Annotated in this window: 48 protein-coding genes, 3 pseudogenes and 1 riboswitch (2 of these 52 cut by a window edge); of the genes and pseudogenes, 26 read left to right on the top strand and 25 right to left on the bottom strand. The window is 72.9% G+C overall.

Annotated features, from left to right (window positions below):
• The 4 genes from BM051_RS03325 to BM051_RS03315 all read left to right on the top strand — a co-directional run.
• On the top strand, positions 1–272 hold the 3' portion of the coding sequence (locus tag BM051_RS03325; protein WP_092527667.1) for a penicillin-insensitive murein endopeptidase. It extends 691 nt beyond the left edge of the window; only the last 272 of its 963 coding nucleotides appear in the window; its start codon lies off the left edge, out of view; the stop codon is at positions 270–272.
• 233 nt (positions 273–505) lie between these two features.
• Positions 506–817: an ArsR/SmtB family transcription factor gene (locus BM051_RS29360; RefSeq protein ID WP_166677705.1), complete on the top strand. Its 312-nt coding sequence runs from the start codon at positions 506–508 to the stop codon at positions 815–817.
• A gap of 3 nt (positions 818–820) precedes the next feature.
• Positions 821–1303: an SRPBCC family protein gene (locus tag BM051_RS29355; RefSeq protein ID WP_166677704.1), complete on the top strand. Its 483-nt coding sequence runs from the start codon at positions 821–823 to the stop codon at positions 1301–1303.
• A gap of 122 nt (positions 1304–1425) precedes the next feature.
• Positions 1426–1560, top strand: coding sequence for a hypothetical protein (locus BM051_RS03315; protein WP_092527664.1), 135 nt, complete (start codon positions 1426–1428; stop codon positions 1558–1560).
• 114 nt (positions 1561–1674) lie between these two features.
• On the opposite strand, the gene betT is transcribed toward BM051_RS03315, so the two are convergent.
• Together betT and BM051_RS03305 are read right to left on the bottom strand one after the other, a co-directional pair.
• Positions 1675–3774: a choline BCCT transporter BetT gene (betT, locus tag BM051_RS03310; protein ID WP_279587049.1), complete on the bottom strand. Its 2100-nt coding sequence runs from the start codon at positions 3772–3774 to the stop codon at positions 1675–1677.
• Between the two features lie 120 nt (positions 3775–3894).
• A complete protein-coding gene (locus tag BM051_RS03305; RefSeq protein ID WP_092527658.1) occupies positions 3895–4398 on the bottom strand; it encodes an Lrp/AsnC family transcriptional regulator in 504 nt (167 codons plus the stop codon).
• A 94-nt stretch (positions 4399–4492) separates the two neighbouring features.
• Here BM051_RS03305 and BM051_RS03300 point away from each other — a divergent pair, with 94 nt between their 5' ends.
• The 5 genes and pseudogenes from BM051_RS03300 to BM051_RS30595 all read left to right on the top strand — a co-directional run.
• Positions 4493–5698: an MFS transporter gene (locus BM051_RS03300; RefSeq protein WP_092527655.1), complete on the top strand. Its 1206-nt coding sequence runs from the start codon at positions 4493–4495 to the stop codon at positions 5696–5698.
• Positions 5699–5826: 128 nt separating this feature from the next.
• A complete protein-coding gene (locus BM051_RS30790; protein WP_092527652.1) occupies positions 5827–9045 on the top strand; it encodes an ATP-binding protein in 3219 nt (1072 codons plus the stop codon).
• 49 nt (positions 9046–9094) lie between these two features.
• Positions 9095–9721: pseudogene (locus BM051_RS30605) on the top strand (DNA gyrase subunit A); the annotation flags it as partial.
• A gap of 27 nt (positions 9722–9748) precedes the next feature.
• Positions 9749–10396, top strand: a pseudogene (locus BM051_RS30600) (LAGLIDADG family homing endonuclease); the annotation flags it as partial.
• A 390-nt stretch (positions 10397–10786) separates the two neighbouring features.
• A pseudogene (locus tag BM051_RS30595) lies at positions 10787–12868 on the top strand (DNA gyrase subunit A); the annotation flags it as partial.
• A 747-nt stretch (positions 12869–13615) separates the two neighbouring features.
• On the opposite strand, the gene BM051_RS03285 reads toward BM051_RS30595, so the two are convergent.
• The 3 genes from BM051_RS03285 to BM051_RS03275 all read right to left on the bottom strand — a co-directional run bounded on the left by BM051_RS03285 (position 13616) and on the right by BM051_RS03275 (position 17388).
• Positions 13616–15403: a carbohydrate-binding module family 20 domain-containing protein gene (locus BM051_RS03285; protein WP_092527646.1), complete on the bottom strand. Its 1788-nt coding sequence runs from the start codon at positions 15401–15403 to the stop codon at positions 13616–13618.
• A gap of 303 nt (positions 15404–15706) precedes the next feature.
• On the bottom strand, positions 15707–16060 hold the full coding sequence (locus BM051_RS03280; protein WP_092527643.1) for an STAS domain-containing protein: 354 nt from the start codon (positions 16058–16060) through the stop codon (positions 15707–15709).
• Positions 16057–17388: a PP2C family protein-serine/threonine phosphatase gene (locus BM051_RS03275; RefSeq protein ID WP_208325933.1), complete on the bottom strand. Its 1332-nt coding sequence runs from the start codon at positions 17386–17388 to the stop codon at positions 16057–16059. The genes BM051_RS03280 and BM051_RS03275 overlap by 4 nt, the downstream gene beginning before the upstream one ends.
• A gap of 181 nt (positions 17389–17569) precedes the next feature.
• On the opposite strand from BM051_RS03275, the gene BM051_RS03270 reads away from it, so the two are divergent.
• Both BM051_RS03270 and BM051_RS03265 read left to right on the top strand, forming a co-directional pair.
• Positions 17570–18076 (top strand): histidine kinase, encoded by a 507-nt coding sequence (locus tag BM051_RS03270; RefSeq protein ID WP_092527640.1) that lies wholly within the window; start codon positions 17570–17572, stop codon positions 18074–18076.
• A 131-nt stretch (positions 18077–18207) separates the two neighbouring features.
• Positions 18208–18768, top strand: coding sequence for a hypothetical protein (locus BM051_RS03265; protein WP_092527637.1), 561 nt, complete (start codon positions 18208–18210; stop codon positions 18766–18768).
• A gap of 94 nt (positions 18769–18862) precedes the next feature.
• Here the strand turns inward: BM051_RS03265 and BM051_RS03260 are convergent, their stop codons facing one another.
• The gene (locus BM051_RS03260; protein ID WP_092527634.1) at positions 18863–19306 is read right to left on the bottom strand and encodes a J domain-containing protein; all 444 of its coding nucleotides are present in this window, start codon (positions 19304–19306) and stop codon (positions 18863–18865) included.
• Between the two features lie 94 nt (positions 19307–19400).
• Entirely contained in the window at positions 19401–19823 is a 423-nt protein-coding gene (locus tag BM051_RS03255; RefSeq protein ID WP_092528468.1) for an Hsp20/alpha crystallin family protein, read from the bottom strand.
• 625 nt (positions 19824–20448) lie between these two features.
• On the opposite strand from BM051_RS03255, the gene BM051_RS03250 reads away from it, so the two are divergent.
• Positions 20449–20916, top strand: coding sequence for a helix-turn-helix domain-containing protein (locus BM051_RS03250; RefSeq protein ID WP_092527631.1), 468 nt, complete (start codon positions 20449–20451; stop codon positions 20914–20916).
• A 56-nt stretch (positions 20917–20972) separates the two neighbouring features.
• Here BM051_RS03250 and BM051_RS03245 read toward each other — a convergent pair whose 3' ends face one another.
• The 3 genes from BM051_RS03245 to BM051_RS03235 all read right to left on the bottom strand — a co-directional run bounded on the left by BM051_RS03245 (position 20973) and on the right by BM051_RS03235 (position 24117).
• Positions 20973–21803, bottom strand: coding sequence for an alpha/beta fold hydrolase (locus BM051_RS03245; protein WP_092527628.1), 831 nt, complete (start codon positions 21801–21803; stop codon positions 20973–20975).
• Between the two features lie 94 nt (positions 21804–21897).
• Positions 21898–22287, bottom strand: coding sequence for a hypothetical protein (locus BM051_RS03240; RefSeq protein ID WP_092527625.1), 390 nt, complete (start codon positions 22285–22287; stop codon positions 21898–21900).
• Between the two features lie 801 nt (positions 22288–23088).
• On the bottom strand, positions 23089–24117 hold the full coding sequence (locus BM051_RS03235) for a M14 family zinc carboxypeptidase (protein WP_243859525.1): 1029 nt from the start codon (positions 24115–24117) through the stop codon (positions 23089–23091).
• A 157-nt stretch (positions 24118–24274) separates the two neighbouring features.
• Between BM051_RS03235 and BM051_RS03230 the strand changes: the two genes are divergently transcribed.
• Positions 24275–25075 carry an SAM-dependent methyltransferase gene (locus tag BM051_RS03230; protein WP_092527622.1) on the top strand — a complete coding sequence of 267 codons (801 nt, stop codon included), beginning with the start codon at positions 24275–24277 and terminating at the stop codon, positions 25073–25075.
• Positions 25076–25094: 19 nt separating this feature from the next.
• On the opposite strand, the gene BM051_RS03225 is transcribed toward BM051_RS03230, so the two are convergent.
• Both BM051_RS03225 and BM051_RS03220 read right to left on the bottom strand, forming a co-directional pair.
• A complete protein-coding gene (locus BM051_RS03225; RefSeq protein ID WP_092527619.1) occupies positions 25095–26774 on the bottom strand; it encodes an AMP-binding protein in 1680 nt (559 codons plus the stop codon).
• On the bottom strand, positions 26771–27619 hold the full coding sequence (locus BM051_RS03220; protein ID WP_092527616.1) for a hypothetical protein: 849 nt from the start codon (positions 27617–27619) through the stop codon (positions 26771–26773). The genes BM051_RS03225 and BM051_RS03220 overlap by 4 nt, the downstream gene beginning before the upstream one ends.
• A gap of 178 nt (positions 27620–27797) precedes the next feature.
• On the opposite strand from BM051_RS03220, the gene BM051_RS03215 reads away from it, so the two are divergent.
• From BM051_RS03215 to BM051_RS03195, 5 genes are all read left to right on the top strand, one after another.
• Positions 27798–28496 carry a hypothetical protein gene (locus tag BM051_RS03215; RefSeq protein WP_092527613.1) on the top strand — a complete coding sequence of 233 codons (699 nt, stop codon included), beginning with the start codon at positions 27798–27800 and terminating at the stop codon, positions 28494–28496.
• A gap of 433 nt (positions 28497–28929) precedes the next feature.
• Positions 28930–29099, top strand: a riboswitch (cobalamin riboswitch).
• 29 nt (positions 29100–29128) lie between these two features.
• The gene (locus tag BM051_RS03210) at positions 29129–30685 is read left to right on the top strand and encodes an ABC transporter substrate-binding protein (protein ID WP_092527610.1); all 1557 of its coding nucleotides are present in this window, start codon (positions 29129–29131) and stop codon (positions 30683–30685) included.
• A 5-nt stretch (positions 30686–30690) separates the two neighbouring features.
• Positions 30691–31608, top strand: a complete 918-nt coding sequence (locus BM051_RS03205; protein ID WP_208325932.1) for an ABC transporter permease — start codon at positions 30691–30693, stop codon at positions 31606–31608.
• Positions 31605–32498, top strand: a complete 894-nt coding sequence (locus BM051_RS03200) for an ABC transporter permease (RefSeq protein ID WP_243859524.1) — start codon at positions 31605–31607, stop codon at positions 32496–32498. The genes BM051_RS03205 and BM051_RS03200 overlap by 4 nt, the downstream gene beginning before the upstream one ends.
• Positions 32495–33952 (top strand): ABC transporter ATP-binding protein, encoded by a 1458-nt coding sequence (locus BM051_RS03195; RefSeq protein WP_208325931.1) that lies wholly within the window; start codon positions 32495–32497, stop codon positions 33950–33952. The genes BM051_RS03200 and BM051_RS03195 overlap by 4 nt, the downstream gene beginning before the upstream one ends.
• On the opposite strand, the gene BM051_RS03190 is transcribed toward BM051_RS03195, so the two are convergent.
• Positions 33922–34809 carry an NAD(P)H-binding protein gene (locus BM051_RS03190; RefSeq protein WP_092527603.1) on the bottom strand — a complete coding sequence of 296 codons (888 nt, stop codon included), beginning with the start codon at positions 34807–34809 and terminating at the stop codon, positions 33922–33924. The genes BM051_RS03195 and BM051_RS03190 overlap by 31 nt on opposite strands.
• Positions 34810–34909: 100 nt before the next feature.
• Here BM051_RS03190 and BM051_RS03185 point away from each other — a divergent pair, with 100 nt between their 5' ends.
• On the top strand, positions 34910–35833 hold the full coding sequence (locus BM051_RS03185) for an LLM class flavin-dependent oxidoreductase (RefSeq protein WP_208325930.1): 924 nt from the start codon (positions 34910–34912) through the stop codon (positions 35831–35833).
• Between the two features lie 81 nt (positions 35834–35914).
• Positions 35915–36616, top strand: coding sequence for an MBL fold metallo-hydrolase (locus tag BM051_RS03180; protein WP_092527600.1), 702 nt, complete (start codon positions 35915–35917; stop codon positions 36614–36616).
• A gap of 1058 nt (positions 36617–37674) precedes the next feature.
• On the opposite strand, the gene BM051_RS03175 is transcribed toward BM051_RS03180, so the two are convergent.
• On the bottom strand, positions 37675–39981 hold the full coding sequence (locus BM051_RS03175) for a patatin-like phospholipase family protein (RefSeq protein ID WP_243859523.1): 2307 nt from the start codon (positions 39979–39981) through the stop codon (positions 37675–37677).
• Between the two features lie 125 nt (positions 39982–40106).
• Here BM051_RS03175 and dprE2 point away from each other — a divergent pair, with 125 nt between their 5' ends.
• Positions 40107–40850 carry a decaprenylphospho-beta-D-erythro-pentofuranosid-2-ulose 2-reductase gene (gene dprE2, locus BM051_RS03170; protein ID WP_092527597.1) on the top strand — a complete coding sequence of 248 codons (744 nt, stop codon included), beginning with the start codon at positions 40107–40109 and terminating at the stop codon, positions 40848–40850.
• A 67-nt stretch (positions 40851–40917) separates the two neighbouring features.
• On the opposite strand, the gene BM051_RS03165 is transcribed toward dprE2, so the two are convergent.
• Together BM051_RS03165 and BM051_RS03160 are read right to left on the bottom strand one after the other, a co-directional pair.
• A complete protein-coding gene (locus BM051_RS03165; protein ID WP_092527594.1) occupies positions 40918–41370 on the bottom strand; it encodes a hypothetical protein in 453 nt (150 codons plus the stop codon).
• A gap of 85 nt (positions 41371–41455) precedes the next feature.
• On the bottom strand, positions 41456–41932 hold the full coding sequence (locus BM051_RS03160) for a hypothetical protein (RefSeq protein ID WP_092527591.1): 477 nt from the start codon (positions 41930–41932) through the stop codon (positions 41456–41458).
• Between the two features lie 200 nt (positions 41933–42132).
• On the opposite strand from BM051_RS03160, the gene BM051_RS03155 reads away from it, so the two are divergent.
• Positions 42133–42360 (top strand): hypothetical protein, encoded by a 228-nt coding sequence (locus tag BM051_RS03155; RefSeq protein WP_092527588.1) that lies wholly within the window; start codon positions 42133–42135, stop codon positions 42358–42360.
• A gap of 109 nt (positions 42361–42469) precedes the next feature.
• On the opposite strand, the gene BM051_RS03150 is transcribed toward BM051_RS03155, so the two are convergent.
• The 4 genes from BM051_RS03150 to BM051_RS03135 form a co-directional block, all read right to left on the bottom strand.
• Positions 42470–43516: a WD40/YVTN/BNR-like repeat-containing protein gene (locus BM051_RS03150; protein WP_092527585.1), complete on the bottom strand. Its 1047-nt coding sequence runs from the start codon at positions 43514–43516 to the stop codon at positions 42470–42472.
• 136 nt (positions 43517–43652) lie between these two features.
• Positions 43653–45533, bottom strand: a complete 1881-nt coding sequence (locus BM051_RS03145; protein ID WP_243859522.1) for a hypothetical protein — start codon at positions 45531–45533, stop codon at positions 43653–43655.
• Between the two features lie 228 nt (positions 45534–45761).
• Positions 45762–46133 (bottom strand): DUF1801 domain-containing protein, encoded by a 372-nt coding sequence (locus tag BM051_RS03140; protein WP_092527583.1) that lies wholly within the window; start codon positions 46131–46133, stop codon positions 45762–45764.
• Positions 46134–46195: 62 nt separating this feature from the next.
• Complete coding sequence (locus tag BM051_RS03135; protein WP_092527580.1) at positions 46196–46918, bottom strand: DUF998 domain-containing protein; 723 nt, start codon at positions 46916–46918, stop codon at positions 46196–46198.
• A gap of 145 nt (positions 46919–47063) precedes the next feature.
• Here BM051_RS03135 and BM051_RS03130 point away from each other — a divergent pair, with 145 nt between their 5' ends.
• Together BM051_RS03130 and BM051_RS03125 are read left to right on the top strand one after the other, a co-directional pair.
• Positions 47064–47387: a YciI family protein gene (locus BM051_RS03130; protein ID WP_092527578.1), complete on the top strand. Its 324-nt coding sequence runs from the start codon at positions 47064–47066 to the stop codon at positions 47385–47387.
• Between the two features lie 49 nt (positions 47388–47436).
• Entirely contained in the window at positions 47437–49419 is a 1983-nt protein-coding gene (locus BM051_RS03125) for an RNA polymerase sigma factor (RefSeq protein WP_092527575.1), read from the top strand.
• Positions 49420–49757: 338 nt separating this feature from the next.
• Here BM051_RS03125 and BM051_RS03120 read toward each other — a convergent pair whose 3' ends face one another.
• From BM051_RS03120 to BM051_RS03110, 3 genes are all read right to left on the bottom strand, one after another.
• Entirely contained in the window at positions 49758–50534 is a 777-nt protein-coding gene (locus BM051_RS03120; RefSeq protein ID WP_166677703.1) for an SDR family oxidoreductase, read from the bottom strand.
• A gap of 55 nt (positions 50535–50589) precedes the next feature.
• The gene (locus BM051_RS03115) at positions 50590–51036 is read right to left on the bottom strand and encodes an Rrf2 family transcriptional regulator (RefSeq protein WP_092527572.1); all 447 of its coding nucleotides are present in this window, start codon (positions 51034–51036) and stop codon (positions 50590–50592) included.
• Positions 51037–51132: 96 nt separating this feature from the next.
• Positions 51133–51612 carry a DUF309 domain-containing protein gene (locus tag BM051_RS03110; protein WP_208325928.1) on the bottom strand — a complete coding sequence of 160 codons (480 nt, stop codon included), beginning with the start codon at positions 51610–51612 and terminating at the stop codon, positions 51133–51135.
• Positions 51613–51983: 371 nt separating this feature from the next.
• Between BM051_RS03110 and BM051_RS03105 the strand changes: the two genes are divergently transcribed.
• Both BM051_RS03105 and BM051_RS03100 read left to right on the top strand, forming a co-directional pair.
• Positions 51984–54707 (top strand): glycoside hydrolase family 2 protein, encoded by a 2724-nt coding sequence (locus BM051_RS03105; protein WP_092527569.1) that lies wholly within the window; start codon positions 51984–51986, stop codon positions 54705–54707.
• A 469-nt stretch (positions 54708–55176) separates the two neighbouring features.
• On the top strand, positions 55177–55707 hold the full coding sequence (locus tag BM051_RS03100) for a hypothetical protein (RefSeq protein ID WP_092527566.1): 531 nt from the start codon (positions 55177–55179) through the stop codon (positions 55705–55707).
• A 134-nt stretch (positions 55708–55841) separates the two neighbouring features.
• On the opposite strand, the gene BM051_RS03095 is transcribed toward BM051_RS03100, so the two are convergent.
• Positions 55842–56174: a DUF7660 family protein gene (locus tag BM051_RS03095; RefSeq protein WP_134046132.1), complete on the bottom strand. Its 333-nt coding sequence runs from the start codon at positions 56172–56174 to the stop codon at positions 55842–55844.
• A gap of 268 nt (positions 56175–56442) precedes the next feature.
• Positions 56443–57390 carry the 3' portion of an alkaline phosphatase D family protein gene (locus BM051_RS03090; protein WP_092527561.1) on the bottom strand. It continues 366 nt past the right edge of the window, so only the last 948 of its 1314 coding nucleotides appear in the window; its start codon lies beyond the right edge, outside the window; it ends in the stop codon at positions 56443–56445.

Raw genomic sequence — 57390 nt, 5'->3', positions numbered from 1 at the left:
GGATGGACGTCGACCTGTGGCCGATCCGCTCGGACGGCCAGCAGTGCTCCGCGGGCCGGATCACCTGGCGCTCGTCCACCTACGACCGTGCGGCGACGCGGAAGCTGGTGCGGGACATCCGGGCCAGCGCGCCGGGGCACGTCAAGCTGATCTTCTTCAACGACCCCGAGCTGATCCGCGAGGGCCTCACCTCGGAGTGGGCCAACCACGACAACCACCTGCACGTCCGCTACTGCGAGGCGGTGCACCCCAACTCGCTCTACCGCTGCTGATCCCTTGTTCTGCCGCGCGGCGGGCCGCTGCCCCTCGGCGGCCCGCCGCGCGCCGTCGTCCGGCGAGCGCCTCGGGCGGCCACGAGCTGCCCCCAGGCCACGGCGGATGAGCATGTTCACACGAACATCCGTGGCCTCACTCAGGGTCCGGCTCGGTCTCTCGTACTGATTCGGCAGACCCGTGACGGGCGCTGACCTTGACCCGTATCGCTGGTAAGCGGTAGCTTACGTTCGTGTCCACTTACGCTGTCGATGCGTGGGCCGCGCTCGGCGACCCGAGCCGGCGGCGCATCTTCGAGCTCCTCGCCGAGCGGCCCCAATCGGTGACCGAGATCGCGGACGGTCTGCCGATCAGCAGGCCGGCGGTCTCCCAGCACCTGCGGGTGCTCAAGCAGGCGCGCCTGGTGCGGGTCCGGTCGGAGGGCACCCGGCGCGTCTACCAGGTCGACCCCGAAGGCCTGGCAGCACTGCGCGAGGAGCTGGACGGGTTCTGGGGCAAGGCTCTGGCCAACTTCAAGCAGATCGCGGAACAGGAAACGGAGTAGCACATGACGACCACATCCACCGGGGCATCCGTACGGCACGAGATCGAGGTCGCCGTTCCGATCGAGCGAGCCTTCGCCGTCTTCACCGAACAGTTCGACCGGATCAAGCCACGCGAGCACAACATGCTGACGGTGCCGATCACCGAGACCGTCTTCGAGACCCGCGTCGGCGGCGCCGTCTACGACCGCGGCGAGGACGGATCGGTGTGTCGCTGGGCACGGGTGCTCACGTTCGAGCCACCGCACCGGTTCGTGATCAGCTGGGACATCACACCCCACTGGCAGATCGAGACCGACCCCGACCGGTGCAGCGAGGTCGAGGTGCGCTTCATGACAGTGGGGTCGGACCGGACCCGGGTCGAGCTGGAGCACCGACACCTCGACCGCCACGGTGACGGGTGGCAGAGCGAGCGCGACGGTGTGGCCGCTGATGAAGGCTGGCCGCTCTACCTGCGGCGGTTCGCCGACCTGGCAGCCCGCAGGTAAGCCCGTGGACGTCAAGTGGTAGGCCGCCGGCGAGTGAGAAGAGGTGGATGTCGTTGGAGCTCTACAGTCGGGTCGAGCTGGTCGTGGATCGGTAAGCCGACGAGGGTGCCCCGCGGGGATCGGTGGGGTTCCTCATCGAGTCCTACTCCGATGGGGCATACGAGATGGAGATCTCGGACGCCTCCGGTGTCACGCTCGCCCAGATCGTGGTGAACGAGCACGAGATCATCTCGGCTGAACCGGAGAGCTCCTCCTGACGCCACGCCACGTGTTTCGTGAAGACGGCCCATGACGCCGGCTGGACGTGAACGGTCCAGCCGGCGTCGAGGTCCGTCCCCGTTCTCGGAGCCGGCGACCTGGGCAGGGCCCGCTCAGTCCTGGCTCGTCGGGGCCGTGTCGACGGGGGAGGGCGGGGCGGCCGGGGTCACCGGGACGCCGCTGCCGTTGCCGGTCTCCCGGTGCAGGCGGAGGAACTCCAGGTGCCGCTCGTACTGGTCGAGGATGTCCCCGATCAGCTGGTCCTTGCTGTAGCCCAGCACGTCGTAGCCCTGCCCGCCCTCGCTGAGGTAGACCTCGTACCGGAAATAGGTGTCCTCGGCGCTCACCGATCCGGTGGCGAACGACGGCGTGATCGCCTCGGACGGCCAGATCCGGTACCGGAACTCCTCCTGCTCACCCAGCGGCAGTCGCAGGTCCAGCTGCGGCAACCCGACCTCGGCCACCACGTCCTCGCTCAGCGACGCCTCCGCGCCGCGCGCCCGCAGCTCCTCGGCCACCTCGTGGAACGCCGGCCGGGCGACCTCCTCGACGAACCGGTTCGCCGCCCGCTTGCCCGGGTAGCTCATCGCCCGCGCCAACCGCTGCCGCCACGACCGGTGCACCCCCCGCCCCTCCGCGGTCGTGCGCTCCGACAGCGACGACGGCAGCGTGGTGCGGAAGCTGTCCTCCCGGAACCGCTCCACCCGCAGCGCCCGGTACAGCCCCCACATCACCAGGAACATCACGAACGAGAACGGCAACCCCATGATGATCGTCGCGTTCTGCAGGGTCGGCACACCACCCACGATGAGCATCGCCAGAGTGAGCAGCCCGATCGCCGCCGACCAGAAGATGCGCACCCACCGCTGCGCGTCGGTGGTGGGCGAGGCCAGGTACGACGTGAAGTTGCCCATCACCAGCGCGCCCGAGTCGGCCGACGTGACGTAGAACAGCAGCCCCACGAACGTCGCCAACCCGGCCAGCAGGGTCACCCCCGGGTACTGCGTGAGCAGCGAGTAGAACGCCTGCTCGGGCTGGTCCATCGCGGTTTGCCCGAACTCGGTGTTGCCGCCGCGCACCACCCGCAGCGCGCTGTTGCCGAAGATCGCCAGCCAGGTCAGGGTGAACAGGAACGGGATCACCAGCGTCGCGGCCACGAACTGGCGGATGGTCCGCCCGCGGGAGATCCGCGCCAGGAACAGCCCGACGAACGGCGCCCACGCGATCCACCACGCCCAGAAGAACAGCGTCCACGAGTTCAGCCATTCGGTTGGCCGGTCGTAGGCGAACGTGTTCATCGTCAGCTCGGCGAAGCTGCTGACGTAGTCGCCGATGTTCATCACGATCGCGTTCAACAGGAAGATCGGGTCGTCGCTGAACAGGATGAACAGCATCAGCCCGATCGCCAGCACCACGTTCAGCTCGGACAGCCGCCGGATGCCCTTGTCGACACCGGCGACCGCGGAGATCGTCGCCATGAACACCGCCAGCGCCACCAGCCCGATCTGCGCCGCGGTGCCCTGCGGGATGCCGAACAGGAAGTACAGCCCGTAGTTGAGCTGCACCACGCCGATGCCGAGCGACGTCGCGATGCCGAAGATCGTGCCCAGCACGGCGGCGATGTCCACGCCGTGCCCGATCGGGCCGTGGATGCGCCTGCCGATGATCGGGTACAGCGCCGACCGGATGGTGAGCGGAAGGTTGTACCGGTAGGCGAAGTAGCCGAGGACCATGCCCATCAGCGCGTACATCGCCCACCCGGTGATGCCGTAGTGGAACAGTGTCCACACCAGAGCCTGCCGGGCCGCCTCGATGGTCCGCGGGTCGCCGATCGGCGGGTCGAGGTACTGCGTCACCGGCTCGGCCACCGAGAAGAACATCAGGTCGATCCCGATGCCCGCGGCGAACAGCATCGCGCCCCACGCGAACAGGCTGTAGTCCGGTGTGGAGTGTTGCGGCCCGAGCTTCACCTTGCCGTACCGGGACAGCGCGATGAACACCACGAAGACCAGAAACAGCGTGGCGGCGAGGAAGTAGTACCAGCCGAAGCCCTCGGAGATCCACCCGACGACGGTGCCGATCGCGTCCTGTGCCCGCGTCGGGGTGACGATCGCCCAGATCGACACCGCCAGGATGCAGACCGACGATCCGAAGAAGACGACCGGGTTCACCCGGTTTCGCGGTGTGGCCGGCACCGCCCCGCCGTTGGCCACCTGCTGGTCGTGCTCCTGGCTCGCCGGCACGATGTTCACCCCTTCCGGTCCGGTGTCCCGTCGCGACGGTCGGTCATGGTTGCGCAAGACCTTAGCAACGGGGGGCCGAACGTGAGCTGGCTAACGACTCCACCCAGCGGATCGGGTGGCACGGGTGAAGTCCGCCACCGGCGGCTCGACCTGCCGGTTCTCGTACTGTGTGGACAGCACCACCGACGAGCGCAGCTCGCCGTGCTTGCCGATCCGCTCCAGCAGACCCTCGAAGTGCTCCAGCGACACCGCCCGCACCTTGACCATCGTGCAGTGGTCGCCGCTGAGCCGGTGCACCTCCACCACCTCGGGGTAGTCCTCGGCCGTGCTCGTCTTGAGCAGGCAGTGACCCAGCGCGCAGCGCAGCTGGATGAACGCCAGCAGCGGGTAGCCGGCCCGACCGGGGTCCACCTGGGCGCGGTAGCCGGCGATCACCCCGGACTCCTCGAGCCGGCGCACCCGTTCGGCCACGGCCGGCGGGGAGAGGTTGATCCGCCGGCCGAGCTCCTTGAACGACAGCCGCGCGTCGGCCTGGAGCCCGTCGAGGATCCGCCAGTCGGTCTCGTCGAGCGGTCTTGACGATCGAAAGGTCATCGGCCGGGCGTCCCTTTCTCTCGGGCGGTCAGGCACGCGCAACGCCGTTGCTCGGGCATTCGAAACGTCGTGGCGCCTTTCTAGTATCGCCGTCATGGAGAATCTCGCCGCCGAGGCCGTGCCGACCGTCCCGCCGACCACCCGCCGCCGGTCGGTGGTCGCCCTGTTCACCGGGGTGGCGCTGACGAACACCGCGATGACCGGCGCGACCACCGCCGGCACGCTGGTCGCCGCCGAGGCCGGGGCGGCCGAGTGGAGCGGGCTGCCCAGCGCGGCAGGGGTGGCCGGCACCGCCGCCGGCGCGCTGGGCCTCGGCGTCCTCATCGCCCGCCGCGGCGCCCGGCCCGCGCTGCTGGCCGCCTACGCCCTCGCCGTGGCCGGCGGCGTGCTCGCCGGGATCGCCGCCGCCCTCGGCTCCCTGCTCGCGCTGCTGGCCGGGCTGGTGCTGCTCGGCCTCGGCAACGCCGCCGCGCTGCTGTCCCGATACGTGGCGGCCGAGCTGTACCCCGCGGCGCGCAAGGGCTTCGGCCTGTCCACGGTCGTGTGGGCCGGCACCGTCGGTGCCGTGGTCGGCCCACCCCTGATCGCGCCCACCGCGGCCGCGGCGGAGCGGGTCGGGCTGCCCCCGCTGTCCGGGCCGGTGCTGGCCGCGGTGGTGCTCATGGCGGCCGCGCTGGCGGTCACCGTGGCGTTGCCGGCCACCGGGGCCGTGGTGGTCCGGGAGGCCGGCCCGCCGGCCGCGGTGGGCGTGCTGCGCCGCCCCGCCGTGCTCGCGCCGCTGACCGCGATGGTCGCGGCCCAGCTCGCCATGGTCGCGGTGATGACGATGACCCCGGTGCAACTGCACCACCACGGACACGGCCTCGACGTCGTCGGCTGGGTGCTCACCGCGCACATCCTGGGCATGTTCGCGCTGGCACCGCTGTCCGGCCGGATCGCCGACCGCTGGGGTGGCCGGGTGACGATCTTCGCCGGGATCGGCACGCTCGCCGTCGCCTCGGTCACCGCGATGGCCGCGCCCACCGCGCACACCTCCGGGTTGCCGCTGGCGCTGTTCCTGCTGGGCTACGGCTGGAACCTGGTCTTCGTCGGCGGCAGCACGCTGCTCAGCAGGGACCTGCCGGCCGAGCGGCGCAGCAGGGTGCAGGGCGTGGTCGACGCCGTGGTGTGGGGCGCGTCCGCGCTGGCCGGGGTGTCGGCGGGTCAGCTGTTCGGGGCTGGCGGGTACATGCTCGTCGCGGGGGTGGCCGGCGCGCTCGCGGTGGCCCCGCTGGTGCTGCTCGCCCGCCGGCCGCGGTGAGCCCGACCGCGAAATCCCCCGTCTTGTCGGGGCCGCCCGATACCCTCCCAGTACCGTGAGACGCCGGTCGGCTTCCCCCGGCCGCCTCCGTGCCCCACCTTTAGGCCACGACCTGGGAGAACGACGCTGTGACTGCCGAGGCCCTCTACGGCGCCGACGACCTCACCCACCTCGAGGGGCTCGAGGCGGTGCGCAAGCGGCCCGGGATGTACATCGGGTCGACCGACAGCCGCGGGATCAACCACCTGTTCAGCGAGGTGGTGGACAACGCGACCGACGAGGGGGTGGCCGGGCACGCCAGCCGGATCGTGGTGACCCTGCACGCCGACGGCAGCGTGCAGGTGGACGACGACGGGCGCGGGATCCCCACCGGGGTGCACGCCAAGTCCGGCCTCTCCGGGGTCGAGCTGGTGCTCACCCGGCTGCACGCGGGCGGCAAGTTCGGCGGTTCCGGCTACAAGACCTCCGGTGGGTTGCACGGGGTCGGGGCCTCGGCGGTGAACGCCCTGTCCCGGCGGTTCGACGTCGCCGTGAGGCAGGACGGCAAGGTGCACGAGATGTCCTTCGCGCACGGCGTGCCGGGGGTCTTCGACGGGCCGGGGCCGGGTGCGCGGTTCAGTCAGCAGTCGGGGCTGCGGGTCACCGGGCGGATGAAGCGCGGCCAGCGGACCGGCACGTCGATCCGGTACTGGCACGACCCGCGGTACTTCGAGCGGGGCGCCGAGCTGGACGTGGAGAGCGTGCGGGCGAAGCTGCGGCACACGGCGTTCCTGGTGCCCGGGGTCACCTACGTGCTGCGCGCCGCCGTCGGTGGCGCTATCGAGGAGGAGACGTTCCACTTCCCCGACGGCCTCGCCGACATGGTCGAGTTCCTCGCGCCAGCGGGGGAGAAGCCGGTGTGCGGCACGCTGCTCGTCACCGGGGAGGGGACCTACCGGGAGAACGCGGCGGACCAGAACGGCGTGATGCGCTCCAATGTGGAGCGTCGTGCCGAGGTCGAGATCGCGATGCGCTGGGGCACCGGGTACGAGCGCACCGTCGAGTGCTTCACCAACACCATCCGGAACGTGCACGGCGGCACGCACCGGAAGGGGTTCGAGCGGGCGACGCTGAAGGCGTTGCAGGAGGCCATCACCCGCACCCGCGGGCTGCTCAAGTCCAAAGAGGACCTTCCGGCGCTGGACGACGTCTGCGAGGGCATGACCGCGGTCGTGCACGTACGCATCCCGGAGCCGCAGTTCACCTCGCAGACCAAGGACGAGCTGTCCACCGCCGGGGTGACCAAGGTGGTGCAGGGCGTCGTCGAGCGGCACCTGAAGGCGTGGACCGAGCAGCGAAAGACCAAGGGCGAGGCCAAGATCGTCCTGCAGAAGGTGGTGGACGCCGCCAGGGTCCGGCTGGCGCAGAAGCAGCAGAAGGACGCCGCCCGCCGCAAGACGGCCCTCGAGGGCGCGGCGATGCCGCCGAAGCTGGTCGACTGCCGCACCACCGGCGTGTCCCGTAGCGAGCTCTTCCTCGTGGAGGGCGACAGCGCCTTGGGCTGCTTCACCGGCGACACGAAGGTGTCCTTGGCGTCGGGCCGGTCGATGACGTTCGCCGAGCTGACCGCCGACTGGGAGCGCGGGGTGAGCCACTTCGGGTACGCGACGAACAAGGCCGGACGGGTTGTCGTCGTCCCGCTGGTGGAGCCGAGGTTGACCAAGCGTGGCGCTTCGCTCGTCAGGGTGACCCTGGACAACGGCGAGTCCGTGCGTTGCACACCGGACCATCTCTTCCGCCTCCGAGACGGCTCCTACCGCCGGGCGGACCAGCTCGCGGCGGGTGACTCCCTGATGCCGCTCTACCGTTCGGTGTCGGCGAAGGCCGCCGGCGACAACCTGGACGGGTACGAACGCGTCTGGATGAACGACCGCGAGGAGTGGGTGTACACCCACTGTCTCGCCGACGCGTACAACCTCCGGCACGGGCTGGACAGCGTGGCGAACGGCATCGTTGGTCACCACGTGGACGTGAACAAGCGCAACAATGATCCGCGCGACCTCCGGCGGATGACCTGGGAGGCTCACGCGGCCCTGCACGCGGCGATGCCGGAGCGCGTCCGCATCTTCTTCGCCGATCCCCGGCGACGTGATCAGTGGCGGGACCGTGCCTGCGTGCAATGGCAGGACGAGGAGTTGCGCGCCTGGCGGTCGCGGGAGACGAGGCGCCAGTTCGCCGACCCCGCCGAACGGGAACGGCAGCGTGCGGCTGTGGTCGCCTGGCATCGGGAGCACCCGGACTTCGGTGCGCGACATTCACTCCGAATGAAGATCCGCATGCTCGACTCGGACACCGGGCACCTGGCGAAGGTCCAGGTTGGCCGGAAGAAGTATGTTGCCACGGTTTCGCGTGTCGAACGCGTCGCCAGGCAGAACGAGGGACGTCGCTTCGCCGGGCTCAGGCGGCTCACCGCGCTGCTGCACCTTCCCGACGACCAGTTGGCCGCGGCGTACGACGCCGAGCGCCGGCGAAACGCTCCTACCGGCCTGCGTTTCGAACGCCTGTTGGGGTATCACGAAGGTGACTACGCGCGGCTGCGTGAGGCCGCCGCTCAGGTGAATCACCACGTGGTATCAGTGGAGCCGCTGAACGAGACCGCGGACGTGTACGACCTGACCGTCGACGGCTACCACAACTTCGCGCTCGATGCCGGGGTCTTCGTGCACAACAGCGCTCGGATGGCGCGCGTGTCGGAGTACCAGGCGTTGCTGCCGCTGCGGGGCAAGATCCTCAACGTGCAGAAGGCGAGTCTGGCCGACACGTTGAAGAACGCCGAGATCGCCTCGATCGTGCAGGTGCTCGGCGCCGGCACGGGCCGCACCTTCGACCTGAGCGCGATGCGGTACGGCCGGGTGATCCTGATGGCCGACGCGGACGTGGACGGCTCGCACATCCGGACGCTGCTCATCACGCTGTTCGCGAAGTACATGCGCCCGGCGATCGAGGACGGCCGGCTGTACGCCGCGATGCCGCCGCTGCACAAGGTGGTCACCAAGGGGCGCAACCCGGAGACCCACTTCACCTTCACCCAGCGGGAGATGGAGGCCACCGTCGCCCGGTTGGAGAAGGCCGGCAAGCAGATCGTCACACCGGTGCCCCGGTTCAAGGGGCTCGGCGAGATGGACGCCGACGAGCTGTGGGAGACCACGATGAACCCGGCCACCCGGTCGGTGCGCCGGATCACCATGGACGACGCCGAGGCCGCGGAGGAGGCGCTCGAACTGCTCATGGGCGAGAAGGTCGAGCCCCGGCGCGCATGGCTGGTGGAGTCCGCCGAGCGGGTCGACCGCGACGCGATCGACGTCTGACCCGCCCTGAGCCCAGTCGAGCCCGAGCACCACGAGGAGAAGCCACAGCATGGCCCGCCGCAAAGCCGTCACCACCCGGGTGGACCCGGCCGCCTTCGACCAGCCGGGCGCGCAGGTCTTCGACAACCCGGTGAAGACCGAGATCGAGGACTCCTACCTCGAGTACGCCTACTCGGTGATCCACTCCCGGGCGCTGCCGGACGCGCGGGACGGGCTCAAGCCGGTGCACCGCCGGATCCTGTTCTCGATGAACGAGAACGGCTACCGGCCGACCCACGCGTACGTGAAGTCCTCCCGCGTGGTCGGTGACGTGATGGGCCGCTACCACCCGCACGGCGACACCGCCATCTACGACGCCATGGTCCGCCTCGCCCAGGACTTCTCGATGAACGTGCCGCTGATCGACGGGCACGGAAACTTCGGAAGCCCAGACGACGGCCCGGCAGCGAGCCGCTACTGCGTGGTAGGAGACACCCGTGTCCGGCTGGCCGACGGGTCGAGCCCGCGGATCGCCGACGTGGTGAACCTGCCGGCGGACAGCGAGGCGGACGCCGACTTCGAGGTCCTCGACAAGGACGGGAAGGCCGTCCAGGTGGACAAGGTCTTCAACTCCGGCGTCCACCCCACGTTGCGCATCACCACCAAGTCCGGTTTCTCGCTGCGCGGGAGCGAGAACCACCTCGTGCTGTGCCTCGAGGCACCCATGGGAGTGCCGCTGTTCCAGTGGCGGCGACTGGACGAGCTCCAGCCGGGCGCGGTGGTCTGCGTCGCGCGCAACGCCTGGCAGCAGGCCGTGCCCACGGCGCGGGAGTACACACTGGGTGTTCTGGCTGGGGCCTGGGTGTCGGAGGGGTTCGCCAACGACACCCGAGCAGGATTCAACAATACCGACGAACATTTCTTCGGCGAGGTTCTGCATGCCTACGATCAGGTGGTCGGCGGCCACCGCTACGTCTACGAGCGGCACACCCGAGGAGATCGCAAACGAATCCATGAGCTCGACATCCAGGAGCACTCCGGCGGTATGGCGGCTTTCCGGACCAGCCCGTTGGGGGAGCTCGTCGGGTACCAGTCGCGGGACAAGCACGTGCCCGAGTTCGTCTGGAACGGCGGCTGGGGGGTCAAGCGGGCGTTCCTGATGGCCGCGTTCGAAGGCGACGGCGGGCCACGCGTTGCGCACGACGGGTTCACCATCCAGTACAGCACCTACAGCGAGCGCCTCGCCAAGGAGATCCAGGAGCTGCTCGCCGAGTTCGGGATCATCGCCTGCCACCGGCGCTACACGCGGAAGAATGGCAGCGTCGAGCATCGACTCGTCATCTCGGGTCCGCGCGACGTGCGCGGGTTCGCCGAGCGAGTGGGTTTCCTGAAAACCAAGCAGGCCAAGCTGCGAAAGCTGGTCAGCCGCGCGCCGATGCGCCCCCACCGGCTGAGCGGCGACCGGGTGCCGTTCGTCGCGGACTACGTGCGGGGTGCCCTGGACTTCGACCGGCGCGGCAGTGGGCGGAAGTGGCTGACCAAGCACAACTTCGACCGCGTCGAGCGCTGGGAGACCGAGCGACTGCGAATCATCGACCGGATCAAGGACACGGACGTGCTCCGCACGATCCTACCGGTCATGGACTCCGGCTACCGCTTCGAGGAGGTCACGGAAGTCCAGGCCGCCGAGCCGGCGGAGGTGTACTCGGTCCGGGTGCGGTCGGAGGACCACTCGTTCCTCGCCGGTGGCTTCGTCAACCACAACACCGAGGCGCGGATGTCGCCGGAGGCGATGTTGCTCGTCGGGGAGCTCGGCGAGGACACCGTCGACTTCCAGCCGAACTACGACGGGTCGCTGCGGGAGCCGTCGGTGCTGCCCGCGGCGTTTCCCAACCTGCTGGTCAACGGCACGTCCGGGATCGCCGTCGGCATGGCGACCAACATGATCCCGCACAACCTCGGCGAGGTCATCCAGGCCGCGCGGTGGCTCATCCACCACCCCAACGCCACGCTCGACAAGCTGATGGAGTTCGTGCCGGGCCCGGACCTGCCGACCGGCGGCATGCTGCTCGGCCTGGACGAGGTCCGCAAGGCCTACGAGACCGGCCGCGGCGTGGTGCGGATGCGGGCGAAGGCGACCACCGGCCCGCTGGAGGGCAGCCGGGGCCGCCAGGCCATCACGGTCACCGAGCTGCCCTACGGCGTCGGCCCGGAGAAGGTGATCGAGAAGATCACCGACGAGGTCAACAAGTCGAAGCGGCTCACCGGCATCGCCGACGTCAAGGATCTCACCGACCGGGAGAACGGCACCCGGCTGGTCATCGAGTGCAAGGTCGGGGTGAACCCGCAGGCGCTGCTGGCCGACCTGTACCGGCTCACCCCGCTGGAGCAGTCGTTCGGCATCAACAACCTCGTGCTGGTCGACGGCCAGCCCCGCACGTTGGGCCTCAAGGCACTGCTCGAGGTGTTCCTCGCCCACCGCTACGAGGTGGTCACCCGGCGGACCCGGTACCGCCGCCGCAAGCGCGAGGAGCGCCTGCACCTGGTGGAGGGCCTGCTCAAGGCACTGCTCGACATCGACAGGGTGATCAAGCTGATCCGCGGCAGCGAGAACGCCCAGGCCGCCAAGGAAGGCCTGATGCGGCGGTTCGACCTGTCCGAGATCCAGGCGACCTACATCCTCGACACCCCGCTGCGTCGGCTCACCAAGTACGACAAGCTCGAGCTGGAGGCCGAGCAGGACCGGCTGCGCGCGGAGATCGCCGAGCTGTCCAAGATCCTCGACGACGAGTCGGTGCTGAAGAAGGTCGTGTCGAACGAGCTGGCCAGGATCGCGAAGGAGTTCCCCACGGAGCGGCGCACCGCGCTGATCGACGGCGACCTCAAGGAGGTACTGGCCGCCTCGCGCCCGGCGGGGCCGCTGGAGATCGCCGACGACCCGTGCCAGGTGCTGCTGTCGGCGACCGGTCTGGTCGCCCGCACCGCCGCCGAGTCGGAGGAGGTGCCCGAGGCGCGCCGGCGCAGCGGCAGGGTGAAGCACGACGCCGTGGCCGCCGTGGTGCACTCCACCGCGCGCGGCCAGGTGCTGCTGGTGACGAACCGGGGCAGAGCGGTGAAGACGGAGGTGCTGCCGCTGCCCGTGCTGCCCGAGCAGTCCGGCACCGTGTCGCTGCGCGGCGGGATGGCCGCGCGCGAGCTGGTGCCGCTGGACAAGGGCGAACGGGTGGTCGGGATCGCCCCGCTGGGCGAGCAGGCCGCCGGCTCACCGGGCCTGGCGCTGGGCACCCGGCGGGGCGTGGTGAAGGTGGTCGCGCCGGAGTGGCCGGTGCGCTCGGACGAGTTCGACGTCATCTCGCTCAAGGACGGCGACGAGGTCGTCGGCGCGACGTGGCTGACCGACGGCGAGGAGACGCTGGCGTTCGTGACGTCGACCGCGTCGTTGCTGCGGTACTCCGCGTCGCTGGTGCGGCCGCAGGGCCTGAAGGGCGGCGGGATGGCCGGCGTCAGCCTGGCTCCGGATGCCGAGGCGGTGTTCTTCGGCGCGGTGCGCACCGACGACGACGAGCACGGCGAGCCGATGGTGGTCACCGCGACCGGGGTGAGCGTGAAGGTGACACCGCTGGCCGAGTACCCGGCGAAGGGCCGGGCGACCGGCGGCGTGCGGGCCCAGCGGTTCCTCAAGGGCGAGACGCGGCTGGCCGTCGCGTGGATCGGCCCGCGGCCGGCGGGCGCGCAGCGCAACGGCGACCCGGTGGAGCTGCCCGAGGTGGACCACCGCCGCGACGGCTCGGGCGCTGCCCACCCCGGCCCGGAGGTCGTCGGCCACCTCGTCGAGCGCGGCTGAACCGCTACCGCCCGAGCACAGCGTCGTGAGTGTGCTCGTCGAGGTCCGCGACGAAAGCTCCGGTTCGCCACGGACGAGGAAGCTGGTGGCACGTGCGCACGATCGGGGCCAAGTCGAGTTGCAGCCGCGAGAAGGAGGAAGAGCCCGACCCGGTTGTCGATGTCCACGATCGCGGCGGTGAACCGCTAGATGCCCTCCTCGATCTGCCTGCTACGTCCCGTCCGATCCCCTCGAGTACGGGCGGGCCAGGAGGAACTGGTAGCGCGCACCCGGGCGGGTGCGGCCAGCCGCGCTGTCCCGTCGTGCGCTCGAGCGTTGGATGCTCGCGGTGTGCGGCTGTGCCAGCCAAGTGACATCGAGCCCTTCGGCGGTGTGCCGCACGCGCGGGCGAGATCGGCCCAGGACCAGCCCCGGGACTCTCGCAACCGGCGCAGAGTCTCGCTCACCGCGGCACTTTCCACCATGACGCACTCCTTCCACCTGATCACCCGCGAACGATGAGCCGTGCTTGTCGTGCGCCGCGGCGTAGTTCGGTCTGTACCAGGTGCCACTGAGCCGGCCGAACGGTTGGCGTTCTGTCGCGCGCTGCTGGAAGCGATGGTGTCGGACTGGGAGTACCGCTAGGACGAGGTCTGGCACCGGCAAACGCGCGGTTCGGTGCAACGGTGCATCGCCTCCTACGAGGTACGGCTCGCCGACGAAGCGCCGTGACAACATCCACGACGCGTCGTCCGAGGGTGCGAGCGGTCAGCGCCAGGTGGCGATGAGGGTCGTCGGGCCGGTGACCGTGTGCTGCCGGTTCGGGCCGGACTCCCAGACCACGTTGCCGTCCGGCGCGCGCTTGACCAGCTTGTATTCGAACCGCTGCCCCTCCGGCAGGCGTACGGACCCCGTCCACACCGGGTAGTCCCGCGCGGACAGCGCCACCCCGCGCGCCGGGTCCCACCCGCCGAGCTGCGGGACGTCGCCGACCACCAGCACCTGCTGCCCCCACCACGTGCTCGCCGTGGCGGAGAAGGCCACCTCGACCCGCGCGGCGTCACCCAGCCGCGCGGCCACGTGCAGGGCCACACCGTGGTTCGCCGGGATCTCCGCGGTGAACGACCCACCGGAGACGGCGACCGTACCGCCGGTGCACCGCCCGGTGCGGCGGTCGAACGTCCCGCGTGCCACGTCGCAGTAGGTCCCGTCCGGGAGGCCGGTGCGGAAGGTGGCCCGCCACGGGGTGCCGGTCGCGTTGAACGCGGCGTACCCCTTGTCGCCCCGGGCGAACGCCAGCCGGCCGGGGCCGTCGGTGACCACAGAGGACATCCCGGTGCCGGCGGTGGCGTTGCGGAAGCCCGGCATGCCGGCCACCCGCGGGTCGCGGTGCTCGCAGACCCACGCCGCGCTGCCGCAGTCGGTCGGCAGGGTGGTCCCGTCGGCGGTGCTCGGCGGCCCCTGCGCGGTCACCGCGCCGAAGGCGTAGCTCGACATCACCTGCGGCGTGCCGTACGGGTGGGCCATCATCAGCGCGTCGGCGAGGTAGTACCGGTCGCCGTCCTTGTAGGTCAGCGTCGGGTCCGACCGCTGCGTGTCGTGGTTGTCGATGAACACCACCGACTGCGCGCCGGTGAGCCCACCGTGGTCCGGCAGGTCGGCCAGCCGCGTGAGGTCGCCGTCGCGCACGGCGGCCGACACCGCGCGCTGGTAGTCGAAGTTGGTGACCCTGCCCAGCGCCGTGTAGTCGGTGTAGGGCACGGTCGCGTCGCCGTACACCTCGTGGAACAGGTCGGGCCGGCCGCCGAAGCCGGGCACGTCGTGCAGCCGGGAGACGATGTCGGCCAGGTGCTCGGCCTGCACGTGCTTGGCCGCGTCCACCCGGAAACCCGCGACGCCGAGGCCGATCACCGAGTTCATGTACTTCGCGATCGCGGCCCGCACCCGCGGATCGGCGGTGTTGAGGTCGGCCAGGTCGAGCAGCTCGCAGTCCTGCACCTCGGCCTTGCTCGACCAGTCGCTGATCGCCCGGTAGCACGGCCCGAAGTCGGGGCGGTCGTAGCGGTCACCGGACCCGTCGCCGAACAGGTCGGGGTAGTCGTACTTGCCGAACACACTGCCCGCGCTGCCCGGGCCGCTGCCGACGGAGCCGGTGCCGGTCATGTGGTTGAGCACCATGTCGACATAGATACGAACGCCCTGCGCGCGGCACCGCTCGACCATGTCGACGAACTCGGCCTTCGTCCCGCGCCGGGTCCGGTCCAGCCGGTAGGAGACCGGTTGGTAGTCCTGCCACCAGGGGTACGCGGCGCCCTCCGCCTCCGGCAGCACCACGTGCTCCTGGGGCGGGGAGACCTGGACCCCGCCCCAGCCGCCGGGGCCGAGCGTCGTCTCGCACTCCTCGGCGATCGAGCTCCACCGCCACTGGAAGAGGTGCACGATCGCGTCGCCGCTGCTCGGCGCGGCCGCGGCCCTCGGCGTGGCCGCCGTGACGGCGGGCAGGGACAGGGTGGCGACGGCGGCGAGTGTCGCGGTCGCCCAGTTGCGGAGTCTCATCGGGCTCTCCCGTCGGGCGGGGACTTCGGGAAGAACTCTGAAAACTTGCGCAAGACTTTCAGGGTTGGGTCACGGTAGCAGCGCTTCGCCGCCAGAGGAACCCTATCTTTCTGCGGGACCTGGGTTGCGCAAGGAGTTGCAAGCAGTTGCGCCCCGACTTGGGCAGTCGGTCCGGCGTGAGTGCCGGCGTCGCGACAGGAGCGGCCAACACGGTGACGGGAGCGGCGAACACGGTGACCGGAGCGGCGAACACGCGGGCACAGACCGCGGACACGTGTACACGGGGCGCGGACACGGCAGTGGTCAGGGGGTGCGGAGGGCCTCGGTGACGTCGGGGTGGGTGGGCAGGTGCTCGTCCAGGCCGCCCATCCGCAGGGCACGGACCACGTTCGCCGGCGCCGCCGCGATCGACACCCCGCCGGACTGCCCGTGCAGCCGCCGCCAGATGCCGAGCAGCGCGCTCATCCCGGAGGAGTCGCAGAACGTCACGGCGGAGAAGTCGAGCACCAGGTGCCGCACGTCGGGCTCGACCGAGCCGAGCACGCGGTCGTGCAGGGCCGTGGCGGTGGAGTGGTCGATCTCGCCGGTGACCTTGAGCAGGAGCCGGTCCCCGTCCCGCTGGGCGGGACCGACGTCGATCTCGGAGGGCTCGATCATGCCCGTTCGCGCACCTCCTCGAACCCGGTCCCGGACCGGGACACGGTCACCGCCAGGATCGCCACGTCGTCCGTTCGGTCGTCGCCGAGCTCGTCGAGCACGACCGTCGCCTTCTCGATCAGCGCCGCCGCGCCCAGCCCCGCGCACCCGGGCAGGAACGACCGCAGCCCCTCCTCACCGAACAGGGTTCCGGCGGCGGTGGTCGCCTCGGTGAGCCCGTCGGTGTGGAACACGAGCGCGTCGCCCGGTGCCAGCGTCGTTCGGTGGGTGGCGAACGTGGCGGTTGGCAGCAGCCCCAACAGCGTCCCGCCGGGTGTCTCCAGTGGCTCGACGCGGCTGTCGGCGGCCACTCGCCAGGCCGGCGGGTGGCCGCCGGAGGCCACCGTGGCCCGCCATCCGGTGCCCGGCTCCGGCGTGAGGATCGCGAGCACCACCGTGCAGAACAGCGGCCGTTCGTCGCCGACCTGCTCGGCGATCAGTGCGGCGTTGAGCTCGGCGAGGACCTCGGTCGGGTCGTCGTGGTGCAGCGCCAGCGAGCGCACGGTGTACCGGACGAACGAGGTCAGCGACGCCGCCGGCGCTCCCTTGCCGCAGACGTCGCCGAGCACCACCGCCCACCGGTCGCCGGGCAGCGCGAAGACGTCGTAGAAGTCGCCGCCGACCTGCCGCGGCGAGGCCGTGCGGTACTGGCTGGCCAGCTCGAGCCCGTCGATCGCGGGCAGCGTGGGCGGGACGAGGGTGCGCTGCAGCGTCCTGGCGAAGTCCTCGAGGTCGGCCCGGTCGCGCTCGACCCGCTCGCGCAGCCGGCGCTCGGAGCGCAGGGTGCGCAGCGCCGAGAGCCGCAGCTCCAGCTGGTCCATCACGATCGCCGCGAGGTCGTTGAGCGTGGCCATGCCGGCCTCGTCGATCTCGCGGGGCCGGGTGTCGAACACGTTGACCGTGCCGAGCCGGTGGCCGTCGGTGGTGACGATCGGCGCGCCGGCGTAGAACCGCACCCCTAGTTCGCCGGTGACCAGCGGGTTGTCCCGGGACTGCGGGTCGCTGGCGGCGTCGTTGATTACGTGCACCTCGTCGCCGAGTATCGCCGACGCGCACAACCCCGGGTCGCGGCCGATCTGGGTGACCCCGTCCAGCCCGTGCGTGGCCTTGAACCAGATGCGGTCCTCGTCGACGATCGACACGGTCGCCACCGGCACGTCGAACCAGCGCGCCGCGAGCGTGGCGATCCGGTCGAACGCCCCGTCGGGCGGGGTGTCCAGGATGTCGTAGCGCCGGACGGCGGCCAGCCGCCCCGCCTCGACCGTGCGGTCGCGCTGCGTCAGTGTCACGTCAGCACCGCCCCTTCATGCCTCCACCATCGCACACCCGCCGGCGACGCGCGGGGGCGCGCCCGTTGCCGGACGGTGATCGACCGGGCACGGACGGACCCACCCCTTCTGGCTACGCGGGGCGCGGGTTGGCAAGATACGGCTTTCGCGGCGCAGGACCGGAGACGATGGAAGGGGCAGCGTGAACTCCCAGACCGCCCAGGTCGACGATCTCCAGCTTGTCTCGATGCCCAGCGCGGTGAGCTGCGCGAACCTGTTCGTGCGGTTCACCCTCACCGAGTGGTCGTTGCGACCGCTGGTGGAGGAGGCGGGGCGGGCCGTGTCGCGGTTCGTGTCGGCGGTGGTGGACCGGGCGGATCCGCGGGAGCCCGGTTTCCTCACGGTGCGGCTGCGGTTGAGCGGTGAGTACCTGATCGTCGAGGTGGAGGACGACCAGTCGCCCGCGTCGGCCGCGGCGCCGGTAATGGAGGGCCGGCGCACCGGGGTGGAGCGGGTGGCCGGGACGGGCAGGCTGGTGTGGTGCGAGCTGCCGTTGCCGCCCGGGACGAGCGCCACGGACGTACGGCTGCCCCGGCGGTCCGAGCGGCGGCGGTCTTTGGTGACCGAGCAGATGCGCGGGGAGCCGGTGGAGGTGGACCCGCGGCTCGTCGAGCGGATCCTCACGGGATTGAGCCGCACGGGCGACTGAGCCGGTTTCTCTTGTCTCCCGCGGAACTTTCCGCGGGGTCGGGTCGTTGGTCACACCGTGCCGGCCCTGGAAGCGCGAAGGGCCCCGGCGTCATCTCCCGCCAGTCTCCGATCCACAGTGGAGGGTGCACGGTGGCCGTCCTGGACAACGCCGTCGACGCCGCGGAGCCGGTTCCCGCCGAGTTCGGGCTCGCGTGGCGCGGGTACGCGCCGGACCAGGTGCGGCGGTACGTGGTCGGGCTGCGCGAGGAGCTGCGCCGGGTGACCGATCAGCGGGACGCCCTGGTGGCGGAGCTGGCGGCGGCCCGTGCGGAGAACCGCGAGCTGCGCGACCGGGTCGACCGCATCTGCCGGACGCCCCTCCCGCCGGACGCGTTGCAGGACCGGTTGCGCCGGATGCTGGAGATCGCGCACGAGGAGGCGGGCGAGATCGAGGCCACCGCACGGGCGGAGAGCGCGGCGCGCGCGGAGCGCCTGCTCGACGACGCGCGGGCGGCGGCCGAGGAGATGGTGGCCGAGGCGCGCGCGACGGCTGAGCGGATGCTCACCGAGGCCCGACGGCGGGCGGAGGCGCTGCTGCTGGTGCGGGATCGGGTGGCCGAGCAGCTCGGCGGCGCCCGGCGGGTGGTGGCCGAGGCGGGCGACCTGCTGCGCCCGGGACCGGCCGAGGCCCGGGATCCCGCGGACGGATGAGGGCCCTCCTGGGTCGGTGAGGGTGGGTTCGCGGCTGGCTGGGGTGGTGGTGCCGGGTTCGCGGCTTTGTCCGTCCCGATGGGTGGCGTGGTGTTCAGTCCGGGTGGTAGCGGACCGGGCCGGCGCGCAGGTCGGGCTCGCGCCGCGGTCGGGGGCGGTGCACCCGCACCTCGATCCGGGTGGGGCCGCCGGTTCTCGGATCGTCGCGATCGGTGGAGCCCGGCTCCGGCCGGTCATCACCGGAAGTCTGGTGGGCCGCCGGGTGTGCCCGCTGGTCGGCCTCCGTCCGAGCGCTCCGCTGGGCCCGCCCCGAGCGGGAGCCGCGGCCGCGCTGGTGGCTACTCTCCGCCCGCCGCCTGGTGCGGAGCCGGTGATACGCGGCCACCACGGCGGCGAACCGCTCCGGATCCGCGCAGTGCTGGGCGTCCGGGTGCAACGCCCGGACCAGCGCCCGGTACGCGGCGGTGAGCTCGGCGTCCGTCGCCGTCGCCGGCACACCGAGCACCGCGTAGGGGTCGGGACGTTCACGCCCACGCATTCCGACACCTCGATCGGGGAACACGGCGATATGACGAACGCCGGCTCCGCGGAGCCGGAGCCGGCGGGTTCGCGCTGATCCTGGTGACCGGCGGTCAGGCGTTGATCTGCTTCGCCTCGGTGCCGCCGGAGATGGCGATCTTGCGCGGCTTCGCCCGCTCGGCCACCGGGATCCGCAGTCGGAGCACACCACTGTCGTAGTGGGCCTCGATGTTGTCGGTGTCCAGGCTCTCACCGAGGAACAGCTGCCGCGAGAACGTGCCGCGCGGTCGCTCGGACACCTGGACGTCGACGTTGTCGCCCAGCTCGACCTTGCGCTCCGCCTTGACGGTCAGCACGTTGCGCTCGACGTTCAGGTCGATCGACTCCGGCGAGACGCCCGGCAGGTCGAACTCGACCACGAACTCGTCACCCGAACGGTAGGCGTCCATCGGCATCGCCACGGGTCGGGTCAACGTGCCGAACATCTGCTGGGTCAACCGGTCGAGCTCACGGAACGGGTCGGTCCGCATCAGCATCATGCATCGCCTCCTTCAAGGGCCAACTCTTGGAACCCGCATACATGCCAACGGTCGACTCAAGTTTTTTGTTCCCGCTGATGTAAGTGTTGCCTGTCCGTCCTGCCGGCGCCCCGCCGGACCGTCCCGGCGGGGCGCAGTACGGGAGGGTTGGAACGATGGCGTCACCGGGGCGGGTGGGCCGGAGGCGAGCGTTGCCGCGGCTCCGTGCCACACCGGTGGCGACGAGCGCGAGAGCGCACCTGGAAAGGAGGACCGGGAGGGAGCCCGGAAGGCGGCGCCGGTCGGGGGAGGGGCGACCGGCGCCGAGGGGTGGGCGGGACCACGTCGGTCGCGGGGTGGGAGGCGAACTCGGCCGCCACGATCGCGGCGAACTCGGCGTTCACCCACTCCGGATCGGCGCACAGCAGGTCGACGACGGCGTCGTCGGCAGGGGGTACCACCGGTGCCGGTCGCACGTCATCACGCATCGCGATCACCCTCCCGGCGGACCACTGTCACCCGGCAGTTGACCGATCTACTTTTCTTATAATGACGAGTGCAGGTTTTGTCAACCAGCTACGCAAGATAAGGTGATGTTCGAGCTGGACGCGATCAGGACGGCGACGAGGTGAGGTCGAGCGGCATGGAAGGCCAGGGCAGGCAGGCCCGCGACGACGGGTTCCGGCACGGCGAGGTGGGCACGACGCGGCTGGACAGGCTCGACGACGAGCACTACCCCGCCTACACCACGGGGCAGGCCGCCGAGCTGCTCGGGGTGGAGCAGCCGTTCCTGCGCAGCCTGGACACCGCCGGCGCGGTGTCGCCGCAGCGGTCCAGCGGGGGCCACCGTCGCTACTCGCGGCACCAGCTCGGCGTGGCCGGCCGGCTGCGCGAGCTCGTCGACGAGGGGCACACGCTGGCCGCGGCCCGGCGCATCCTCGACCTGGAGGCCGAGCTGGCCGAGGCCCGCGCGGAGATCGCCCGGCTGCGACGCCTCGACGCGGGCGGCACGCCGAACGGCGACGGTGGCCCGAACGGGAACGGAGGTCGCACCGGGACGAGCGCCCCCGCCGGGGACGACGGTGCCGCCGGAGCGGGCAGGGCGGGCTGACCCGGGCCGGCCCGGCCCTGGCGCCCCGGACCGGCCGCTGCCGCTCGCGCCGCCGCTCACTGCCCGAGATGGCGCAGCAGCAACCCGGTGAGCAGCTCCGGCACCTCCTCGGGCACCCAGTGGCTGACGTCCTCCAGCATCTCGAACGTGTACGGCCCGGTCACCCAGTTCTCCGTGTCGAGCGCGGCCGTGGAGCCGAACGCGACGTCCTCGGTGCTCCACACGTACAGGGTCGGCACGCTGATCCTGCCGATGCGGCCGTCCGGGCGCCCCGCGCGGTACCAGTTCAGCGCCGCGGTGAGCGCGCCGGGCTCGCGCAGCCGGCGCACGTACTCGTCGACCCGGCTCGGCGGCACCTTCCACTCGAACATCCGCCGCAGCGCCTCGGCGCCGTCCGCCAGCATCCGCCGCTCGGTGACCCCGCGCTGCCGCCACTCGATCATGTACCCGGAGCGCAGCCGCTGGTCGTCGTCCGTGCGGAGCGCCGCCGCGAGCGCGCCGGGGTGCGGGGTCGACACCGCGGTGAGGGTGCGCAGCCGGTCGGGGTGCGCGTCGGCGGTCCACCACCCCACGGCCGCGCCCCAGTCGTGCCCCGCCAGGTCGAACCGGGACCAGCCGAGCGCCTCGGCGATGCCCAGCACGTCGCCGACGAGCTCGCCGATCCCGTATGCCGCGGGGTCCTCCGGCCGCACCCCGGGCGAGTAGCCGCGCTGGTCCGGTGCCACCGCGCGGAAGCCGGCAGCGCCGAGCGTCGCCACCTGGTGCTCCCACGAGACGGCCGCTTCCGGGAAGCCGTGCAGCAGCAGCACGGGCCGGCCGTCCGCCGGGCCCGCGGCGATCGCGTCGAAGGTGCCCGCCGCGGTGGGGATACCGATCTGCTCGATCACGGGCCGAGGCTAGCGCGGGTCACCGACACCGCCGTGCTGGGACACCGCCGCCCCGTGCCATGAAGGTGGCCTTCATGGCGTTTTCCGCGGCGGTTCAGTGGATGAACAGCCCGGCCGACCGCAGCGACTCCTCGACGCGCAGGCGCTCCATCTCGCGCTCGATTCCCTCGGGCAACCGGTCGAGCGTGTGCTCGACGTCGAGTGCCACGCACGCCTGGATCAGCAGTGCGTCGTAGGCCTGGCGGGCGCCACGCCGGCGCACCACCGGCGTCCCCTCCTCGAAGTCGGCCAGCGTTCGGCGGACCCGGCGCAGGTCGGCGGCCAGGCGCTCGATCGGCGGGTGCGGCATCGCCGGCGTGGTGCGGCGCACCGTCTGGGCGAACGCGACGAGCCGTAGCGCGGCCCAGAACACCATCACGGGTGTCACCGCCACCACCGCGTACACCATCAGGTTCGTCAGCGGGAAGCCGGACACGTCGGCCATGCCTCATTCTAGGGCGCCCGGGCCGCTCCGAAAGGGCGTCCGGGAGGTGGGATGGTCCGAACGGACGCAGGGGCCGAACGGGGGAGTGGTTCCGCCGAAACCCGCCGTGACCCGTCGAACGGGCGGGGCCGAACGGGCGAGTCTCGCCGGTAACGGGTGGTCGAGGGTGTCGATATGTCCGCCGGAAGCGTCCCCTGGCCGAGGCGGTGTCGGCGCCGGCTCGGGCTTCAATCGTTCTCGTTGGGTCAACAACGCGCGGGTCTCAGCAGCACTTACTCGCACCCGGGGAAACTGGAGAGTTCGACAAGCGGAATCTCTGCTGGAAGGTGGCGCGGCGTCGCCATAGTTGTTCTAATAATCTGGTTTTCGTGCTTTGTCGTAACTCTCCCGTTTGGGTTAGCTGACGTGGTATTCTTGATTGTATTCGCCACGGTGCTGACTCTGCTTATTATTGCGGTGGGATCAATCTTGCGGCTTTTGGACAAGAAGAAGTCGCGGTAGGGCGGCTCTCGAAGTGTGGAAGTGCCGCCCTGGAGGTTGGTCGTGGGGCGATGAGTGACTCTGATGAGGGCCGGACCAGGTTTGATGAGGTCTGCTCGCCCGCGCCCCGGTGGCCGTGGTTCACCGTGGGCGCGGGTGTTGGCGCTCCAGGGCTGTGCTGCCCTCGCCTACCTGGCCCTCCGTGGCACTGCCCGAGGACTGGGGCAACATCGCCGCCGTCGCGATCGTGCTGCTGCTGGGAGTCGTGCTCGGCGAGTGGTGGCGCCGGCGGGACGCCCGTAGGTGACGCACGAAACTTGGTCAGTCGGTCGCCGAGAGGGCCAGGGACTCGTCGCGGATGGGGGCGCCGCGTGGAGGGATCTGCTCGGCGAGTGCCGGGTCCACCGCCTGCAGCGTGCCGTTCGCCGCGGTCTGCGCGATCGCCAGCATCGCCGCGAATCCCGAGCGGATCTGTGCCTGCTCATGCTCCGGACCCATCGCGCTCAGCTCGACCAGCACGCTCCCGCTCCCGCGCAACCCGTACGCGTTCCGCGCGATCCCCTCGTAGTTCCCGCCCGGGTACCGCGACACGTTGCCGCCCGCGGCGGTCATCGCCCGGTGCGCCACCACCGTCACCCGCTTCGCCAGCGTCACCGCCTCCGCGGACACGTCCGGGTGCGTCGGCCACATCACCGACGCCGTGATCTCCCGCCCGGCGTCGTCCCGGTAGCGGCCCTGCATGTGGTAGTCCACCACGATCGCCGGCGACGTCTCCGCGTAGTGCCGCTGGATCAACCCCGCCTCGGTGGCCGGGTTGTCCTCCGGCGCCAGCGACGGGTTGTGGTACCGGTTGATGTCGTAGCCCTTGCCGGGCTCGCCGAACTCGGGGTCGGCGTCCGGCGCGTAGTTGTACCGCCAGTTGAGCTCGTGCCCGTCCGGGTTCGCCCGCACGATCACGTCCACCGTCACCCGCGACCGCAACCACCGCTGGTAGGCGCTGTTGCCCACCCCGGCCTCCCGCAGGAACGCCAGCGCCGCCGGGGTACCCAGCGGCTCGTCCCCGTGCTGCTGGGTGACGTACAGGATCCGCAGCGGCCCGTGCCCCACCCGCGCGCTCCACACCGGACGACCCTGGTTGGACCGCCCGATCGGCGTCGCCCGCACCGCGCCCCGGCTGACCAGCTGCAGCTTCTGCAGCTCCACCGCCAGCTCGACCGTGCTCGGCCGGGGGTTCACCGGGCGCCACCCCCGCGCCGACCCCGGCTCGGCTTGCGCCGGTGCCACGACACCGAGCATCGCGGCGACGACCACGAACACGGACAGGACCCGGGGCAGCCGTAACCTCGCCATGGCCGCACAGTCTGCCCCGCCGGCCGGCCGGTCACAAGGTTCCCGTCCCGCCGCCGCCGACCCGACACGGCTACCCGTTCGAGTGATGTCGGCCGGGTGTCCTCATGAGCTTGCGCCGAACGGGTGCCCCAGCGCGATTAATCGGTATGGTGGGCGGATGTGTGAGCGGGTGACGATCGACGACACCATCCCCAACATTGCCCGCATCTACGACTACTTCCTCGGCGGCACCACCAACTACCCCTGCGACCGCGAGCTCGCCGAGCAGCTCCTCCGCGTCGCTCCCGAGGCCAGGACGATGGCCCGCGACAACCGGGCCTTCCTCGGCCGCGTCGTCCGCCACCTCACCGCCCGCGGCGTCCGCCAGTTCCTCGACATCGGCACCGGCCTGCCCACCCAGGAGAACGTTCACCAGGTGGCCCGCCGCATCGCCCCGGCCACCCGGGTGGTCTACGTCGACAACGACCCGGTCGTGCTCGCCCACGCCGACGCGCTGCTGGCCGGCGACCGCGCCGTCGCCGTCGCCGAGGCCGACCTCCGCCGGCCGGCGGAGCTGCTGGCCCACCCCGCCGTGCGCCGGCTGCTCGACTTCGACCGCCCGCTCGCGATCCTGCTGGTGGGCATCGTCTACTTCCTCACCGACACCGACCGCCCCTCCGACGTCGTCGCCACCCTCCGCGACGCGCTCCCGCCCGGCGGCTACCTCGCGATGTCCCACGTCGTCTCCGACGGCCGGTCCGACCTGCTCGGCCGCGCGCAGGAGCTCTACCGCGGCTTCCTCCGCCGCGGTGGCGATGCCCGCCGCACCCGCGCCCAGGTCGAGTCGTTCTTCGCCGGCCTGGAGCTGGTGCCACCGGGCCTGGTCTACGTCGGGAACTGGCGGCCGGAAGCCGAGACCGCCGACCCGCTCGACCGGTCCGGCTGGCTGCTCGGCGCGGTGGCCCGCAAACCCGGGTAGCCGAGCCCGAAACGAGAGCTCAGCCGAGCTCGCCGCGCAGCACCTTCCCGGTGGCGTTGCGCGGAATCGTGTCGACGAACCGGAACTCCTTCGGCACCTTGTACCGCTCCAGGTCGCGGCGCAGGTGGGCCTTCAGCTCGGCGGCGTCCGGCCGCTCGGGCCCGGTGACCAGGAATGCCCGCAGCACCTGCCCGAACTCCGGGTCCGGCACCCCGACCACCGCCGCGTCCCGCACGGCGGGGTGGGTGAGCAGCGCCTCGGTCACCTCGCCGGGGAACACGTTCTCCCCGCCGGACACGATCATGTCGTCCGCGCGCCCTTCCACGTACAGCCGCCCGGCGGTATCGAGGTGGCCGACGTCGCCGGTGTCCACGTGGCCGCCGACCACCTCCTTGCCCCGCACCGTCCTTTGTGGATCGGGGGTGTAGCCGGAGAACGCCAGCCCGCCGCGGACGAAGATCGAGCCGGTCTCCCCGGGCCCGGCTGGGGTCCGGTCGGGCCGCAGGATCCGCACCGACACCCCGAGCACCGGCCGCCCCACGGTGCCCGGCGCGGCGCGGAGGTCGTCGGGACCGGCGAGGGAGACCACGCCGACCTCGGTCGAGCCGTAGCCGTTGACCAGGATGGGCCCGAACCGGGCGGTGAGCTCCGCGGCCGTGGTGGCCGGCAGCGGCGCGGCGCCGGTCATCGCGAGCCGCAGCGACGACGTGTCGTGCCGCTCGGGCACGGCCAGCAGCCGCTGGAACATCACCGGGACACCGACCAGCACGCCGACCCGGTGCCGCTCGACGGCGGCGAGGGCCCGCTCCGCGTCGAACCGCCGCGCGCACACCACGGTGCCGCCCACGCCGATGGCGCCGACGAGCATCAGCAGGCCGAACCCGTGGAAGAACGGCGGCGCGACCAGCACCCGCTCGCCGGCCCGCAGCCGCGCGGTGGCCAGCCCGCTCGCGGCGAGGCCGACCAGCCCGGCGAACCGTGGCGCCCGCGGGACTCCCTTCGCCAGCCCGGTGGTGCCGGAGGTGAGCAGGGTCAGCCGCACCGACCCGCGCACCCGCGGCGGAGCGGGACCGCCCCGCGCGGCCAACGAGTCCAGCGTGCGGCCGGCGACCCGTCCGGCAGTGGTTTCGTCAGTGGGTTCGTCAGTGGGTTCGGCGGTGGGTTCGGCGGTGGGCTCGGCGAGGACGGCCAGCCCGGTGAAGTCGGTGAAGCCGGTGACGTCGGTGACGTCGGTGACGTCCCCGACGGCGCCGGTGAACTCGTCGTCGTGCACCAGCACGTCCGGCCGGTGCCGGTCGAGGACCCTGGCGAGTTGCGCCGCGGGCAGCTCGGTGTTGACGAAGACCAGCTCGCACCCGAGCTGCGCCCCGGCGGCCAGCGCGACGAGGAAGCCGCGGTGGTTGCGGCACAGGATCGCCAGCGTGCGTGGCGGCGCCGGCAGCTCGGCGGCCAGCCCCGCGGCGACCGCCTCGGCCCGGCGCTGCACCTCCCCGTAGGTCACGACGCCGGCGTCGTCGATCATCACCGGGCGGTCCGGGTGGCGCGCCGCGGCCACGGCCAGCAGCGTCGCGGGCGTGCGGCCGAACCGGTACAGCGCGCGGGCCGCGCCGGCGGCGGCCCGCGGCCCGGCCGGGCGGAGCAGCCCGGAGGTGGCGAGCGCGGCGAGCGCCCCGGTCGCGGTGCGCAGGGGCGTGCTCATGCCGGCTCCGCACGAGGCGGCATCAGGGGGAGGGGCACGGTCAGGGTGCCGGCGATCGTGCCGAGCCACCCGAGCAGGCCGGTGAGCGGCACGGTGGCCAGCCGGTCCCGCCAGGCGTCGGCCGTGCCGCGCAGCACGACCTCCCCGGCGCCGGTGTCCACCCCGGTGAGCCGCAGCCCCACCGGGCCGTCGCGCAGTGCCGGCAGGGACACCGGAACGTGGCGCAGCCGGCGGGGCAGCCGGATCCGCCGGCCGAGGGCGTGCGCGGCCACCGGGCGCAGCAGGACGTCCGCGTCGACCACCCGCGGCTCGACCTCGACGCTGCCCCACCACGGCCGGCGGGTCGAGCGCAGCCGCAGGGTGCCGTCGGGGTCGAGCTCGACGTCGACGCCCGGCCGGGCCTCGGCCACCCTGGCGCGCAGCACGTCGGCGGCGACGGTGATGTCGACCTCGACCGTGGCGGCGACCAGGGCGGGGGTGGGCAGCGAGCGGACCCGCACGTCCCGGCCGACCACGGTGACCCGGCGCAACGGCCCGCCCGGCCAGTCGACGTCCTCGGCCACCAGCCGCAGGTCACCCACGTCCGCCCGGCCGAGCAGCCCGACCGACGCGACGCGGCAGTCCAGCTCGCCGAGCGTGAAGGCGACGTCGTGCTCGGCGACCCGCGCGGTCAGCCGACGGCCCACCAGCCGGTCGCCCACGACGTGCACGGCGGTCTCGACCATCCCCGACGGGCTGGTCGGCACCGCCGGCATCGACACGCTGGGCAGCAAGGTGCGGCCGGCAGCGAGCAGGCTTTCCAGCTCGCGCGGCAGCCAGCCGTCGAACAACCCGGTACCGTCCACGCGTCAAGTGTTACCCGCGGTCGCGACGTGGTTGTCATCCGAGTGACAACGGTTACCCGCCCGCTTTGCCTTCCGCCGGGCGGCGTCCCTAGCATGCACCCGTCCAGGGCCGCCCGAACGGGCGGTGCCGGGTGACGGGGCTCCCGCCGGGTGGTGGGAGCCGGGTGGGAGGTGGTCGATGGCTCGGACCGCGCGCAACCCCGCGGAGCGGGTCACCGTGGCCGAGCTGGTCGGGCGGGCGCGGACGGCCCCGCTGCGCCGTCCCCGGCGGGTGGACCGGCCGGACCACCTCGCCTCCGGGACCACGAGCGCCGGCGGCGCCGGCCCGCCCGAGGACTGCACCGGCGCCGGCGGCACCGGCGGCGAGCGTGCACTCGGAACTCGGCCCCCGGAGAACGCCGCCCTTCCGGACGACACCGCGCCACTGCCGGTCGTCGTCGCACCCGAGCCGGCCCGCCGCCGCGACTCCGGCCCCCTGGCGTGGACGCTGCTGAGCGGGGCGGGCGCGGTGGTGGTGCTCGGCGTGCTGGGCGCGGTGGTGCTGGGGTCCAGCGGCCGGCAGGTCGACGGCGCGCCGCTGGTCGGTCAGCCGTCGCCGCCGGTGGTCACGGTGCCCGGCGCCGACTCCACCGCCTCCGCCGGGGAGACGCCGGCGGAGTCGGCGGAGCCGGCCGAGCCACCGCCGGCCGCGCGGCAGGAGGTGCCGGCGGGCACCCCGGAACGGCGGCCCCACGCACCGGCGCGGGAGGCGGAGGACCGGATGCGCGAGGCCCGCGAGGCCCGCGAGGCCATTGAGCCGATGCTGGAGGAGATGGAGCGTCGGATGCGCGAGGAGATGCCCGCACTCCCGCCGATGCCGCGCCCGCCGGGCTGGTGATCCCCGGGTGGCGAGCCCTACTCGCGGCCGCGCACGATGGTCGGCTCGAAGCCGTCGTCCTCCGCGCGCGGCGCCGGCACCCACGGGACCTCCGGGCTGCTCGGCAGGGTGCCGAGCGGAAGTGTCCGGCAGGCCGGGGATGCCACTGCTCCGGCACGGCGTGCCGGTTCCGTCCCCGACCTCTCCATCCTGAGGCTGTCCATCACCGCTCCCTTCACTCAGCGTCAGCACGCAGGCGAAGCCGCTGGGCGTCCGCGTGAGGCGAACACGCAGGTCGATTCACGCGTGGGCTACCCGTGCCGCACCAGGAGAAACATCGGCGACGGCGCGGATGGCATTACTCGGAGTATTGTCCTCGGCCCACCGGAGCTCAACTCGCATCCTGCTCGATTCCCCTGGTGGGGCGTGCGTTGCCAGCCTCGTACGCGGTCCGATAGCGTGACCGGGCCGTGGTGTTCGGGAAGCCGGTGCGACACCGGCGCGGCCCTCGCCACTGTGATCGGGAAGCCTACGCTCCGAACCACTGGGCGCCACCCGCCTGGGAAGGGGAGCGGCGGCGGTCGACCCGTCAGCCAGGAGACCGGCCACGGCGCGTACGGAAGGGTCATCCACGAGGTGCTGGAGGCGGCCGCATGTCCCGAGTTCATCCTGCCCTGCGCGGGGCCGTCGCACTGGTGCTGGCCGCGGCGCTGGCACTGGCCGGGTGCGCCACCGCGCCGCCGGGCGCGGGCGACGGTCCGGGGCTGACCATCGTCACCAGCTTCGCCATCGCCGACCTCGATCCTGTCGAGAACGGGTACTGGGGCAACGAGTTCGGCTACGCCGAGCTGCTGATGCGACCGACCCTCGACGGCACCCCCGAGCCCTGGCTGCTCACCGCCGTGCGCGACACGGCCCCGACGACGTGGGAGCTCACCCTGCGCGAGGGGGTCCGGTTCCAGAACGGCACGCCGCTCGACGCGGAGCGCCTCGTCGCGTGCCTGCGTCACCAGCTCGCCGAGAACCCGGTCCTGCGGGCGACGCTGCCCGGCGCGACCGTGGAGCCGACCGGCACCCACCAGGTTCGGCTGACCACCACCGACCCCACCCCGAACGTGCCGAACCTGCTCGCCGAGGAGTCGCTGTTCAAGGTCTACGACCAGGCCGCCTACGAGCGCGCGAAGGGCGACCCGGCCGCGCTGGTGGCCGCCAGGATCTACACCGGGCCGTACACGGTGGACGGGCTGGACGCCGAGCGGCTGCGGCTGGTGCCCAACGACGACCACTGGGCCGGCCCGCCGCCGCTGCGCCGCTACGAGGTCCGGTTCGTCACCGACCCACAGGCCCGGCTGCTGGCGGTGCGCAACGGCGAGGCCGACCTCGCGCTCTACCCGCCCACCACGATGGCCACCGTGCTCGAGGGCCGGAACGACGCCTTCTACCTCACCGGCACGCCGACCAGCCCCACGTTCGGGCTCTACCTCAACCACCGCAGGGCGCCCTTCGACGACGTGCGGGTGCGCAGGGCGGTGCAGCGGGCGATCGACTACCGGCAACTCGCCGACGACGTGATGTCCGGCCGCTACCGGCCGGCCACCGGGATCTACGCCGAGACCCTGCCCTACGCCGTGCCCACCCAGACCACCGACCCGGCCGCCGCCGCGGCGGAGCTGGACGCCGCGGGCTGGACCGCCGGCCCCGACGGCACCCGCTCCCGCGACGGCGTGCCGCTCACGTTCGAGCTGCTCAGCTACCCGCAGCAACCCGACTCGGAGACGCTCGCGCTGGCCGTGCAGGCCCAACTCGCCACGGTCGGGATCACCGTCACCATCCGGTCGGTGCCCGACATCGACGCCACCCTCAAGGAGGCCGACAGCTGGCAGGCCGGCATCGGCGGCAGCTCGATGCTGTCGTTCTCCGGTGACCCGATCACCCCGCTGCGCAACGGTTACCGCAGCGACTCGCCCAACAACCGCGGCGGGATCGCCGATGCCGAGCTCGACACGCTGATCGACCGGGTGAGCACCGAGTTCGACGAGGCCACCCGGCACGCGTTGCTGCGCGACGTGCAGCGCCGGATCGGCGAGCAGGCCCACGTGATCTACCTCGGGATGCGGCTGCCGAACGTCATCGCCGGGCCGCGCTGGAAGGGCTACCGCATCCAGCCGGCGCTGATCTGGGTCGACGCCACGACCGCGCCGGCCGCCTGATGGCCGTGGCCGGTCGGGTGGGTCAGGCGGCGCTCACCCTGCTCGTGGCGAGCGTCGCGGTGTGGACGTTGCTCGACCGCACGCCCGGCGACCCGGCGCAGCGGGTGCTCTCCGCGCGCGGGATCACCGAGCCGGACCCGGCGCTGGTCGCCGCCACCCGCGCCGAGCTCGGCCTGGACCACCCGTTGCCGGTCCGGTTCGGACAGTGGTTGCTCGGCGCGCTGCGGGGCGACCTCGGCGTGTCCTGGCGCACCGGCCGGCCGGTGGCCGAGGAGTTCGCCACGCGGCTGCCGGCCACGCTCACCCTCACCGCGGTGGCGTTGCTGATCGCCGTCGGGCTGGCCATGGTGCTCGGGCTGGTCGCGGCGGCGGCGCCCCGCCGCTGGCCGGACACGGTGAGCAGGGTCGTGTCGCTCGGCATGCTCGCCGTCCCCGGCTTCCTGCTCGGCGTGCTGTTGCTCGACGTCGTGGTGGTGCGGCTCGGCGCCGGCAGGGTGATCAGCGACGGCACCCTCGCCACCGTCGGGCTCCCCGCGCTCACCCTCGCGCTGACCTCGGCGGGGGTGTGGGCGCGGGTGCTGCGGGCGGCGGTGCTCGAGGCGAGGTCGGCACCGTTCCTGCACGTCAGCGCCGCGCGCGGGGCCACGCCGCGGCGCCGACTGGTCGTCCACGTGCTGCCGCACGCGCTGCCGCCGTTCCTCACGGTCGTCGGACTGAGCACCGCGGCGTTCCTCGGTGGCGCGCCGATCGTGGAGACCGTGTTCACCTGGCCCGGGCTCGGCCGCTACGTCGTCGAGTCGATCCACGCGAGGGACATGCCGGCCGTCGCCGGGTTCACCCTGCTCGCCGTGGTCGCCTACGTCGTGGTCAGCCTCGCCGTGGACGTGCTGCTGCGGCGGATCGACCCGAGGTCGCGGCCATGACCATGGGCACCGCGCTGAGCAGGGTGACCGGGATGGCGGCCCGGCCCCAACTGGTCACCGTGCCAGCCGGTCTCGGCCGCCGGCTGCGGGCGCACCGCGGGTTCGTCGCCGGCGTGGCCTTCCTGACGGTGGTCGGGCTGCTCGCCCTGGTCGGCCCGCTGTTCGCCGACGCGGCGGTCACCCCCGACTACCGCGACCAGCTCGCCCCGCCGAGCGCCGAGCACTGGCTCGGCACGGACCAGGCCGGCCGGGACGCCCTCGCCCGCACGGTGGCCGCGGCCCGCACGTCGCTGGGCGCGGCGCTGCTGGTGTTCGCCATCACCACGGCCGCCGGGCTGCTGCTCGGGGTGGCCGCCGGACTGCTCGGCGGGGTGGTCGACGCCGTGCTCAACCGGCTGGTCGACATCCTGCTCGGGCTGCCGACGCTGGTGCTGAGCCTGGCGGTGGTCGGCGCGCTCGGCCCCGGCTTCGGCACGCTCGTGCTGGCGATGACCGTGACGGAGTGGGCGCGGCCGGCCAAGCTGGCCCGCGCGCACACGCTCGGCGGGATGCGCCGGCCGGACGTGGTGGCGGCGCGGATGGCCGGCGCGAGCACCTGGCGGGTCGCGGCGGGGCACGTGCTGCCCGGGGCGCTGACCCAGGTGCTGATCGCCGCGACGCTGGGGTTCGGCGAGGTCGTGCTGTTCCTGTCCGGGCTGTCGTTCCTCGGCCTCGGCGCGCAACCGCCCACCCCCGAGTGGGGCGCCATGCTGGCCGAGACGCGGGAGAGCTACGCCGTGGCGCCGTGGCTGCTGGTGGGGCCCGGGGTCGGGCTGGTGCTGTGCCTCGCCGGGGCCGCGCTGGTCAGCGAGGCGTTGCGGGACTGCACCGACCCGGCGGAGCGATCGTGACCCCGGCGTTGGACGTGCGTGGGCTGTCCGTGCGCTACGCCACCGGCACGCTCGCCCTGTCCGATGTGGATCTCCGAGTGGAGCCGGGCGAGTGCGTGGCTCTGGTGGGGGAGTCCGGGTGCGGCAAGACGACCCTCGCGCGGGCCGTGCTCGGCCTGCTGCCGGCCAGGGCCGCCGCCACCGGCGCGGTCCGGGTGGCCGGGCGCGGGGTGCTCGGCGCGCCCGCCGCGCGGCTGCGGGAGCTGCGCGGGCGGCTGGTCGGCTACGTGGGCCAGGACCCGTTCGCCGCGTGCGACCCGCTGCGCACCGTCGGCCACCACGTCGCCGAGGCGTGGCGGGCGCACGGTCTGGCGCCGCCACCGGGGGAGGTGGTGCGCCGGCTGGCGGCGCTGGACGTGCCCGAGCCGGCCGTGCGCGGCGCGGAGCACCCGCATCGCTGGTCGGGCGGGATGCTGCAGCGGGCCACCGTGGCCGCCGCGACCGTGCACGGGCCGCCGCTGACCGTCGCCGACGAGCCCACCAGCGCGCTGGACGCCGACCTCGCCCGCGCCGCGCTGCGCGGGTTGCGCCGGGCCAGCGACGCGCTGCTGCTCATCAGCCACGACCTGGACCTGGTCGCCGAGCACGCCGACCGGGTGGTGGTGCTGGCCGGCGGGCGGGTGGTCGAGTGGGGGCCGACCGGGGCGGTGCTCGCCGCGCCGGCGCACGAGGCGACCCGCCGGCTGGTCGACGCCGCGGCCCCGGTGCCGCTGCCGGCCACGGCGGTGACCCGCTCGACCCGCTCGACCCGCTCGGGGCCGCCGGTGGTCGCCGCCCGGGGTGTGCGCCGGCACTACGGCCCGGTCCGGGCGGTCGACGGGGTGACCGTGGAGATCGGCGCGGCGGAGGTGCTCGGCGTCGTCGGCCCGTCCGGGGCGGGCAAGTCGACGTTGTTGCGGTTGCTGGGCGGCATCGAGCGGCCCGACGCCGGCACGGTGGAGTTCGCCGGGGTGCCCGCGTGGCCGCCGGGACGGCGCCGGCCGGTGCTGCCCCGGCCCGGCTACGTCATGCCGGTGTTCCAGGATCCGCGCGGCAGCCTGGACCGGCGGTGGCCGCTGTGGCGCAGCATCACCGAGCCGCTGGTGCTGGCCCACGGCCGGATGCCCGCGCCCGCGCGCCGGCGCCGGGCCCGCACGGAGCTGGCCCGTGTCGGGCTCGGCGGGGTGGACGTGACCCTGCTGCCCGGGCAGCTCTCGGTCGGGCAGGCGCAGCGGGTGGCGATCGTGCGCGCACTGATCGCCCGGCCGGCGCTGATCGTGGCCGACGAGCCCACCGCGAGCCTGGACCCGACCACCGCCCGCGACGTCGCCGCGCTGCTGCGGGAGGCGGCCGGGTCCGGCGCCGCGCTGGCCGTGGTGAGCCACGACGTGGCCCGGTTGTCCTCCTATGTGGACACCGTGCTCGCGCTGGGCTGAAAGTCGGCGCGGTGGTCGCGCACCCACTCCCGGAAGGTGCGGGCCGGGCGGCCGGTCACCTCGGCCACCGTGGTCGTGACCGGCTCGGCGACGTCCCGCATCGTGGCCTGGCCTTCGAGGACGGCGTCGACCAACTCGGCCGGCCAGCCATGGTCGAGCATGTCCCGCCGGGCCTGCTCGACCGAGGTCTCGACGAAGCGCAGCGGCCTGCCGATCTCCTCGCCGATGATCCGGACCTGCTCGGGTACGGGAAGCCGCTCCGGCCCGGTCAGCCGGTGGACCTTGCCGGCATGGCCGTCCTCGGTGAGGGCGCGGACGGCGACCGCGGCCATGTCGGCCTCGTGGATCAGCGGGCTGGACAGCGTGCCGAACGGGCCGCGGACCTCGTCGCCGGCGCGGATCTGCTCGGCCCAGCCGAGGGTGTTCACCGCGAACCCGCAGGGCCGCAGGAACGTCCACTCCAGACCATCCTGTCGCCGGATCAGCCGTTCGAGGTCGGCGTGGAACTGGTTGATCGGGTCACCCTGCCGCTCCTGGTCGTCGCGCACGCCCAGTGAGGACAGGTAGACGACACGGCGGGCGTTCCGGGCGATCTCCCGCACCACGGCCTCGGCACCGGTGGAGTCGAGGAACGGCCAGATGAGGAACACCCCGTCGGCGCCGGCCACGGCGGGGCCCAGGGTCTCGGGCCGGGACAGGTCGCCGCGGACCCGTTCCACGTCGCCGGGCAGGTCGGCCTTCTCTGGGGCGCGGACCAGCGCCCGGACCCGGACGCCGGTGTTCCGCAGCCGCTCGACGACCTGCCGGCCGACGTTGCCGGTCGCGCCCGTCACCACGATGGTTCGTTGTTCGGTCATGCCGACGAGCCTAGGAGCTCCAGCTGAGTGGAGGTCAATGGCTTGATATGGAGTTAACTCGAGGTCGCAGGCTGGTGGGGAACGCGATGAGAGGAGTCACATGACTGATCCGGAAGGCCGGCGCAACCCGCGCATCGGGATTTTCCTGCCCTACATGAGCGAGGCGGTGGGGCGGGGACCGGACATCGCCACCGCGGCCCGGCACGCCGAGGAGGTCGGCCTGGACGCTTTGTGGGTCGGCGACAACCTGACGGTCGGTGACACGCCGATCGTGGAGTCCACGCTGGCGCTCGCCACGGCCGCCGCGGTGACCCGGCGGGTGGCGATCGGGTTCTGCGTGATGTTGCCCGCGCTGCGGCCGGTCGCGTGGGCGGCCAAGCAGGTCGGGACGTTGCAGCACCTGTCCGGCCACCGGCTGGAGCTCGGCGTCGGGGTCGGTGGGCCGGACGAGTACCCTGCGGTCGGTGTGCCGGCCGCCGAGCGTGGCCGTCGCACCGACGAGTTCCTGGCCGCGCTGCCGGCGCTGCTGCGCGGAGGCCCGGCGCCCGTGCCGGGCGTGCCGGGCTCGCCGGAGGTCGTCCTCGCGCCGGCCGCGCCGATGCCTCCGGTGTGGATCGGCGGTGGCTCCGCCGCCGCGCTGCGCCGCACCGCCCGGTACGGGGACGGTTGGTTCGCCGACATGGCCACGCCCGAGCGGCTGCGTGAGGTGGGCGGCCAGCTGCGGGACATGGCCGCCGAGCACGGCCGGCCCGCGCCCCGGCTGGCGACCGCGGCGCTCGGCGCGCTGAGCGCGCGCCCGGACCCGGACCTGGCCGAGCGGCAGGCACGCCGGTTCGCCGAGGCCTTCGGGTGGGATCCGGACGATGTCAGGGACATGGTGGTCACCGGGACCCCGGCCCAGGTGGCCGAGCGGGTGGCCGAGTACGCCGCCGCCGGCGCCGACTCGCTGGCGTTCCTGCTGGACGGCGACTGGCTGGCCCAGTGCGACCTGCTGGCCGAGGTTCGCGAGCTGGCCGCCCGCTGAGCGATCGCGGTCGACCGTGGCGGCTACGCCCTGGGTGGAACCGGCGGCGGGTGGTGGGCCCCCGTGGCTAGTGTCGCCGGCATGAGAACCGAGGAGATTGGCCCGCGGCTGCACCGGATCCTGTTCGGCTTCGGCCAGGCCTACCTGTGGCGGGACGACGACTCGCTGACCCTGATCGACACCGGCTGCGCGGGGGACGGCGCGGAGGTCGCGGCGGCGTTGCGGTCGCTCGGTCTGCGGCCGGATGACCTCGACCGGGTGGTGCTGACGCACTTCCACGAGGACCACGCCGGCGGTGCGGCCGAGATCGGGGCGTGGCCGGGGGTGACGGTGCTCGCGCACCGGGCCGACGCGCCCGTCATTCGTGGCGAGGTGCCCGGGCAGCCGCCGAACTTCACCGACTGGGAGCGCGAGCTGTACGCCAGGGTCGCCCCCGACCTGCCGCCGGCGCCGCCCGCGCGGGTGGACGTCGAGCTCACCGACGGCGACGTGCTCGACTTCGGCGGCGGGGCGCGGATTGTCGGCACACCGGGGCACACCGACGGGAGTATCGCCATCCACCTGCCCGCGCACCGGGTGCTGATCACCGGCGACATCGCGGCCCATGTGGACGGTGAGGTGATGTTCGGTGTGTTCCACGTCGACTGGGACCGGGCGATGGCGTCGTTCCGCCGGCTGGCCGACCTGGACGTCGACACCGTCTGCTTCGGCCATGGCGACCCGGTCACCCGCGACGGCGGCGCCCGACTCCGCGCGGCGGCCCACCAGACAGCATCCGGCTAGCTCCAGAGCGAGGAGGCGCGGGCGTTAGCTGCGAGCCGAAGGTGGCCTTGGGTACGTACGCGGTACCGGAGGCACCTGGCTCGCGTCCTGCCGGCGGACCCGCCCGGTCAGGACGCAAGGCTGCCGCCCGGGGACGCATCTCGGCGGGCGGGGTGCCTCCCACCCAGCGCGGGTTCCGGCCGTTCCCACCCGGATCGGAGCACACCGAGCCAAGCGCGAGGCAGCCGTCGTATCCACCCGGCCTCGGGGCACGCCCCGATAGACGAGGGGCATCATCCATTCCCCCTCCCCACCCCGATCCGAAGCCGCTGTGCGGTCGGCGGTGCCGTGTCAAGGCACGCTTTCCCGCCTTGACACGGTGCCGACGACCGTCAACACAATCAGGCTTCGAGGTGGGGACCACAACACCCGCGACGCGGTAACCCCGGCACGGGATGCACCCGCAGCGGGTATGCGAGATGTGCCCCGCGGCGCGACACACCTCGCCCGTGAACCCGTCGAGTTGTTCCCATCCCCCGAAAGGGATCCACAGATTTCGCGCGCACCGTCCCAGCACTCCCGGCGGCGATACGCTGGAGCGGCCCGGCGACCCCCCGGGGCGGGCGGGCCGCGCCCTCCGCGCGGGTGAACGGGTGCACCCTCCCCGTCCCCTTCTGGGGCCGGCAGTGTCTGACGGGGTGGGGCTCGCGTCCAGGGCGCCTTCGGCGTCGCTGCGCGATTCGCTTCGCTCACCCTTGACCCGAGCCCCACCCCGCACAGGACCGGCAACGACGAAGGGAACGGGGCAAATTAAGGCGACGCCACGCCTCGGGTGATGCTGGGGCGGTCCATCCGTGCCGGCCCGGCCGCCCGGCTGGCACGCGTCGGAATCGCCGCGGCGAGGTACTGCCTGCGGGTGCCAGCGGCGTGAGGCCCGATGTAGGGGAGTGGCGCGCGTCCCGCCCGCGAGTCCTACGCTCGGGACGTGAGTTCCCCGTAGGGGACGGCGAGTTCCGCGCTCAGGACCGTGACTCCCATGCGCAGGACCGCGAGCTTCCGTGCCGTCCGCTTGTCGACCACTACTCCGGGGGTGTCAGCCGGAGTACCGGGTTGACCGGGGCGGTGCCGTCGAACGGCTCGGCCAGGTGGGTGTCGGCGAGCGCGGCGAGCTGGTCGAACGTCGCTTCGATGCGGTCGGAGTACGGCTCCTCGCGCGGCCACGGCCCGGCCGGGTCGGCGAACCAGCACGCCAGCTCCTCCGGCACGCAGTAGTGCGCGGCCCTGCGCTTGTAGAGCGGGCCCCGCGCCCTCGCCTGCCGGGCCAGCTCGCGGTACTCGCGCAGCGCCAGCCGCATCCGGATCCACCGATACCGGTCGGTCTGGGTGAACCCCGGCGCGCCCTCGTCGGGGTCGGTGAACCGCCGCCGGAGCACCTCGCCCGCCTCGTACCCGCGCAACGCGAGCGCGGCGATCACCTCGGGCGGCATGAACAGGTTCGTGCCACCCTCACCCAGCCCCTGCCGCACGTGCGCGATCCGCCCGCGGAAGCCGGGCAGCGCCGCCTGCATCGTGTCCCGCCAGCCCAAGAAGGTGTGCAGGATCCGCCCGGCGAGCGCGCCCGCGCCGGCGCCGATCTCGGCCCACGGCACGGTCGGCCCGGTGGCGTCCTGGCGGGGCAGGAACACCTCCTCGCCCGGCCGCACCGCGCGGTCCAGCGTCTGCAGGTTCAGCCCGAACGTGGGCCAGCGCGGCAGCAGGGTGTCGAAGAAGTGGATCGGGAAGTTGCTGGTGATGCCACCGTCGGAGAACCAGTGCTGCCGCCCCTTCTTGTACAGCGGCACCGGGCAGATCAACCCGGGCAGCGACAGGCTCATCCGCACGGCCAGCACCACCGGCAGGTCCCACGGCTCGGGCAGCCGGTGCAACCGGACGGCGCGGTGCGTGGGACAGTGGTCCGATGTGGACGGACCGGCGGCGAGCAGCTGTCGGACCACCCGGCCGGGGACGATGCCGTCCAGGCAGGACGGGCAGAACTGCCACCGGTCGTCGTCACCCGTTCCCGGCAGGAACGGCAGCCGGTACGGCCGGCCGGCGGAGAGGTCCGTGCTCATCAACGCCAGGTTGATCACCCGCTCGGCCGGACGCAGTGCCATCTCCCGCAGCCGCGCCGGGTCCTCCGGCGCCCCCGGGTCGGCCAGCGGGCCGCGCCACAGGTCGCCGAACGTCAGCGCACTGGGGTGCTCGCCGCCGGCGTCCGGGGTCAGGCCGGCGAGGTCGTCGATCCGGTCGGCCAGCCACGTCGCCAGCGGCGGCACCCCGGTGGACCTCGGCAACCCGGCCAGCCGGTCCAACCAGGTCGCCGTGTAGGGCATGGCACCGGGCACGATGCCGAACCGGAACCGTCGAGCGTCGGTGAGCACCGGCCAGCTCGCCCTGGCGTAGATCACCGCGAACGCGGCCAGCGCGGTGAACGTCGTCAGCAACCAGCACAGCGTCACCGCGGTGGCCCCGACCAGCCAGCCCCGCACGGTCAGCGGTGGCCCGAGCGTTCCCCACAGCGCGAGCGCCACGGCCCCGATCAGCAGCGGGGTCGCCAGCACCAGCGCGCCACGGCGCAGCCACCCGGCGGCCACGGCGAGCACCCAGGTGGCGGCGAACGCGGTCGGCAGGGCGGTGAGCAGCACCACCGGCCAGCCCGCGGCGTTCCACCGGGACGGCGCGAGCACCCAGAGGTGCAGCGCCGGCCCGGCGACCCAGCCCGCGAACAGCACGAGCAGGGTCAGCCCGGCGAACCGGCTCACCGCGGCCAGCAGCGCGGTGAGCACGGCGACGATCCGCTTGCGTCCGGTGGTCTCCGGGGACTGCATCGTCGCGATCAGCACCCGGAACACCCGGCTCAGCGCGGCGTTCGGCTGGAAGAGCTGCACCAGCCGCCACCGCTCCGAGCCGCTGCCGGAGATCATCCAGTCGACGAGCTCGGCCAGCCCGGCGAAGCCCGGCCGCACCCGGTGCCCGGTGACGGTCTCCGGCTGCTCGGCGAGGCGGCCGTACTCGGCGGCGGCGGTGGCCGCGGCGGCGATCGCGCCCGCCGAGGCACCACCCACCGAGCGGAACACGTAGTGTCGCGCCAGCGAGCACACGGCGAGCGGGTAGATGACCCCACTGGTGGTGCCGCCCCGCATGGTCAGGTCGCACGAGTGGTCGGCGTACTCCCGGTGCCGCCGCTCGTCGCCGTCGCGGGCCAGCGCGTCGGCCTCCGCCGGGGTCCAGCGCAGCCAGTCGGCGGTGAAGCCGGTCGTGTAGCCGGCGGGATCGGTCAGGTTGAGGTGCCGCACCCTCGCGACGGGGTCGTGCGCCTGCCCACTGTGCTGTTCGCCGTTCGCCACGGGGGAGCCTCCGGACGTCGAGATCGCGCCTCGACGCTACCGGTTCACGCAGCGGGCCGTGGCGAGATCCGCCGGACGGTTACCGAACCGCGAGCCGCACGCGGTCGTCCGGCAGACTGCGCGGGGTGAGTGGAACGGTTCTGCTGCTCGGTGGGCGCAGCGAGATCGGGCTGGCGGTGGTCGAGCGGCTGGTGCGAGCGGGCCCGCGCGACGTGGTGCTCGCCGCGCGGCGCGGTGCCGACCTCGACGGCGAGGAACGGCGGCTGCGCGCGGCCGGGGCCACCCGCGTGCACCGCGTGGAGTTCGACGCCGACGACGTGGCCGCGCACGGCCGGGTACTGGCCGAGATCCAGGCCCGGCACGGCCCGCTGGACGTGGTGCTCGTGGCCTTCGGCGTGCTCGGCGACCAGGCCAGGGCCGAGGTGGACGCCGCGCACGCGCTGGCCGTGGTGCACACCGACTACGTCGCCCAGGTCGGCGTGCTCACCGAGGTGGCGAACCTGCTGCGCGCCCAGGGCGACGGCCGGATCGTGGTGTTCTCCTCGATCGCCGGGGTGCGGGTGCGGCGGGCGAACTACGTGTACGGCTCGGCGAAGGCCGGGCTGGACGGATTCGCCAGCGGGCTGGCCGACGCGCTGCACGGCAGTGGGGTGCGCCTGCTGCTGGTGCGGCCCGGGTTCGTGGTCGGCCGGATGACCCGGGGGATGTCGCCCGCCCCGTTCGCGAGCACCCCGGACCAGGTGGCCGACGCGACGGTCGCCGCGCTGCGCCGGGGGCGTGGCGAGGTGTGGGTCCCCCGGGTGCTGCGGCCGCTGTTCGCGGTCCTGCGCCTGCTGCCGAGGGCGATCTGGCGGCGCATGCCGCGCTGACACCGAGGCCCGGACAGGGAGGCGCCCCGCCCATGGCAGCGGGCGGGGCGCGAGGTCGGTTCGTCGGTCAGATGACCAGGAGGGTGAACAGCTCCGAGGACGCGGCCGCGTAGACGGTGCTCTCCGGGTGGTAGACGCGCAGGGTGAGCTGGGTGGACACGCTGAAGCTCAGGTTGAACTTGAAGCTGCCGTTCGGCCGGCACGGCGCGGCCGCCAGGTCGACCCACGCACCGGCCTGCAGCGCCTGCACGATCACGAACTCGCTGCTCGTGGCGTCGGCCGAGCGGCCGGTCAGGTCGACGTCGAGCCGGCCGTGGAGCTTGACCTTCTCGTTGACCTTGACCTTCTGCTTGTCCAGTTTGGCCTGGACCTTCACCTTCTTCTTCTGGGCCTCGGTGGACTGGGTGTCGGCCGGTGCGGCCGGGAGCGCGACCGCCGTCGTCGGGACGGCGATCACCAGGGCGCAGCAGATCGCCAGCGCCGCGAGGAGTCGACTGGGGCGGAAGGGTGACGCGTTCATGGACCAAGTGCACCACCGCCGAGCTGCGCTAACAGCGTTCATGCCCCGATCGATTCGGGCGAACCACCCGGGTGAGTGACCGGGATCACACAGAGAACGGAACGGTGCACGCGACCTCGGCCGTGCCGTCGCCGCCCACGGTCTCGGCCGTGTCGTTGGCCACCACCACACCGTCCACCCGGATCGCGCACCGGAGCGGTTGCTCCTGCGGTGTGGCGCTGTTGGCGAACACGCTGATGCCCAGCTGGCCGACCTCGACGTGCTCCTCGGTGAACTCGAAGTCGAACGGTTCGCCCCGCAGCTCCACGTCGGTCGCGGCACCCGCGCGGGACACCCGCATGAGGGTGTCGTGCGGGCCGGAGACGGTGATGTGGACGGTCCGGGGAGCCGGCTCGTGCCGGGCCGGGTCGGGTGCCTGGTGCGGGGCGGAGCCCTGGTTCCGGTCCGTGTCGTGGCTCGGCGCGGCGGCGGGGCCGGGTGCCGGCGGCGGCGTGGCCGGGCCGGTGAGCGCGACCACCGCGCCGATGGTCACCGCGGAGAGGGCGAGCGCGAGTCGTTTCATGGCGCATTCCCTCCGTCGCCGGCCGTCACCACGTCGATTCTTCCACCCCATGGGGGCATGCGGGAGGCCTGTCGCCCGAAGGGCAGGTCCACCCGGTCGTGCGCCCCGGCCGATTGCCCGCTGTTCGAACATGTGTTCTAATGGGTGGGCCGGCCCTCGGTGGGGAAGACTGGGGCCGGCCCTGACGTGAGGAGGGGTGCGTGGCCTGCAAGATCACTCACAAGTTGAGCAACCAGGAGCTCCGGTTCGCCAACCGGGACGCCGCCGAGCGCTACGCCGAGATCATGGGTGGGGGAGTGGACCGATGGGTGTTCAGCACGGCGCCACGGCACGAGTCGGCACCGCGCCGGCGCGTCGTGCTGTGGCACGGCACGCCGGCGGCGACGAGCCCCGCGGGCACCAGGGACAGTGGTCGGCCGTCTCGATGATGCCGCCGAAGTCAGTCCAGGGCGGCCACGCGGTCGAGGAAAGGAAGCACCAGCGCGGCGAGTGCGTTGGCGGGGTGGTGATGGACGCCGGCGCTCGCGGTGTTCACGGTCAGCTCAGGCGCAGGGCTGCCACTCTGCCCTGGGCACCGGACGCCCAGCACGCCCCGTCCCTGGCGCAGTCCACGGTGTCGAAACCGCCGTCGTCGAACTGGCGCCAGTGCCGGCCACCGTCCAGGCTCAGGTCGCTGCCGGTCGGGCCGACCGCGATCAGTACGGCGCCGAACCACGGGTGGTAGGTGACGCCGGACCGGTAGCCCTGTGGCGCCGTGGCCGGTTGGCGCCACGTGCGGCCGCCGTCGGGTGACAGAGCCAGCGCATCGGTGCCGTCGGTCGGGTTCAGATAGTCTCCGCCGATCGCGACGCCATGCCGGGGGTTGCGGAACGCGACCGCGAACACCCCAGCGCTCGGGCTGCTGGCCAGCGGCGTGTCGCTGGCCGTCCAGGTGCGGCCACGGTCGCCCGTGCGCAGCACCCGAGCCGTGGTCGAGCCGCCGGTGGCCAGCCATGCGTCCGTTCGGCCGGCCACCGCGACGCACTGGCCACTGGCCGAGAAGCCGTACTCGCCTTCCAGGGCGGCCGGCATGCCGTCGGACGGCAGTACTGCCCAGGTGCGTCCACCATCCGCTGTGGACAGGACGCGGAACCTGCCGTCCACCGGGTCGCCGGCGACCAGCCCGTGCCGGGCATCGAAGAACGCCACGCAGTTGTAGAACGCGGTCGGCTCCGGGTTGCGGAACGTTTCGGTCCACGTCGCGCCGCCGTCGCTGGTGCGATAGATCCGGGACTGCTCTCCCTCGCCGATCGACAACACCACGGCGGTGTTCTCGTCGAACGCCTCGATGTCGCGGAACTGCAGTGTGTCGGTGGCCGGTGGGGCCACCTGCTGCCAGCTGCGGCCGCCGTCCACGGTACGCAGCACGGTGCCGCGCGCGCCGCTTGCCCACACCACCTGTCGGCTGACCACGGACAACCCGCGCAGTTGGGCGTCGGTCCCGGTCGGGGTGAGTCGCCAGGACAGCTCCCCGGCGCCGGCGGTGCCCGGCGTGACCACCAACGCGGCCACGAGCAGCAGAACAAGAGTCAGCACACGTGTCATGGCTGGGCAACATAGCGGTGGGTGCCGAGCAGGGGAATGGGCCGCGGAATGGTTTCGTGGGCAGGGTGTTCGAGCAGCCGCGGCTTGGTGAGCAGACACAGCCCAGCCGCCTACCCCGACGTCGCTCGACGAGGCACTAGGTGGCCGGCGCGGGTGGGGACGCGAAGCGCGTTCGTGCCGGGTCGTGCTGTGGTCGGCGCCGTGGACGTCGCCGGTCGACGCCGGCGGCCGCCGAGGCGTAGAGCCAGGCGAAGAGCATCCACGTCGCGGCGAAGAGCGCCCCCACGACGAGGTAGGCGATCGTCCACAGTACGGCCGGCACGTCCTCCTTGCGCTCCCGCTGGAGGAAGGAGATCTCGCTGACGAAGTCCCTGGTGCCGGAGACAGCCGGGATCAGGGGCGCGTTGGCCTCCGGGTCGTCGGGCGCGTACACCGGCGCGAGGGCCATCATCCGGTTGGGCTGGTGCAGTCGGATGGCGCTCTTCCAGTGGCCGTACACCGGCAGCGGCTGCGTGGTCCGGTACATCCCAGGGCCGACCTGTTCCAGTGGTGCGTGGAAGAAGTCGCCACCCTGCCAGGCCAGCGCCCGCAGCCACACGGCGCCCTCGGCGGCGTCGGCGGGGGTCAGGGTCGCGGTGACGTGCACCCAGCGGGGCTCCGCGCCGTCCCGCGGGCGGGAGACCGGCAGCGTCTCGGTGGTCTCGGCCAGCCGCAGATCGGCCCGAAGGCCGGCCGGCGGGTCCGCCGGCGGCACGACCACGGCCATCAGGGCCACCGCGCCCAGCGCCCCGGCGAGGCCGAGGCCGTGCCGGGTCCGCAGCCGGTGGGCGGCCGTGCCCAGCGGGCGGCGCGCGGCACGGCGGTGTGCGATGTCCTCGGTGCGCTGGTGTTGCCACATGCCGACCAGCGCGCCGGACACGGCCGCGCCGGTGCCGAAGGCGAGGATCGTCGGCAACATCGTGGCCGGCCACGAGTAGGGCATCAGCCACTGGCTGAACCCCCACTCGGCGAGCATGCCGGCCGTGCCGACGAGCAGCCCGGCGGTGGCGGCGAAGGGGTAGCCGGCGGTGCGGCGACGCCAGAGCAGCGCGGCCACCTCGACCAGCAGGGCCTCGGCCAAGTACGGCAGTGCCGGCGCGACGTGCAGGTCCAGCGCCAGCGGCGCGCCGGCGAAGAGCACCCGGGAGGCCAGGAACACCGCCAGCGCGATCAGCGTGCCACCGGGTCCGAACTTCGCCCTGGCGTACACCAGTGTCCAGCCGGTGATCAGCCCGACCAGCACCACCTGGGACAGCAGCGGGAACTGGGGCACCCCCAGGTCGAACTCCATCAGGAACGCCGAGGCACCCATCATCCACGCGCCGGCCAGGATCGGGTCGAGCCAGCGCACCAGTGGGCCGGTGGCGCCGACCTGCCTGGCCTCGGCGAGCAGCAGCTGCAGGCCGATGACCACGGCGATGCCGCCGCCGATCATCAGCACGTGCGTGGGCCCCCACTCGGTGACGTCCTGGCCGAAGAGCCGGTGCCACACGTCGTCCAGCGGGAAGCCGGCGACGGCGAGCAGCCCGGTCGCCATGATGAGGACGCTGCCCATCGGGGCGCGCCAGTGCGGGCCGAGTCGGAAGGTGCGGACCGGGAGGTCCTTCCTGGCCAGCGTCGCGCTCACCACGCCGGTGGCGAAGATCCCCATCAGTCCGAAGTAGATCGGGTAGTGCGAGGGGTTGGCCAGCGGGCCCTCGTCGCGGCCGAGCTCCATGTGGCTCGGGACGTCCCAGTAGACCCCGATCAGCGCGGCGAGGCCGGAGACCATGGCCAGGCCCATGGGCAGCGCGGCCCAGCGGGGCAGCCCGGTGAACGTGGCGGACCAGTCGGCGAGCCGGCCGAGGAGGGTGCGCTTGCCGGCGCGTTCCCGGATCACGAACACGGCGAGCGGGACGAAGACCCCGAAGAACAGGGCGAGCGCGATCAGCACCTGGTCGAGCGCGGCGCCTCCGGCTGGCGCCTGGGACAGCGTCATGGCGGTTCCTCCCGTTGGCCCGTTGCGGCGCTGGTCGATACCAAGCCGACCGGAGGTAACCCGGCACCACCGGTGACAGCGGCGAGGCAGTCCAACTACCTCCGGTCTTCTTGGTAAGTGCTACCAACGGTAGCACTTACCTTTGGTAACAGGAAGTCGCTGTGTCTGGTCGCGGACGCCAGCGCTCCCCGGGTTGCCGCCCGGGGAGCGCCGGTCCTTCCGCGCCGGTCAGGCCCTGGCCGCCGCCTCCAGGTCGCGGGCCTGCCGCAGCCAGCCGGTGAACAGCGCCGCGTCGACGCCGTCGACGGAGTGGAGCTTGACGGCGGCCATCCCGCGGGCGCCGGCTTCGAGCCGCCCCGCCGGGTCGGCGAGCTCCTGGCCCCTCCAGAAGCCGAGGGTCACGTGCCGGGAGTAGGCCTTGAGGTAGCAAACCGGGGACTTGCCCGGGGCCTCGCCCAGGCTCCACACCGGGTGCCCGTGCCACACCGCGCCGCGCCCCGGCAGGACGTCGTCGACGAGTGGGCACAGCCGGTCGGCGATCCGGCGCTGGGGCTCGGGCAGGCTGGCGAGATAGTCCTCGATGGTGGCGAACGTGGCCATGGCGGTGGGGTCCTCTCTGGTGGTGCGTGGTCGGAAGGGGTGGTCGTGGTTCGGTGTCGCGCTCAGGCGTGGTGTCGGTAGCGGGCGGCGACCGCGGAGATCCAGAGCATCGCGGTGATCGCGCCGGCGGCCAGGGTGAGCGAGCCGCCCGCACCGCCGCTCATCGCCCAGCCGTTGCCGAGCAGGAGGGCGGTGCCTGCCGCCACGGACGCGCGGGCGTGCCCGCGGTGCCCGGTGCGGGCGAAGTGCCGACCGAGCACGTGGCAGGCGGCGATCAGGGCGACGAACGCGATCGACCCGGCGGCCAGGTGGGCGGAGCCGTGCCAGCTGAGGGCGCTGGGCGGCCCGGCCGGCGTGCCCGCGGGGAAGCCGTCGGCGGGATCCAGGACGAAGATCCCCGCGGCGACCATTCCGATCCCGTTGACCAAAACCAGGCGCGGCGCCCACGTGCCGCCCGGGGTGCCCCGCAGGACCCGCCGCAGCCCGACCGCCCCGGCGACGGTGAGCACGCCGGCGAGGAGGAAGTTGGCGATCTGCAGCCAGCCGAGTGAGCCGGTGCTCAGCAGGCTGAGCGGGTGCCGGGTCAGGTCGAAGCCAGGACGGGTCGCGGCCTGGACCAGGGAGACCGTGGCCCACAGCGGGGCCGCGACGGTCGCGCAGGCGAGCAGCGCCCTGGTGCCGTGGCGCGAGTGGGGAGCGGTGGCCGCACGAGCGGTGGTGGGCGTGGCGGCGACGGTGGGAACGCCGAGGGTGGTGCCGGCGGTGCGTTCCTGGGTGGCGGTCATGGTCGGTCCTCTCGGAGTCGTCGTGCTGTGGTGCTCGCCCTGTCGTCGGCTCGGCGATGTGACAGGGAACGCGGCCATTCCCTGTCACCTTGACCCGGGCGACGGGAGTGCGTAGGCAGGACACCGACACGAAGGAGAAAGCCCGATGCGCTTCCTGATGACCACCAAGCCCTCCGACGCGCCGCCCGACGAGAACCTGCACGTCGAGATGGCCAAGTTCGTCGAGGAGCTGACCGCCGCCGGCGTCCTGCTCGCCACCGGCGGCCTCGAGCCCGGCGGCGTGCGGGTGGCCTCCGCCGGCGACGAGATCACCGTCACCGACGGCCCGTTCACCGAGGCCAAGGAGGCCGTCGCCGGGTTCGCCCTGGTCGAGGTCCGGTCCAAGGAGGAGGCGATCGAGATCACCCGCCGGTTCCGGGCGATCGTCGGCGACGGCGAGAGCGTGATCCAGCAGGTCTTCGGACCGTGAGCCGTCGGGCCCGGCCCCGCCCCCGCGCGGGGCCGTGCCCCACCCGTCGATGACCGACCCTCGGTACCAGGATCCCCGCCGCACCGTCGACGCGGTGTGGAAGCTCGAGTCAGCCGCCGTCGTCGCCACCCTCACCCGGATGGTGCGCGACGTCGGCGTCGCCGAGGAGCTGGCCCAGGACGCGCTGGTCGCCGCCCTCGAGCAGTGGCCGGTGACGGGCGTGCCGGACAACCCGGGCGCCTGGTTGACCACCGTCGCCAAGCGCCGCGCCGTCGACCATCTCCGCCGGTCGGCCCGGCAGGAACGCGTGTACGACCGGCTCGCGCACGAGGTGGACCAGGAGCCGGAACCGGAGCCGGAGCAGCCGGAACAGGACGACGTCCTCCGGCTGATGTTCCTCTCCTGTCACCCGGTACTGCCGACGGCCGCACGGGTGGCGCTGACCCTCCGGTTGCTCGGCGGTCTGGCGGTCGCCGAGATCGCCCGCGCGTTCCTGACCGGTGAGCGGGTGATCGCCCGCCGGATCGCCACCGCCAAGCGGACCCTGGCCGAGGAACGCGTGCCGTTCGCCCTGCCCGACGGGGCGGAGCTGGCCGAACGCCTGTCGTCGGTGCTCGAGGTCGTCTACCTGATCTTCAACGAGGGGTACTCGGCGACCTCGGGCGACGACCTGCTGCGGCCGGGCCTGTGCCACGAGGCGCTGCGGCTCGGCCGGCTGCTGGCCGACCTGGTACCGGACGAGCCCGAGGCGCACGGGCTGGTCGCGCTCATGGAGATCCAGGCATCCCGCTCGGCCGCACGCACCGGGCCGGACGGTGCGCCGGTCCCGCTGCACGAGCAGAACCGGGGCCGCTGGGACCAGTTGCTCATTCGTCGCGGTTTCGCCGCGATGCTGCGGGCCCGACGGGCCGGCGGCACCCCCGGCCCGTACGTGCTGCAGGCCGCGATCGCGGTGTGCCACGCGCGGGCCCGGACCGCCGAGGAAACCGACTGGCCACGGATCGTCACGCTCTACGACGCGTTGGTCCAGCTGGTGCCCACGCCGGTCGTGCGGCTCAACCGGGCGGTGGCGGTCGGCAGGGCGCACGGCCCGGAGGCCGGCCTCGCGGCGATCGACGCGCTCCTCGACGACCCCGCGTTGCGCGACTACCACCTGCTGCCGAGCGTTCGGGGCGACCTCCTGGCGCGGTTGGACCGGCCCGCGGAGGCGCACCGGGAGTTCGCGCGGGCCGCGGCGCTGACCGGGAACGCCGCCGAGCGCGCCTTCCTGCTGCGGCGCGCGGCGGAGCTCGCCGACACCGACCCGCTGGGCCCCACGCTCGGGACGGCAGCCGCCGAGTTCCTGCGCCGGGACGACCTGGACCCGGCCACCGTCCGCGCGTACCGCCAGACCCTGCGGCGGCTGCGCCTCGCGCTCGGTGACCGGCTGCCGCTGGCGGAGCTCACCGCGGCGGACGTGGCGCGCGTGGTCACGGTCGCCTGGGGTGGTGCGGCCGCCGCGACCTGGAACCGGCACCGGGCCGGCGTTCGCTCGTTCGGCGCCTGGGCCGGGCTCCCCGACCTCGCGACCGGCCTCGCGCGGCGGGCCGATCCGCGCCCGCCCGCCGAGCCGATCCCGCCGGCGCTGCTGGAGGCCCTCTGGAGCCGGCCCGACGTGCCGTTGCGGGAGCGGACCCTGTGGCGGTTGCTGCACGAGTCCGCGGCGGGAGTGCGGACGGTGCTGTCGCTCGACGTGGAGCGGCTGGACCTGGTTGACCGGAGGGCCAGGGCGGGTGACCGATGGGTGAGCTGGCGGTCCGGCACCGCCCAGCTACTGCCTGAGCTGCTGGCCGGGCGAACCCGGGGGCCGGTGTTCCTCGCCGATCGCCGGCCCGCGCCGGCCCGGATGCCGACGGCGGCCGACCTCTGCCCGCAGACCGGTCGCCGCCGGCTGTCCTACGAGCGCGCGGAGTTCCTCTTCAAGCAGGCCACTCGGTCACTGGACCCAACCGGCCGCGGGTTCACCCTTCGGCAGCTCAAGCCCCGCCGCTGAGCGCGGTGCTAGCGGGTCGGGCGCAGGGTGGGGGCCATGGCCGCCGCGTCCCGTGGTTCCGGGTTCGTGTCGAGCTCCGCGGCGAGCCGCCGGGCCCATGGACACAACCCGGGATGTCCAACCCGGGCGGCGACTCGTACGCGGTGCGAGGTCGTCGGCGCCGCGGCGGAGCGCTGGACCACCCGGGCAGCGTCACTCGGCTCGCCCGCTCGCCCGCGGCCCGTCCGGAGAGCCCCGACCGGCCCGATCGTCGGAACTCGGTTTGGCCGTCCGCGACGCACCACATGCGCCGGTCCCGGCCGGCGACCGTCCAGGCAGGGGCTTTCCGGCGGGTTGGCTCAGACGGACCTGAGCATCCCGCCGTCGATCACCAGCTCCGAACCGCTCATGTTGGCTACCCGCCCGGATGCGAGGAGCACCACGAGCGCCGCGATCTCCTCCGGGTCGGCGAGCCGACCGGTTGGCACGCCGATCGCCTCCGGAAGCTGTTCGGTGAAGTCCTCGAGCCGGGCGCCCGCCCGGCGGGCGAGCATCTCGCCGGGCCCGCCCGGGGAGGTCCACAAGTCGGTCCACACCGGGCCGGGAGAGATCGTGTTCACGCGCAGTCCGCGGGCGGCGAACTCCTCGGCAAGTGCCTTGCCGAGGTTCGACAGCGCCGCCTTGGCGGCGGACTGGGCGACCAGGCGTGGCTGCGGCAGTTTGGCGTTCACCGAACTGATGTTGACCACCGCGCCGCGGCGGTCGAGCAGGCTCGGCAATGCCGCCCGTGTCGCGCGGACGGCCGACATGAACGTCAGATTGAACGTGTGGAGCCACGCCTCGTCCTCGAGTTGGAGGAACCCTCCGGCGGGCGTCGAGGTGCCCGCGACGTTGTTGACGAGTAGATCGATCCCACCGTGCCGGTCGAGCGCGTGCTGCACGAGGCGCGCGGGTCCGTCGGGGATGGCCAGGTCGACCTCCAACGCGTCTGGTGTCGCATCCTTCAGCGCGTCAGAGACAGTGCGGCTGCCGGCGACGACGGTGAGCCCATCTTCGGCCAGTGCCCGCACGATCGCGAGCCCGATTCCCCTCCCCGCTCCGGTCACCACGGCGATGCGTGTCGACCCTGTCGTCATCGGTGGCATTCGACCCGTCCTTCGCGGCATTGTCCGCCCTCGCCGTGGCTACGGTTCAGCGACTCGGTAGTGCGAGTTCACGCTCGAGAGTCAGCACCTGCTGGAGCAGGTGGGCGATGGTCGTTCGGCCGAGCCGTTCTTCCATGGCCCGTTCCGCGTCACGGAACTCTGTCTCGAGCAGTGCTCGCATGTGGCGCCCGACCTCGCACGAGGTGCTGGGTGGATGGGGGTGCCGCGACAGGATTGGTCCCGTCTCGACGGCGGCGAACGTGTCGTAAAGCGTGATCTCACCTGGGGCGCGGGCAAGGGACCAGCCACCACCACGGCCCTCGGTGGACCGCACCAGGTCGGCGTCTCGCAGGTTGCCGAGAACGCGCCGCACGAGAACCGGGTTGCTCGCCAGGCTGCCCGCGATCTCCGCGGAGGTCAGCGAGTTGTCGGGCCAGCGCGCCAGCAGCGTGAGCGCGTGGATCGCGACCGCGTTCCTACTGCTGAGACCCACTGGACCCCCCTTCACGACCAGCGGCGCCGATCGAACTGTAACTAAGCTAGTTGCGGTTTAGTCGACCGTCAATCCCGCATCTGAGAGGCGGGCGGGCTAGCGGGTCGGGCGCAGGGTGGGGGCCAGGGCCGCCGCGTCCCGTGGTTCCGGGTTCGTGTCGAGCTCCGCGGCCAGGCGCCGGGCCCACGCGCACAACCCGGGGACGTCCAGCCCGTACGGCGATCCGTACGGCGCGATGTTGTCCGCGCCGCGGCGAAGCAGGGCCGCGGCGCCGCCACTGTTCCCGCGCGCCGCGTGCGTCACCCCCACCGCGAGTTGCGCCAGGCCGCGCCACAACCCCTCCTCGCCGGCGGGCCCGGTCTTCCACGCGTCCTCGAACACCTCGTGCGCGTGGAACGGCTTGCCCTCGTCCAGCAGCCGCTGCGCCTCGGCCACGGTCTCCGCCGGGGTGCGCCGCACCCCCTCGGGCTGGCGTGGCACCCCGGCCGCCCCGTACGGCAGCGGCCGGCCCAGCCCGTCCCGCGGCCGCGCGTTGCGGGCCCGCCCCTCCTCGTCCCGGTCTCGGTTACTGCCCACGGCTCGATCCTGACACACGCCGCCCCGCACCGGTCGCACACAGCCGACGGTCCACCCGGCGCGGCTGCCGTCCCCCGGGTGGGGCGATGTGCGCCGCGTGCTCGACAGGGGCGGCACCACGGTCCTTTGGTGGCGTTCACGTTCACCGCACCTCGGAGGGGAGCAGCCCCGATGTCCCCACGCCCCGCCGCCCTGCTCGGTGCCGCCCGACGCGCGGCGGCCCGAGGCGCTCACCCGCACCGACGAGGTCGCTCCGCGCCGGGCGCGGGTGGTGACGGGCTCGCCAGGGCCGGCCGCCGAGCCCGTTTGGCATATTTTTTGCTTGATTCATCCTCTTGTGGTGAACGAGTGACCAGCGGCACAGTGCCGGCATGGCCCGACGTGCGCCTCGTTGGCTCGTGCCCGCCCTCGCCGCCGCGCTGTTCGCGACGCTCCTCGCCACCGGCGGCCCGCCCGCCGCGGGGGAGCCGGTGGCAGGCGGCTTCGCCGCGCCGAGCGAGCCGGGCCGCGCCGGCACCGTGCCGGACTGGCGGCTGCGCTCCTCCGCCGGTCTGGCCGCGGACGGCGCGGCGATCTCCACCCCCGGCTTCCGCGACCGCGACTGGCTGCGCGTGCCGGCCCGCTCGACGGTCATGGCCGGCCTGATCGCCGCGGGGACGTACCCGGACCTCAACCACTCCACCAACCTGCGCGACGCGGTCGACCCCGCCGACTTCGCCGTGCCCTGGTGGTACCGGCGGGACTTCGTCGCCGCGCCGGTGCCCGGCCGGCACACCTTCCTCCGGTTCCACGGCGGCGTGATCTCCCGCGGCGAGGTGTGGCTCAACGGCACGAGGATCGCCGGCACCGACGAGGTGGTCGGGGCCTACCCCACGTACGAGTTCGACGTCACCGGCCTGCTCCGCCCCGGCCGCAACGCGCTCGCCGTCAAGGCCATGCCGGCCGACCCGTTCCGCGACCTCACGGTGAGCTTCCTCGACTGGAGCCCGCCGGCGCCGGACAACAACATGGGCATCTGGCGCGACGTCGAGCTCGCCACCACCGGGCCGGTGTCGCTGCTCGACCCGCGGGTGCTGTCCGACCTCGCGCTGCCCGAACTGGACCGGGCCGCGCTGACCGTCAAGGCCGAGGTTCGCAACAACACCGACCGGCCGGTCACCGCCACCGTGCGCGGGCGCATCGAGCGGATCACCTTCCAGCGGCGGGTGACCCTGGCCCCCGAGCAGACCACCACGGTGACCTTCCGGCCGGAGGAGCACCCGCAGCTCGACCTGCGCCATCCGAAGGTGTGGTGGCCGGCGCAGTTCGGGGACCAGCCGCGCTATCGGCTCACCCTCGACGCGCACGTGGGCCCGCTGCCCTCCGACCGTGCCACCCGCCAGTTCGGCATCCGCGACGTGCGCTCCGAGCTGACCCCGCAGGGCTACCGGACGTTCTTCGTCAACGGCAAGCCGTTCGGCGTGCGCGGCGGCGGCTGGGCCTCCGACCTGTTCCTGCGCACCCAACCCGGCCGGCTGGCCGACCAGCTGCGGTACGTGCGCGACCTCGGCCTGAACACGATCCGGTTGGAGGGCAAGCAGGAGGACCGCGAGCTGCTCGAGCTGGCGGACTCGCTGGGCATCATGCTGCTGCCCGGCTGGGAGTGCTGCACCAAGTGGGAGGCGTGGGCGAAGAAGAACCCGACGCACCCGTGGACCGAGGAGGACGCGCGGGTCGCGGCGGCGTCCGGCCTCGCCGAGGCACGGCGCATGGTGAACAGCCCCAGCATCCTCGGGTTCTTCATCGGCAGCGACAACTACGCCACCGCCGAGATCGAGAAGCTCTACCTGGACGCGTTCGCCAGGGTGGACTTCCGGGTGCCGGTGCTGCCGTCCGCCGCGCGGCGGCCGTCGAGCGTGCCGCCGCCCCCGGTGCTCGGCGAGGCCGGGATGAAGATGGACGGGCCGTACTGGTGGGTGCCGCCGAGCTACTGGTACGGCGACCGGCTCGGCGGCAGCCACGGCTTCGCCTCCGAGGTCGGCTCCGGCCCGATGATCCCGGAGCTGGACAGCCTGCGGAAGTTCCTCACCGAGGACGAGATCGACGCGCTGTGGCGCCGGCCCGACCAGCCGCACTACCACCTGGCGAAGAAGGAGGTCTTCTCGACGCTGACCCTGTTCGTCAAGGCCCTCGAGCGGCGCTACGGGCCGATCCGCGACCGGGAGGACTTCCTGCGCAAGGCACAACTGTCCAACTACGAGGGCAACCGGGCGCAGTTCGAGGCCTACGGTCGGGACTTCGCCGATCCCGGCAACCCGGCCACCGGTGTCATCTACTGGATGGTGAACAACCCGTGGCCCACGCTGTACTGGCACCTGTTCGACCACACCCTCGGCACCAACGGGTCGTACTTCGGGGCGAAGAAGGCGCTGCGGCCCTTGCACGCGCAGTACTCCTACGACGACGACGCGGTGGCCGTGGTGAACACCGGGCTCGTCGAGGCGCGCGGGCTCACCGTCGAGGCCACCCAGCTCGACCTGGCCGGCACCGTGCTGGCCGAGAAGCGTGCTCCGGTGACGGTGGGTGGGACGGGCACCGCGCGAGTGCTGGACATGCCGCCACCGGCCGGCGTGGAGGGCGCGTACTTCCTGCGGCTGGTGCTCACCGACGCGGCCGGCGAGGTGGTGGACCGCAACGTCTACTGGCTGTCCACAAAGGATGATGTCGTGGACCACGCGAAGGCGACCTGGTGGCACTCGCCGACGGTCGAGTACGCGGACATGACCGGGTTGCAGGACCTGCCACCGGCGCGGGTGGTGGCGAGGGACGCGCGCTCGCACGTGCGCGGCGGCACCGTGGTCACCGAGGTGACCGTGGAGAACCCCGCGGACGGTCCCGGGGTGGCGTTCTTCGTCCGGGCCAGCCTCCGGCAGGGGGCGGGCGGGGCGCAGGTCACGCCGGCGACGTGGACGGACAACTACGTGACGCTCTGGCCGGGCGAGCGACGCACCCTGCGCGCGGAGTACCGGGTGGCCGACCTCGGCGGCGCGATACCCCATGTGGAGCTGTCCGGGTGGAACCTCGAGGCGAGAACGGCACCGGCGCCCGTCCGGTGAGCCGGTGCCGGATCGAGGGGGCGGTCCTGGCCAGTGGACGAGTGCCCACCCACCCGAGCGAATCTCGGCACCAGTGGTCCGTTGGCGCCGCACGAACCCCCGAAGTTGTCCACAGCTTCGCGACAAGCCCTTCACCGGAGCCGACCAGCGATAAGATGGATCCGGGGCCCGGCCCCCAAGGGCAAGGGTGGGGGGTGCGCTGGGGCCGCCGCGCTGATTTTCGGGGGTCCTCGTTTTCGGGGCCGCTGACTTCGGGGGCGCGGCGCTCCGGTTCGGCGACGTGGGTTCGGAAGCGTGGCGCGCCGGTGGCGAGCCGCCGGCCGGGCCGTGGCGGCGGGTGATCGTCCGGTTGCTGGCGGTGCCGGAAGTGGTGGGATTGCCCGCTTTTTCCGGTGGTCGCTGGGCAGCGCCGGACCGGTTGCGGTAGAAAGACTCCCCACTGCGCTGGCGAGTTCGAAAGGTCCTCCGGGTGGACGACGAGGTGTCGGTGACCCAGCTCGACCGTGAGGGCGGGCACGACCGGGTCCCGCCGAAGCCGGGTTCGCGGCTGCGCATCCTCGCGGTCATGGGAGCCGTCGTGGTCGGCTGTGGGGCGGCGGCGTTCCTGGTGCGCGCCCTGCCCACGGACGAGGGGCACGCCCTGCCGGACGGGCCCAACGTCATCGGCATTCCCGGCCGGCCCACCGGCGGTGGCCTGCCCGGCTCGCTGAGCACGGGACCCGCGTCGGACGAGGTGGCCGGCACCAGCGCCGAGGACACCACGACGCTGTCGTCCTCCTCGTCGTCGACATCCACCTCGACCGAGCCGACGGACGAGTCGTCCAGCGCCGAGTCGCCCGAGCCCACCCGCGGCCCGACCCGCACGCTGACCACCACCCCACGGTACGACCCGCCCGACCCGCCAGGGGGATCGTCGAGCAGCCCACCCCCACCGCCCCCTCCATCACCGACCACGACGCCACGCTCGTGCCCGTGGTGGTGGCTGATCTGCCCGGACTGACGGCGTCGATCGCGGTCGGCCCATGGCGGCAACGGCCCGCCCGGCGCGGCCCGCTGGTCACGCCCTCCGCTGGTCGACCGTCCACTCTGGAACACGAAGCCCAGCGTGGCCCCGTCGTGCTGCCGTCGCTGGCCTCACTCGTAGACCGTGGCGCCGCGCACCGCGTCCTCGAGCACCTGCCAGGCGTTCCACGGCTTGGGAAGACCTCGGTTGGCATAGTAGCCCTCGCAGTCCGTGAGCCAGGCCGCCAAAGCCGCGAGGTACGTTGGCACGCTGTCGTTCTCCCAGCCCGGCGGCGGCCCGTCGGCCCACGCCGCGGCTAGCGCTCGGAGCACCGAGGTCAGCCGCTCCTTCTGAGCTGCAGCCGCGGCGGACGGGCAGTCGCCTGCCGCGCACTCGACGTCCGGGTCGGTCGGATCGTGCTCGAATTCGTAATGGAAGCACACGTAGTGCATCCCTTCGAACACCTCGTACTGCTCCCGGGACACACGGACTGGTCGGGCGCAGCGACGACAGGTTGGTGGTGACTCCGGCACCAGCTCATCGTGGCAGCCCACCGAATGTGCGTCGACCGCGATTCGTCGTCGAACACCGGGATGACAGAGAAGCCGCGCTGGAAGCGACGGCGGTGGCCGTCGCACCGAGCAGGCACATCCGGCGGGAAGGTCTCAGAGGTGCCGAGGTCCACCGCCGCCAGCCCCCGCCGGCGACAACCGGCGGGGGCGAGGTGACCGGTCAGCCGGGCCGCAGGCCGGGCCGGCCGGCCTTCACGTGGAAGCGCTTCACCACGGAGAGCTTGCTCCGCGCCGGGTCGCGCACCAGCACCGACGAGACGCCCATGAACTCCGCGGTCAGCTGCCGCGGCGTCACCGTCGCCCGGACGTACCCGCGCTGGTGGCCGATGTAGCGCACGTGCGGGTTCTGCGGCAGGTTCGACGGCGGCGTGGTGCTGCCCCGCGACGTGATCGACGTCGTGATCAGCTCGGTGCCCACGATTGGCGCCGAGTGGTTGTCGAAGTCGACCCGCAGGTCGCACGCCCAGTGCCGGTGCACGTCCCCGGTCAGCACCACCGGGTTGGGCACCCTCCGATCGACCCAGCCCTGCGTGATCCGCCGCCGGTTGGCCGGGTAGCCGTCCCACGCGTCCTCGCTGACGTCGCACGTGGCGGCCTTGCCGTCGCCGTCCCGCTGCCCGAAGAACACCTGCTGGCCGAGGAAGTCCCACGTCGACTCGCGCGCGGCCAACCCGTCCAGCAGCCACTTCTCCTGCGCCGCGCCGGTGAGCGTCCGGTCGGTACGCCGCAACTCGGTGCAGTTGGTGTTGTCGTTGTTCGGCGCCTGCTTCCACCGGTACTGCCGGGTGTCCATCATGTGAAAGCGCGCGAGCGTCCCCCAGCGGAACCGCCGGTACAGCGGGATCGCCGAGTTGGCCGGCTTCATCGCCCGCGGCAGCGGCATGTTCTCCCAGAACGCCTGGAACGACGGCTGCTTGCGGGCCGGCTGGTCGTAGTTCACGCCCCACCAGTTGTTCTTCAGCTCGTGGTCGTCGAACACCGGCAACCATGGCGCGGCCGCGTGCGCCGCCTTGAGGTCCGGGTCCGTCTTGTGCTGCGCGTACCGCAGCCGGTACTCCGCGAGCTTGTCCACCTCGTCGAACTCCACGTACCCGCGCACGATGTCGCT

This window comes from Amycolatopsis arida, assembly GCF_900115565.1.
Taxonomy (GTDB): Bacteria; Actinomycetota; Actinomycetes; order Mycobacteriales; family Pseudonocardiaceae; genus Yuhushiella; species Yuhushiella arida.
The sequence above is the reverse complement of the archived record's forward strand: the minus strand, read 5'-3'. Positions and strand labels throughout refer to the sequence as shown.

Bases quoted from the DNA above. Each gene is read 5' to 3' on its own strand.
- BM051_RS03240 (WP_092527625.1), bottom strand. From the start codon at position 22,287: ATGGCCGACGTGTCCGGCTTCCCGCTGACGAACCTGATGGTGTACGCG.
- BM051_RS03180 (WP_092527600.1), top strand. From the start codon at position 35,915: ATGAGAACCGAGGAGATTGGCCCGCGGCTGCACCGGATCCTGTTCGGC.
- BM051_RS03125 (WP_092527575.1), top strand. From the start codon at position 47,437: ATGACCGACCCTCGGTACCAGGATCCCCGCCGCACCGTCGACGCGGTG.
- BM051_RS03200 (WP_243859524.1), top strand. From the start codon at position 31,605: ATGACCATGGGCACCGCGCTGAGCAGGGTGACCGGGATGGCGGCCCGG.
- BM051_RS03160 (WP_092527591.1), bottom strand. From the start codon at position 41,932: ATGAAACGACTCGCGCTCGCCCTCTCCGCGGTGACCATCGGCGCGGTG.
- BM051_RS03285 (WP_092527646.1), bottom strand. From the start codon at position 15,403: ATGAGACTCCGCAACTGGGCGACCGCGACACTCGCCGCCGTCGCCACC.
- BM051_RS03120 (WP_166677703.1), bottom strand. From the start codon at position 50,534: ATGACGACAGGGTCGACACGCATCGCCGTGGTGACCGGAGCGGGGAGG.
- BM051_RS03250 (WP_092527631.1), top strand. From the start codon at position 20,449: ATGGAAGGCCAGGGCAGGCAGGCCCGCGACGACGGGTTCCGGCACGGC.
- BM051_RS03135 (WP_092527580.1), bottom strand. From the start codon at position 46,918: ATGACCGCCACCCAGGAACGCACCGCCGGCACCACCCTCGGCGTTCCC.
- BM051_RS03150 (WP_092527585.1), bottom strand. From the start codon at position 43,516: ATGACACGTGTGCTGACTCTTGTTCTGCTGCTCGTGGCCGCGTTGGTG.
- BM051_RS03215 (WP_092527613.1), top strand. From the start codon at position 27,798: ATGGCTCGGACCGCGCGCAACCCCGCGGAGCGGGTCACCGTGGCCGAG.
- BM051_RS03105 (WP_092527569.1), top strand. From the start codon at position 51,984: ATGGCCCGACGTGCGCCTCGTTGGCTCGTGCCCGCCCTCGCCGCCGCG.
- BM051_RS03235 (WP_243859525.1), bottom strand. From the start codon at position 24,117: ATGGCGAGGTTACGGCTGCCCCGGGTCCTGTCCGTGTTCGTGGTCGTC.
- BM051_RS03130 (WP_092527578.1), top strand. From the start codon at position 47,064: ATGCGCTTCCTGATGACCACCAAGCCCTCCGACGCGCCGCCCGACGAG.
- BM051_RS03145 (WP_243859522.1), bottom strand. From the start codon at position 45,533: ATGACGCTGTCCCAGGCGCCAGCCGGAGGCGCCGCGCTCGACCAGGTG.
- BM051_RS29355 (WP_166677704.1), top strand. From the start codon at position 821: ATGACGACCACATCCACCGGGGCATCCGTACGGCACGAGATCGAGGTC.
- BM051_RS03280 (WP_092527643.1), bottom strand. From the start codon at position 16,060: ATGATCGAGCCCTCCGAGATCGACGTCGGTCCCGCCCAGCGGGACGGG.
- BM051_RS03260 (WP_092527634.1), bottom strand. From the start codon at position 19,306: ATGCGTGGGCGTGAACGTCCCGACCCCTACGCGGTGCTCGGTGTGCCG.
- BM051_RS03230 (WP_092527622.1), top strand. From the start codon at position 24,275: ATGTGTGAGCGGGTGACGATCGACGACACCATCCCCAACATTGCCCGC.
- BM051_RS03305 (WP_092527658.1), bottom strand. From the start codon at position 4,398: ATGACCTTTCGATCGTCAAGACCGCTCGACGAGACCGACTGGCGGATC.
- BM051_RS03300 (WP_092527655.1), top strand. From the start codon at position 4,493: ATGGAGAATCTCGCCGCCGAGGCCGTGCCGACCGTCCCGCCGACCACC.
- BM051_RS03225 (WP_092527619.1), bottom strand. From the start codon at position 26,774: ATGAGCACGCCCCTGCGCACCGCGACCGGGGCGCTCGCCGCGCTCGCC.
- BM051_RS03165 (WP_092527594.1), bottom strand. From the start codon at position 41,370: ATGAACGCGTCACCCTTCCGCCCCAGTCGACTCCTCGCGGCGCTGGCG.
- BM051_RS03140 (WP_092527583.1), bottom strand. From the start codon at position 46,133: ATGGCCACGTTCGCCACCATCGAGGACTATCTCGCCAGCCTGCCCGAG.
- BM051_RS03185 (WP_208325930.1), top strand. From the start codon at position 34,910: ATGACTGATCCGGAAGGCCGGCGCAACCCGCGCATCGGGATTTTCCTG.
- BM051_RS03190 (WP_092527603.1), bottom strand. From the start codon at position 34,809: ATGACCGAACAACGAACCATCGTGGTGACGGGCGCGACCGGCAACGTC.
- BM051_RS03255 (WP_092528468.1), bottom strand. From the start codon at position 19,823: ATGCTGATGCGGACCGACCCGTTCCGTGAGCTCGACCGGTTGACCCAG.
- BM051_RS03210 (WP_092527610.1), top strand. From the start codon at position 29,129: ATGTCCCGAGTTCATCCTGCCCTGCGCGGGGCCGTCGCACTGGTGCTG.